The sequence below is a fragment of the Nitrosomonas ureae genome (genome assembly GCF_900206265.1).
Classification (GTDB): Bacteria; Pseudomonadota; Gammaproteobacteria; order Burkholderiales; family Nitrosomonadaceae; genus Nitrosomonas; species Nitrosomonas ureae_C.
The window spans coordinates 1,498,829-1,556,499 of sequence record NZ_LT907782.1; the positions used below are offsets into that span (position 1 = coordinate 1,498,829).

The 57,671-nt window shown below is 44.3% G+C and carries 57 protein-coding genes, 2 tRNA genes, 3 rRNA genes and 1 pseudogene (2 of these 63 running past the window's edge); 20 read left to right on the top strand and 43 right to left on the bottom strand.

The window, feature by feature from the left end; genetic code table 11:
- The 7 genes from CPG39_RS06905 to prfB all read right to left on the bottom strand — a co-directional run.
- On the bottom strand, positions 1–798 hold the 5' portion of the coding sequence (locus CPG39_RS06905; RefSeq protein ID WP_096294270.1) for a S49 family peptidase. 147 nt of this gene lie to the left of the window's left edge; the window shows 798 of its 945 coding nt (coding positions 1–798); it begins with the start codon at positions 796–798; its stop codon lies off the left edge, out of view.
- A gap of 229 nt (positions 799–1,027) precedes the next feature.
- Positions 1,028–1,140: ribosomal RNA gene (gene rrf / locus CPG39_RS06910) — 5S ribosomal RNA — on the bottom strand.
- Between the two features lie 106 nt (positions 1,141–1,246).
- Positions 1,247–4,175 (bottom strand): 23S ribosomal RNA (locus CPG39_RS06915).
- Positions 4,176–4,415: 240 nt separating this feature from the next.
- Positions 4,416–4,491, bottom strand: a tRNA-Ala gene (locus CPG39_RS06920).
- A 10-nt stretch (positions 4,492–4,501) separates the two neighbouring features.
- A tRNA-Ile gene (locus tag CPG39_RS06925) sits at positions 4,502–4,578 on the bottom strand.
- A gap of 120 nt (positions 4,579–4,698) precedes the next feature.
- Positions 4,699–6,236, bottom strand: a 16S ribosomal RNA gene (locus CPG39_RS06930).
- The 16S, 23S and 5S rRNA genes sit together here with 2 tRNA genes alongside, the layout of an rRNA operon.
- A gap of 337 nt (positions 6,237–6,573) precedes the next feature.
- Positions 6,574–7,681, bottom strand: a protein-coding gene (prfB, locus tag CPG39_RS06935) for a peptide chain release factor 2 (protein ID WP_096292649.1) whose coding sequence is annotated in 2 segments (ribosomal slippage) — positions 6,574–7,599 and positions 7,601–7,681 — 1,107 coding nt in all. Because the reading frame shifts where the segments join, the coding sequence is not laid out codon by codon here.
- 215 nt (positions 7,682–7,896) lie between these two features.
- Between prfB and ispD the strand changes: the two genes are divergently transcribed.
- The 6 genes from ispD to CPG39_RS06965 all read left to right on the top strand — a co-directional run bounded on the left by ispD (position 7,897) and on the right by CPG39_RS06965 (position 11,599).
- A complete protein-coding gene (gene ispD / locus CPG39_RS06940) occupies positions 7,897–8,601 on the top strand; it encodes a 2-C-methyl-D-erythritol 4-phosphate cytidylyltransferase (RefSeq protein ID WP_096294271.1) in 705 nt (234 codons plus the stop codon).
- A 5-nt stretch (positions 8,602–8,606) separates the two neighbouring features.
- Complete coding sequence (gene ispF, locus CPG39_RS06945) at positions 8,607–9,092, top strand: 2-C-methyl-D-erythritol 2,4-cyclodiphosphate synthase (RefSeq protein ID WP_096294272.1); 486 nt, start codon at positions 8,607–8,609, stop codon at positions 9,090–9,092.
- A complete protein-coding gene (gene thpR / locus CPG39_RS06950) occupies positions 9,089–9,637 on the top strand; it encodes an RNA 2',3'-cyclic phosphodiesterase (RefSeq protein WP_096292650.1) in 549 nt (182 codons plus the stop codon). Before ispF ends, thpR begins: the two co-directional genes overlap by 4 nt.
- 81 nt (positions 9,638–9,718) lie before the next feature.
- Positions 9,719–10,393 carry a tRNA (adenosine(37)-N6)-threonylcarbamoyltransferase complex dimerization subunit type 1 TsaB gene (gene tsaB, locus CPG39_RS06955; protein ID WP_096292651.1) on the top strand — a complete coding sequence of 225 codons (675 nt, stop codon included), beginning with the start codon at positions 9,719–9,721 and terminating at the stop codon, positions 10,391–10,393.
- On the top strand, positions 10,377–10,847 hold the full coding sequence (gene rimI / locus CPG39_RS06960; protein WP_096292652.1) for a ribosomal protein S18-alanine N-acetyltransferase: 471 nt from the start codon (positions 10,377–10,379) through the stop codon (positions 10,845–10,847). Before tsaB ends, rimI begins: the two co-directional genes overlap by 17 nt.
- On the top strand, positions 10,844–11,599 hold the full coding sequence (locus tag CPG39_RS06965) for a uracil-DNA glycosylase (protein ID WP_096292653.1): 756 nt from the start codon (positions 10,844–10,846) through the stop codon (positions 11,597–11,599). Before rimI ends, CPG39_RS06965 begins: the two co-directional genes overlap by 4 nt.
- Positions 11,600–11,615: 16 nt before the next feature.
- Here the strand turns inward: CPG39_RS06965 and lplT are convergent, their stop codons facing one another.
- Positions 11,616–12,890 carry a lysophospholipid transporter LplT gene (lplT, locus tag CPG39_RS06970; RefSeq protein ID WP_096292654.1) on the bottom strand — a complete coding sequence of 425 codons (1,275 nt, stop codon included), beginning with the start codon at positions 12,888–12,890 and terminating at the stop codon, positions 11,616–11,618.
- A 213-nt stretch (positions 12,891–13,103) separates the two neighbouring features.
- Between lplT and alr the strand changes: the two genes are divergently transcribed.
- Positions 13,104–14,186, top strand: a complete 1,083-nt coding sequence (gene alr, locus CPG39_RS06975) for an alanine racemase (protein WP_096292655.1) — start codon at positions 13,104–13,106, stop codon at positions 14,184–14,186.
- Positions 14,187–14,216: 30 nt separating this feature from the next.
- Here alr and CPG39_RS06980 read toward each other — a convergent pair whose 3' ends face one another.
- From CPG39_RS06980 to CPG39_RS07045, 13 genes and pseudogenes are all read right to left on the bottom strand, one after another.
- A complete protein-coding gene (locus CPG39_RS06980) occupies positions 14,217–15,011 on the bottom strand; it encodes a peptidylprolyl isomerase (RefSeq protein ID WP_013646765.1) in 795 nt (264 codons plus the stop codon).
- Positions 15,012–15,165: 154 nt separating this feature from the next.
- Complete coding sequence (locus CPG39_RS06985; protein ID WP_096294273.1) at positions 15,166–15,468, bottom strand: YciI family protein; 303 nt, start codon at positions 15,466–15,468, stop codon at positions 15,166–15,168.
- Positions 15,468–16,073: pseudogene (locus CPG39_RS06990) on the bottom strand (septation protein A). Before CPG39_RS06990 ends, CPG39_RS06985 begins: the two are co-directional and overlap by 1 nt.
- A gap of 80 nt (positions 16,074–16,153) precedes the next feature.
- On the bottom strand, positions 16,154–17,308 hold the full coding sequence (locus CPG39_RS06995; RefSeq protein ID WP_096292656.1) for an NAD(P)/FAD-dependent oxidoreductase: 1,155 nt from the start codon (positions 17,306–17,308) through the stop codon (positions 16,154–16,156).
- 365 nt (positions 17,309–17,673) lie between these two features.
- Positions 17,674–18,438, bottom strand: a complete 765-nt coding sequence (locus CPG39_RS07000) for a VacJ family lipoprotein (RefSeq protein ID WP_096292657.1) — start codon at positions 18,436–18,438, stop codon at positions 17,674–17,676.
- A gap of 231 nt (positions 18,439–18,669) precedes the next feature.
- Positions 18,670–20,763: a M3 family metallopeptidase gene (locus tag CPG39_RS07010; RefSeq protein ID WP_096292659.1), complete on the bottom strand. Its 2,094-nt coding sequence runs from the start codon at positions 20,761–20,763 to the stop codon at positions 18,670–18,672.
- A 67-nt stretch (positions 20,764–20,830) separates the two neighbouring features.
- Positions 20,831–22,105 (bottom strand): dihydroorotase, encoded by a 1,275-nt coding sequence (locus CPG39_RS07015; protein ID WP_096292660.1) that lies wholly within the window; start codon positions 22,103–22,105, stop codon positions 20,831–20,833.
- A 17-nt stretch (positions 22,106–22,122) separates the two neighbouring features.
- Positions 22,123–23,076: an aspartate carbamoyltransferase catalytic subunit gene (locus CPG39_RS07020; protein ID WP_013646758.1), complete on the bottom strand. Its 954-nt coding sequence runs from the start codon at positions 23,074–23,076 to the stop codon at positions 22,123–22,125.
- A complete protein-coding gene (gene pyrR / locus CPG39_RS07025) occupies positions 23,073–23,579 on the bottom strand; it encodes a bifunctional pyr operon transcriptional regulator/uracil phosphoribosyltransferase PyrR (RefSeq protein WP_096292661.1) in 507 nt (168 codons plus the stop codon). The genes CPG39_RS07020 and pyrR overlap by 4 nt, the downstream gene beginning before the upstream one ends.
- A complete protein-coding gene (ruvX, locus tag CPG39_RS07030) occupies positions 23,560–24,045 on the bottom strand; it encodes a Holliday junction resolvase RuvX (protein WP_096292662.1) in 486 nt (161 codons plus the stop codon). The genes pyrR and ruvX overlap by 20 nt, the downstream gene beginning before the upstream one ends.
- A gap of 12 nt (positions 24,046–24,057) precedes the next feature.
- Positions 24,058–24,621, bottom strand: coding sequence for a YqgE/AlgH family protein (locus tag CPG39_RS07035; protein ID WP_013646755.1), 564 nt, complete (start codon positions 24,619–24,621; stop codon positions 24,058–24,060).
- Positions 24,622–24,695: 74 nt separating this feature from the next.
- The gene (gene coq7, locus CPG39_RS07040; RefSeq protein WP_096292663.1) at positions 24,696–25,322 is read right to left on the bottom strand and encodes a 2-polyprenyl-3-methyl-6-methoxy-1,4-benzoquinone monooxygenase; all 627 of its coding nucleotides are present in this window, start codon (positions 25,320–25,322) and stop codon (positions 24,696–24,698) included.
- 93 nt (positions 25,323–25,415) lie between these two features.
- Positions 25,416–26,711, bottom strand: coding sequence for a (Fe-S)-binding protein (locus tag CPG39_RS07045; RefSeq protein ID WP_096292664.1), 1,296 nt, complete (start codon positions 26,709–26,711; stop codon positions 25,416–25,418).
- Positions 26,712–26,942: 231 nt separating this feature from the next.
- Between CPG39_RS07045 and rpsP the strand changes: the two genes are divergently transcribed.
- Genes rpsP through rplS form a run of 4 tightly spaced genes read left to right on the top strand, consistent with a single transcriptional unit; the run spans position 26,943 to position 28,971 of the window.
- Positions 26,943–27,209: a 30S ribosomal protein S16 gene (gene rpsP / locus CPG39_RS07050; protein ID WP_096292665.1), complete on the top strand. Its 267-nt coding sequence runs from the start codon at positions 26,943–26,945 to the stop codon at positions 27,207–27,209.
- Between the two features lie 32 nt (positions 27,210–27,241).
- Positions 27,242–27,745: a ribosome maturation factor RimM gene (gene rimM, locus CPG39_RS07055; RefSeq protein WP_096292666.1), complete on the top strand. Its 504-nt coding sequence runs from the start codon at positions 27,242–27,244 to the stop codon at positions 27,743–27,745.
- A gap of 10 nt (positions 27,746–27,755) precedes the next feature.
- A complete protein-coding gene (gene trmD, locus CPG39_RS07060) occupies positions 27,756–28,562 on the top strand; it encodes a tRNA (guanosine(37)-N1)-methyltransferase TrmD (RefSeq protein WP_096294274.1) in 807 nt (268 codons plus the stop codon).
- Positions 28,549–28,971 carry a 50S ribosomal protein L19 gene (gene rplS / locus CPG39_RS07065; protein WP_096292667.1) on the top strand — a complete coding sequence of 141 codons (423 nt, stop codon included), beginning with the start codon at positions 28,549–28,551 and terminating at the stop codon, positions 28,969–28,971. Before trmD ends, rplS begins: the two co-directional genes overlap by 14 nt.
- Before the next feature lie 93 nt (positions 28,972–29,064).
- Here the strand turns inward: rplS and CPG39_RS07070 are convergent, their stop codons facing one another.
- The 9 genes from CPG39_RS07070 to CPG39_RS07110 form a co-directional block, all read right to left on the bottom strand.
- Complete coding sequence (locus CPG39_RS07070; protein ID WP_096292668.1) at positions 29,065–29,409, bottom strand: arsenate reductase family protein; 345 nt, start codon at positions 29,407–29,409, stop codon at positions 29,065–29,067.
- A 63-nt stretch (positions 29,410–29,472) separates the two neighbouring features.
- Positions 29,473–29,988: an invasion associated locus B family protein gene (locus CPG39_RS07075; protein WP_096292669.1), complete on the bottom strand. Its 516-nt coding sequence runs from the start codon at positions 29,986–29,988 to the stop codon at positions 29,473–29,475.
- A 105-nt stretch (positions 29,989–30,093) separates the two neighbouring features.
- The gene (locus tag CPG39_RS07080) at positions 30,094–30,348 is read right to left on the bottom strand and encodes a DUF2024 family protein (protein WP_013646746.1); all 255 of its coding nucleotides are present in this window, start codon (positions 30,346–30,348) and stop codon (positions 30,094–30,096) included.
- A gap of 165 nt (positions 30,349–30,513) precedes the next feature.
- Positions 30,514–31,197, bottom strand: a complete 684-nt coding sequence (locus CPG39_RS07085; protein WP_096292670.1) for an O-methyltransferase — start codon at positions 31,195–31,197, stop codon at positions 30,514–30,516.
- Positions 31,198–31,225: 28 nt separating this feature from the next.
- Positions 31,226–32,200: a class I SAM-dependent methyltransferase gene (locus CPG39_RS07090; protein ID WP_096292671.1), complete on the bottom strand. Its 975-nt coding sequence runs from the start codon at positions 32,198–32,200 to the stop codon at positions 31,226–31,228.
- 7 nt (positions 32,201–32,207) lie between these two features.
- On the bottom strand, positions 32,208–33,398 hold the full coding sequence (locus CPG39_RS07095; RefSeq protein ID WP_096292672.1) for an O-antigen ligase family protein: 1,191 nt from the start codon (positions 33,396–33,398) through the stop codon (positions 32,208–32,210).
- 20 nt (positions 33,399–33,418) lie between these two features.
- A complete protein-coding gene (locus CPG39_RS07100; protein WP_096292673.1) occupies positions 33,419–34,447 on the bottom strand; it encodes a glycosyltransferase family 2 protein in 1,029 nt (342 codons plus the stop codon).
- Between the two features lie 18 nt (positions 34,448–34,465).
- A complete protein-coding gene (locus CPG39_RS07105; protein ID WP_096292674.1) occupies positions 34,466–35,230 on the bottom strand; it encodes an FkbM family methyltransferase in 765 nt (254 codons plus the stop codon).
- 65 nt (positions 35,231–35,295) lie between these two features.
- Positions 35,296–36,561 carry a hypothetical protein gene (locus tag CPG39_RS07110; protein WP_096292675.1) on the bottom strand — a complete coding sequence of 422 codons (1,266 nt, stop codon included), beginning with the start codon at positions 36,559–36,561 and terminating at the stop codon, positions 35,296–35,298.
- A gap of 264 nt (positions 36,562–36,825) precedes the next feature.
- Here CPG39_RS07110 and CPG39_RS07115 point away from each other — a divergent pair, with 264 nt between their 5' ends.
- The 7 genes from CPG39_RS07115 to CPG39_RS07145 all read left to right on the top strand — a co-directional run bounded on the left by CPG39_RS07115 (position 36,826) and on the right by CPG39_RS07145 (position 42,747).
- Complete coding sequence (locus CPG39_RS07115) at positions 36,826–37,578, top strand: 3-deoxy-manno-octulosonate cytidylyltransferase (RefSeq protein ID WP_096292676.1); 753 nt, start codon at positions 36,826–36,828, stop codon at positions 37,576–37,578.
- An 8-nt stretch (positions 37,579–37,586) separates the two neighbouring features.
- A complete protein-coding gene (locus tag CPG39_RS07120; RefSeq protein WP_096292677.1) occupies positions 37,587–38,357 on the top strand; it encodes an HpcH/HpaI aldolase family protein in 771 nt (256 codons plus the stop codon).
- Positions 38,354–39,286 carry a phosphoglycerate dehydrogenase gene (locus CPG39_RS07125; protein ID WP_096292678.1) on the top strand — a complete coding sequence of 311 codons (933 nt, stop codon included), beginning with the start codon at positions 38,354–38,356 and terminating at the stop codon, positions 39,284–39,286. Before CPG39_RS07120 ends, CPG39_RS07125 begins: the two co-directional genes overlap by 4 nt.
- Positions 39,283–40,221: an NAD-dependent epimerase/dehydratase family protein gene (locus CPG39_RS07130; protein ID WP_074721211.1), complete on the top strand. Its 939-nt coding sequence runs from the start codon at positions 39,283–39,285 to the stop codon at positions 40,219–40,221. Before CPG39_RS07125 ends, CPG39_RS07130 begins: the two co-directional genes overlap by 4 nt.
- A gap of 2 nt (positions 40,222–40,223) precedes the next feature.
- On the top strand, positions 40,224–40,880 hold the full coding sequence (locus CPG39_RS07135; protein ID WP_096292679.1) for an HAD family hydrolase: 657 nt from the start codon (positions 40,224–40,226) through the stop codon (positions 40,878–40,880).
- The gene (gene pgl / locus CPG39_RS07140) at positions 40,877–41,560 is read left to right on the top strand and encodes a 6-phosphogluconolactonase (RefSeq protein WP_096292680.1); all 684 of its coding nucleotides are present in this window, start codon (positions 40,877–40,879) and stop codon (positions 41,558–41,560) included. Before CPG39_RS07135 ends, pgl begins: the two co-directional genes overlap by 4 nt.
- Before the next feature lie 374 nt (positions 41,561–41,934).
- Positions 41,935–42,747, top strand: a complete 813-nt coding sequence (locus CPG39_RS07145) for a trypsin-like peptidase domain-containing protein (RefSeq protein ID WP_096292681.1) — start codon at positions 41,935–41,937, stop codon at positions 42,745–42,747.
- A gap of 259 nt (positions 42,748–43,006) precedes the next feature.
- Here CPG39_RS07145 and CPG39_RS14880 read toward each other — a convergent pair whose 3' ends face one another.
- From CPG39_RS14880 to CPG39_RS07155, 3 genes are all read right to left on the bottom strand, one after another.
- Entirely contained in the window at positions 43,007–43,135 is a 129-nt protein-coding gene (locus CPG39_RS14880) for a hypothetical protein (protein ID WP_013646731.1), read from the bottom strand.
- Positions 43,136–43,643: 508 nt separating this feature from the next.
- Entirely contained in the window at positions 43,644–44,564 is a 921-nt protein-coding gene (locus CPG39_RS07150) for a sulfotransferase domain-containing protein (protein ID WP_096292682.1), read from the bottom strand.
- A gap of 126 nt (positions 44,565–44,690) precedes the next feature.
- Positions 44,691–45,113, bottom strand: a complete 423-nt coding sequence (locus CPG39_RS07155) for an acyl-CoA thioesterase (RefSeq protein WP_096292683.1) — start codon at positions 45,111–45,113, stop codon at positions 44,691–44,693.
- Between the two features lie 106 nt (positions 45,114–45,219).
- Here CPG39_RS07155 and CPG39_RS07160 point away from each other — a divergent pair, with 106 nt between their 5' ends.
- The gene (locus CPG39_RS07160) at positions 45,220–46,026 is read left to right on the top strand and encodes a ferritin-like domain-containing protein (protein ID WP_096292684.1); all 807 of its coding nucleotides are present in this window, start codon (positions 45,220–45,222) and stop codon (positions 46,024–46,026) included.
- A gap of 42 nt (positions 46,027–46,068) precedes the next feature.
- Here the strand turns inward: CPG39_RS07160 and CPG39_RS07165 are convergent, their stop codons facing one another.
- The 6 genes from CPG39_RS07165 to CPG39_RS07190 form a co-directional block, all read right to left on the bottom strand.
- Positions 46,069–46,635 (bottom strand): plasmid pRiA4b ORF-3 family protein, encoded by a 567-nt coding sequence (locus CPG39_RS07165; protein ID WP_096292685.1) that lies wholly within the window; start codon positions 46,633–46,635, stop codon positions 46,069–46,071.
- Positions 46,636–46,640: 5 nt separating this feature from the next.
- Positions 46,641–47,258 carry a methionine biosynthesis protein MetW gene (gene metW / locus CPG39_RS07170; protein WP_041362122.1) on the bottom strand — a complete coding sequence of 206 codons (618 nt, stop codon included), beginning with the start codon at positions 47,256–47,258 and terminating at the stop codon, positions 46,641–46,643.
- A 26-nt stretch (positions 47,259–47,284) separates the two neighbouring features.
- Entirely contained in the window at positions 47,285–48,412 is a 1,128-nt protein-coding gene (gene metX, locus CPG39_RS07175) for a homoserine O-succinyltransferase MetX (protein ID WP_013646725.1), read from the bottom strand.
- Positions 48,413–48,615: 203 nt separating this feature from the next.
- Entirely contained in the window at positions 48,616–50,343 is a 1,728-nt protein-coding gene (gene ptsP, locus CPG39_RS07180; RefSeq protein WP_013646724.1) for a phosphoenolpyruvate--protein phosphotransferase, read from the bottom strand.
- Positions 50,340–50,609 (bottom strand): HPr family phosphocarrier protein, encoded by a 270-nt coding sequence (locus CPG39_RS07185; protein ID WP_013646723.1) that lies wholly within the window; start codon positions 50,607–50,609, stop codon positions 50,340–50,342. The genes ptsP and CPG39_RS07185 overlap by 4 nt, the downstream gene beginning before the upstream one ends.
- Entirely contained in the window at positions 50,599–51,006 is a 408-nt protein-coding gene (locus CPG39_RS07190; RefSeq protein WP_096294275.1) for a PTS sugar transporter subunit IIA, read from the bottom strand. The genes CPG39_RS07185 and CPG39_RS07190 overlap by 11 nt, the downstream gene beginning before the upstream one ends.
- Positions 51,007–51,259: 253 nt before the next feature.
- Here CPG39_RS07190 and CPG39_RS07195 point away from each other — a divergent pair, with 253 nt between their 5' ends.
- Positions 51,260–52,495, top strand: a complete 1,236-nt coding sequence (locus tag CPG39_RS07195; RefSeq protein WP_096292686.1) for a diguanylate cyclase — start codon at positions 51,260–51,262, stop codon at positions 52,493–52,495.
- Positions 52,496–52,610: 115 nt separating this feature from the next.
- Here the strand turns inward: CPG39_RS07195 and CPG39_RS07200 are convergent, their stop codons facing one another.
- The 4 genes from CPG39_RS07200 to CPG39_RS07215 all read right to left on the bottom strand — a co-directional run.
- Entirely contained in the window at positions 52,611–53,990 is a 1,380-nt protein-coding gene (locus CPG39_RS07200; RefSeq protein ID WP_096292687.1) for a hypothetical protein, read from the bottom strand.
- Positions 53,991–54,140: 150 nt separating this feature from the next.
- Positions 54,141–54,830, bottom strand: coding sequence for an SCO family protein (locus tag CPG39_RS07205; RefSeq protein WP_096292329.1), 690 nt, complete (start codon positions 54,828–54,830; stop codon positions 54,141–54,143).
- A 21-nt stretch (positions 54,831–54,851) separates the two neighbouring features.
- Positions 54,852–56,696, bottom strand: coding sequence for a multicopper oxidase family protein (locus tag CPG39_RS07210; RefSeq protein WP_096292330.1), 1,845 nt, complete (start codon positions 56,694–56,696; stop codon positions 54,852–54,854).
- 615 nt (positions 56,697–57,311) lie between these two features.
- Positions 57,312–57,671, bottom strand: partial view of a response regulator gene (locus CPG39_RS07215; RefSeq protein ID WP_096292688.1) — the 3' portion only. It continues 318 nt past the right edge of the window; 360 of the gene's 678 nt are visible here — the last part of the coding sequence; its start codon lies beyond the right edge, outside the window — the gene reads right to left on this strand; the stop codon is at positions 57,312–57,314.

Below are 57,671 nucleotides of genomic sequence, written 5' to 3' on the forward strand. Positions count from 1 at the left end.
ACCTATAGCGTCAGTAAGTCCCAAATCAATACTTTTCTGACCGGTCCAGATAATTCCACTAAATATATCTGGATCATTCTTCAGGCGCTCTCCTCTTCCTTGCTTAACAACCTGGATAAACTGCTCATGCACTTCGCGTAATAATTTTGTAGCATGATCTATTTGAACAGGATCCAATGGTGAAAAAGGATCTAAAAAACTTTTATTTTCGCCAGCAGTTAACAAACGCCTTTCAATACCAAGCTTCTCCAAAGTACCTGTAAAACCAAAACTATCCATCAATACACCAATAGATCCGATCAAACTTGCTTTATCTACATATATTTTATCAGCTGCAACTGCTATATAGTATCCGCCAGATGCGCATATATCTCCGACAATCGCGTAAAGAGGAATATCTGGATATTTAGCACGCAAACGGCGTATCTCATCGTTAATATATCCTGCTTGAACTGGACTTCCTCCGGGACTATTTATTCGTAAAATAACACCCTTAGTGTTTTTATCTTGAAATGCGGATCGTAAGCTACTGTTTATCTTATCAGCACTGTTCATACTATCAGCGGAAATCGTTCCTCTTAAATCTATCAGTGCAGTATGTTTGTCTGTTAATCTAACTTTACCATCATCAATCCAACCTAATGCAAAAAATAATAGAATAAAAAGATAGAGAAATGTAACTAGCTTAAAAAATATCCCCCATCTACGGGCACGCCTCTGTTCATTTAAAGAAGCTAGAGCGAGATTTTCGAGTAAACTTCTTTCCCAATCGTCTCTCTTAAAATCGGATTCTTTCATAATCATTCTACCTGTAAAAACAGAAGTTAAGGACTCCTACTATGATAAAGAAAACTAATTCGAAATAAGGAATTATTAGTATTCTGAATAAAAGAAATTGGAATAATTTAATTTTTCATATTCCAAATTTAATCTCTTGTCGCTTGCAGCAGAATATCAATTTTCTTCTTTTATCGATGAAATGAAAAAACCCATCACAAATTAATATGATGGGTCTTTACTACTGAGTGCCTGGCGGTAACCTACTTTCACATGCGAATACACACTATCATCGGCGCAGCTTCGTTTCACAGTTCTGTTCGGGATGGGAAGAAGTGGGTCCAAAGTGCTATGACCGCCAAGCGTAACTTATTAATTAAATGAAAATAATATCATTTAATTTCGGAAAAGCAAATAAGGTTAGAACAATTCATAAAATTTTATTTTAATTATTAAATATTATAGTTATAGGATCAAGCCTCACGGTCAATTAGTATCGGTTAGCTTAACATATTACTATGCTTACACATCCGACCTATCAACGTCGTAGTCTTCGACGAACCTTTAGGAGGATTAAATCCTCGGGAAATCTTATCTTAAGGAGAGTTTCCCGCTTAGATGCTTTCAGCGGTTATCTCTTCCGCACATAGCTACCCGGCGATACGACTGGCGTCATAACCGGTACACCAGAGGTGCGTCCACTCCGGTCCTCTCGTACTAGGAGCAGGTCCTCTCAAATTTCCAGCGCCCACGGCAGATAGGGACCAAACTGTCTCACGACGTTTTAAACCCAGCTCACGTACCACTTTAAATGGCGAACAGCCATACCCTTGGGACCGGCTACAGCCCCAGGATGTGATGAGCCGACATCGAGGTGCCAAACTCCCCCGTCGATATGAACTCTTGGGAGGAATCAGCCTGTTATCCCCGGCGTACCTTTTATCCGTTGAGCGATGGCCCTTCCATACAGAACCACCGGATCACTATGACCTGCTTTCGCACCTGCTCGACTTGTCAGTCTCGCAGTCAAGCACGCTTTTGCCATTGCACTATCAGCACGATTTCCGACCGTACCTAGCGTACCTTCGTACTCCTCCGTTACAATTTGGGAGGAGACCGCCCCAGTCAAACTGCCTACCATACACGGTCCCCAATCCAGATAATGGATCTAGGTTAGAATCTCAACAACACCAGGGTGGTATTTCAACGATGACTCCATGAATTCTAGCGAACTCACTTCAAAGTCTCCCACCTATCCTACACAAATGTTATCAAAATCCAATGTAAAGCTACAGTAAAGGTGCACGGGGTCTTTCCGTCTAGCCGCGGGGAGATTGCATCTTCACAAACATTTCAACTTCGCTGAGTCTCAGGAGGAGACAGTGTGGCCATCGTTACGCCATTCGTGCAGGTCGGAACTTACCCGACAAGGAATTTCGCTACCTTAGGACCGTTATAGTTACGGCCGCCGTTTACCGGGGCTTCAATCAAGAGCTTGCACCCCATCATTTAACCTTCCGGCACCGGGCAGGCGTCACACTCTATACGTCCACTTTCGTGTTTGCAGAGTGCTATGTTTTTATTAAACAGTCGCAGCCACCAGTTTATTGCAACCTTATTCTGCTTCATGCGTAAAGCATTACACATACTAAAGGCACACCTTCTCCCGAAGTTACGGTGTCATTTTGCCGAGTTCCTTCTCCTGAGTTCTCTCAAGCGCCTTAGAATTCTCATCCTACCCACCTGTGTCGGTTTGCGGTACGGTCCTCATTCAACTGAAGCTTAGTGGCTTTTCCTGGAAGCATGGTATTACTCACTTGGCACCTCTAAAAGTGTTTCGTTATCACGTCTCAATTAAACTGCCCGGATTTACCAAAGCAATACATCTACACGCTTGAACCGGGACATCCAACACCCGGCTGAGCTAACCTTCTCCGTCCCCACATCGCATTGAACAAAGGTACTGGAATATTAACCAGTTTCCCATCAGCTACGCATTTCTGCCTTACCTTAGGGGCCGACTTACCCTGCGTCGATTAACGTTGCACAGGAAACCTTGGGTTTTCGGCGAGGAAGCCTTTCACTTCCTTTATCGCTACTCATGTCAGCATTCGCACTTCCGATACCTCCAACAACCTTTACAAGTTATCTTCACAGGCTTACGGAACGCTCTCCTACCATTTACATAAATGTAAATCCCTAGCTTCGGTGCACAGTTTTAGCCCCGTTACATCTTCCGCGCAGGACGACTCGATCAGTGAGCTATTACGCTTTCTTTAAAGGGTGGCTGCTTCTAAGCCAACCTCCTGACTGTTTATGCCTTCCCACTTCGTTTCCCACTTAACTGTGTCTTTGGGACCTTAGCTGAGGGTCTGGGTTGTTTCCCTTTCGACACCGGACGTTAGCACCCGATGTCTGTCTCCCATGATTACACTCTTTGGTATTCGGAGTTTGCAATGGTTTGGTAAGTCTCAATGACCCCCTAGCCATAACAGTGCTCTACCCCCAAAGGTGATACATGAGGCACTACCTAAATAGTTTTCGGAGAGAACCAGCTATTTCCAGATTTGTTTAGCCTTTCACCCCTACCCACAGCTCATCCCCTAATTTTTCAACATTAGTGGGTTCGGACCTCCACGAAGTGTTACCTTCGCTTCATCCTGGCCATGAGTAGATCATCTGGTTTCGGGTCTACACCCAGCAACTAATCGCCCTATTAAGACTCGCTTTCGCTACGCTTCCCCTATTCGGTTAAGCTTGCTACTGAATGTAAGTCGCTGACCCATTATACAAAAGGTACGCAGTCACTCTTTCGAGCTCCTACTGTTTGTATGCATGCGGTTTCAGGATCTATTTCACTCCCCTTCCGGGGTTCTTTTCGCCTTTCCCTCACGGTACTGGTTCACTATCGGTCGATTACGAGTATTTAGCCTTAGAGGATGGTCCCCCCATCTTCAAACAGGATTTCACGTGTCCCGCTCTACTTATTTCAATTTTAGTTCCACATCTAAACTTTCATCTACAGGGCTATCACCTGCTATGGCTTAACTTTCCAGAAAATTCGATTAGTCTAAGATGTTAAATATTGAAGGCTGATCCCATTTCGCTCGCCACTACTTTGGGAATCTCGGTTGATTTCTTTTCCTCTGGTTACTTAGATGTTTCAGTTCTCCAGGTTTGCCACACTTAACCTATATATTCAGTCAAGGTTGATCCTTGCTTAATTTGCTCTCATACAAAAAAATCAAAAGCCCATTAAACAAGAATCGGGTTTCCCCATTCGGACATCTTCGGATCAAAGTTTGTTTGCCAACTCCCCGAAGCTTTTCGCAGGCTTCCACGTCCTTCATCGCCTGTAATCGCCAAGGCATCCACCACATGCACTTATTCACTTGATCCTATAACTTTAATAACTTAATGTCATAAAAATTACAATTATTGATGATTTTAAATTCACATCAATACAATAAATTCATAAGATACAATCTAACCCTACATTTTATTTGCAATAAAAATATTACCTTAATATACAAACAAAATATTTTACTTTTCCAATTTTTTAAAGAACAAAATTACATATATTTTATATGCATTACTAATATCCAGACAAAAGCTCACCTCATCATCAACTTTAGAAGTGGTGGAGGTGAACGGGATCGAACCGATGACCCCCTGCTTGCAAAGCAGGTGCTCTCCCAGCTGAGCTACACCCCCTTCATTCTGTTGGTGGGTCTGGGTGGACTTGAACCACCGACCCCACGCTTATCAAGCGTGTGCTCTAACCAACTGAGCTACAGACCCCAAATCGAGTCTAAGCATCATTTATCTTCTGATAAACTTACTTCACAAAAAGCTTGCCAGATCTTAGCTTTGCCTATTAAAACAATCGATAAGTGTGGACACTTAAATAAAGCTCTCTTGAAAGGAGGTGATCCAGCCGCAGGTTCCCCTACGGCTACCTTGTTACGACTTCACCCCAGTCATGAACCTCACCGTGGCAAGCGCCCTCCTTACGGTTAGACTACCTGCTTCTGGTGAAACCCACTCCCATGGTGTGACGGGCGGTGTGTACAAGACCCGGGAACGTATTCACCGCGACATGCTGATCCGCGATTACTAGCGATTCCGACTTCACGGAGTCGAGTTGCAGACTCCGATCCGGACTACGACGCGCTTTTTGAGATTAGCTCCCTCTCACGAGTTGGCAACCCTCTGTACGCGCCATTGTATTACGTGTGAAGCCCTACCCATAAGGGCCATGAGGACTTGACGTCATCCCCACCTTCCTCCGGTTTATCACCGGCAGTCTCATTAAAGTGCCCAACCTAATGCTGGCAATTAATGACAAGGGTTGCGCTCGTTGCGGGACTTAACCCAACATCTCACGACACGAGCTGACGACAGCCATGCAGCACCTGTGTTCAGATTCTCTTTCGAGCACAAATTCATCTCTGAACTTTTTCTGACATGTCAAGGGTAGGTAAGGTTTTTCGCGTTGCATCGAATTAATCCACATAATCCACCGCTTGTGCGGGTCCCCGTCAATTCCTTTGAGTTTTAATCTTGCGACCGTACTCCCCAGGCGGTCAACTTCACGCGTTAGCTTCGTTACCAAGTCTAATAAGACCCAACAACTAGTTGACATAGTTTAGGGCGTGGACTACCAGGGTATCTAATCCTGTTTGCTCCCCACGCTTTCGTGCCTGAGTGTCAGTGTTAACCCAGGGGGCTGCCTTCGCCATCGATGTTCTTCCATATCTCTACGCATTTCACTGCTACACATGGAATTCCACCCCCCTCTGCCACACTCTAGTCTTGTAGTTTCAAACGCAATTCCCAGGTTAAGCCCGGGGATTTCACATCTGACTTACAAAACCACCTGCGCACCCTTTACGCCCAGTAATTCCGATTAACGCTCGCACCCTACGTATTACCGCGGCTGCTGGCACGTAGTTAGCCGGTGCTTCTTCTGTTGATACCGTCATGAATTCCAGATATTAGCCAGAATTTTTTCTTCTCAACTGAAAGAGCTTTACAACCCGAAGGCCTTCTTCACTCACGCGGCATTGCTGGATCAGGCTTGCGCCCATTGTCCAAAATTCCCCACTGCTGCCTCCCGTAGGAGTCTGGGCCGTGTCTCAGTCCCAGTGTGGCTGGTCGTCCTCTCAGACCAACTACTGATCGTTGCCTTGGTGAGCTATTACCTCACCAACTAGCTAATCAGACATCGGCCGCTCCAAAAGCATGAGGTCTTTCGATCCCCCACTTTCTTCCTTAGATATTATGCGGTATTAGCACATCTTTCGATGCGTTATCCCCCACTTAAGGACACGTTCCGATGTATTACTCACCCGTCCGCCACTCGCCACCAGATGCAAGCATCCGTGCTGCCGTTCGACTTGCATGTGTAAAGCATGCCGCCAGCGTTCAATCTGAGCCAGGATCAAACTCTTAAGTTCGATTCTGTTAACTCTTTCGCTTGACGTTTTGATAATTGATACAATTTTTAATTTATCAATACCTATTATTTCTTGCGAATAACTATTTTAGTTTCGAGGATTTTAACCTCTTAACTTTATTAAGTATCCACACTTATCGATTGTAATTTTTTAAAGAGCGCTGCTGCTTTACTTACTTATTAATGCTTGCTAAGCAGCAGAGAAGCGGAATTATACAGACTCTATAATACGGGTCAAGATATTTCTAACCTTATTTTTGTAAAAAAAGCAAAATAACCCAGCCATATTAAAAAACTCCCAAGAATACAATCGCCTCAGCTACTAATAAAAATCCAGCTCATTTGACTCCTTGTTTAAGACTGGCCTCAATGAAGCTATTCAAATCCCCATCTAATACATTTTGTGTGTTTCCAACTTCAACATTTGTACGTAAATCCTTTATCCGCGACTGATCCAATACGTACGATCGAATCTGATGCCCCCAGCCAATATCCGTTTTGTTTTCTTCTATGGCTTGTTTCTCCTCATTGCGCTTACGTAACTCAGCTTCAAATAACCTAGACTTCAACATTGTAAGCGCATCCGCCTTATTCCGATGTTGTGAACGGCCACTTTGGCACTGCACAACTATTCCAGTGGGATTATGTGTGATACGAATGGCGGAATCTGTTTTATTTATGTGCTGCCCCCCAGCCCCAGACGCTCGAAACGTATCAATCCTTAAATCTGCCGGATTGATTTCAATTTCTATACTATCATCAACTTCCGGATAAACGAAGACACTGGAAAATGAAGTATGACGGCGATTACCAGAATCAAAAGGCGATTTTCTAACCAGTCGATGTACACCGGTTTCTGTCCGCAAAAAACCATACGCATATTCACCAGAAATTTTTAAAGTAGCACTCTTGATACCGGCAATGTCACCTGGTGACTCTTCCAAAATTTCAACATCAAAACCTTGTCTTTCACAATACCGCAGATACATACGCTCAAGCATGGCGGCCCAGTCCTGCGCTTCGGTTCCTCCAGAACCTGACTGTATATCCACAAAACAATTATTTGAATCCATTGGACCGGAAAACATACGCCGGAATTCCAAGTTTGCTATAGCTTTTTCAATATTTTCGGCATCAAACGAAATACTGACAAGCGCTGCCTCATCCGCTTCATCTTTAGCTATTTGAAATAATTCCTTAGCATCACCAAGCTGCTTTTCCATAGATACTAACGTGACAACAGTATCTTCCAGCGATTTTTTTTCACGACCTATTTCTTGAGTACGTTTACTGTCGCTCCAAACTGTTGAGTCCTCAAGTAATCGTGTTAATTCATTCAGTCGAGTTTGTTTGGAATCAAAGTCAAAGAAACCTCCGTAACTCACTGGCCCGACTATCAAGATCCTGAAGGCGATTTGAAATTGCATTAATTTGTTCAGCTTCCATAAACTCCACCTAGAATTAAATTTAGTAATTATAACCACTACTGAACAAAAAGCTCACTTACCTTCCTTAAACGCAAACAGCCACAATAAGTATTTATACTGAATAAATAAATGCACACACCAATAACCTCAGACAAAAAACACACAAAAAATTATAATTACTGCAATAATTTTACCAAACTTGCTTCACCAATCAGTTTTCTAACAACAATCATAATGACAAAGTTTTTTACTTTAATTCCAGCTGCAGGTTCAGGATCTCGCATGGATAGCGAACTCCCCAAGCAATATTTATTTTTGGATGGTAAGCCTTTGATTTATCATTCAATAAATACACTTTACCATAATAAGCTGATTACAACCATATTTGTCGTGCTTGCTCCCGACGATTGCAACTGGATCAAACATGACTGGTCAGAGTTTTCTGACAAATTGATCGTACTTAACTGTGGCGGTGCAACACGAGCTGAAAGTGTGCTAAATGGACTCGCTATAGCAAAGCAAAAAAATTGGGTTGATGCCAATGATTGGATTCTTGTACATGATGCTGCCAGACCCTGCTTAACTGCGGCTCAACTGGACAAATTAATTAGTGAATTAACTCACGATGAAGTAGGTGGATTACTAGCAGTACCCGTTTCTGATACTTTAAAACGTAGCAATATCGATAATCTCGTGATGCGCACCGAACCCAGAGAAAATTTATGGCAAGCACAAACACCGCAGATGTTTCGCTATAAATTACTTATCAAAGCACTACAGAATGCTAAGAAACTCCCCATTACTGATGATGCAAGTGCAATCGAAACACTAGGACTCCATCCCAAACTTATACTGAGCGATACTTACAATTTTAAGGTCACTTACCCGAAAGACTTGGCATTAGCAGAATTAATTATCCATCAAAGGAACAATTCGTGAATACAATGAGAGTAGGTCAAGGTTTTGATGTACACCAACTGGTCGAAGGACGTCAGTTGATTATTGGTGGCGTAACAATCCCTCATGATAAGGGATTATCGGGTCACTCTGATGCAGATGTATTACTACATGCTATTTGCGATGCTCTTCTCGGTGCCGCAGCATTAGGAGATATTGGAAAACATTTTTCTGATTCCGATCCTCAGTATAAAAATATCGATAGCCGATTATTATTACGTAATGTACATCGCTTATTGGAAAATTCTCAGTATAAAATCATTAATATTGATGCAACTATTATTGCTCAAACTCCGAAAATGGCACCACATATCCCGGCCATGATTAGCAATATTGCACAAGATCTAGAAACCCAAGCCAGTAATATCAATATTAAGGCGAAAACTGCTGAACGTTTGGGCGCAATTGGCCGTGAAGAAGGTATCGTAGCCGAAGTCGTATGCTTAATTGATCATACGGGAAAGAAATTTTGATCAAGAGTAAAAAAATAGAAAGAAAATCAATCCGAGTGTTTTTTGCGATTTTTCCTAACAAACAGGTACAAAAACAATTGATATACCATAGTGAAATGCTTGAATCCATTTATGGTGGTCATAAAATTAAAATGCAGCATCTTCATATGACATTGCTATTCTTGGGGAATATCAGTATCCACCAGATTCAAACACTACAACAAATCGCAAAAATGATATCAGCAAAAAAATTTGAGCTTAAATTAGACATAATCGGTTATTGGAAGCACAACCATATCATTTACATTAAAGCAAAAGAATTTCCTACAGAGCTCTTTTCTCTTACTGATTCGTTAAAGATTGCGCTATCAGAAAATGGTTTCGTATTTGACAATCGTGCCTATAAGCCACACATTACTATACTCCGAAAAACCATTTACCATCATATTAACATTAACATGATTAAACCTATTCAATGGTGTGTCAATCAATGGTTCCTCATACAATCACAACCAACACACTACGGGATAGAATATATTCCGCTCAATCATTGGTACTTAGAATAAGCAGATCTCTTAAATAAAAATCCCCTGATATTTTCTCATAATCAAATCAATTTCCTCGGATACTTCAACTTTACAATCTCCATGAAAATTCTCGCTTTTGAAACCTCCACTGAATTTTGTTCCGTTGCGCTTCAACTGGAAGGGGTAGCAATCGAGAAAGAAGCTCATGCAGGACAACGCCACTCAGAAATTCTTTTATTTATGATTCATGAAATGCTGGAGAAAGCAAAATTGACATTGCAGCAAATGGATAGCATTGCCTTTGGCGCTGGCCCGGGATCTTTTACCGGTTTACGTATCGCTTGCGGAGTCGCACAAGGCCTAGCTTATGCCACTGGCATCCCCGTTATAGGAATCAGCACCCTGGAGGCCATAGCGCAAAAAATAGACAAACAGAAAGTTATAGTGGCCCTTGATGCTCGTATGGGCGAGATTTATCATGCTACCTATCAGAAGGTGACAAACCATAGATGGGAAACTATTAGTCCACCCATTCTTTGTTTACCACAACAAGCCCCGACTTTATCTGACACTGATTCTAATTGGCATGGCTGCGGTAGCGGATTCGATGTTTATCACGAAGAATTATCATCACGCTACTGTGAAAATCTTCAACAAATTCACTGCAATCTTCACCCGCATGCTAAAGAAATCGCCCAGCTTGCACTACTTCGCCCGAGGATCGACCCAGCCAATGCAACACCAGTATACTTACGAAACAAAGTAGCACTAAAAGAAAATGAACGACAGTTATGACACATCACAGCGAATTGCTGAGATCAGAAAGATGCACTATTCGGATATAGATCGCATTATTCTCGTCGAACGTGAAATTTTTCTTTTTCCATGGTCACCCGGAAATTTTGCAGATTCCATTAAAGCAGGCTATGTATGTCAGGTACTCGAGCAAGATAATACACTCACGGGATATGGAATCATGATGGTGAGCCCTGAAGAAGCTCATATACTGACACTTGGTATTGCGACATATTGGCAAAAGAAAGGTTTAGGTAAAAAATTACTTCAATATTTCATTGAGTATGCTAAAAAGCGAGAAGTAAAATCAATATTTCTTGATGTGCGTGAATCCAATCATGGTGCTGCACAGCTCTACAAACGAATGGGCTTTCATCAAATTGCCACACGAAAAGGTTACTACCCAGCCATGTGTGGTCGCGAAGATGCTCTAGTTATGCAGTTGGAATTATGAATAATAGGCGCAGACAAATACTTAAGGAATTAAATCTATTACCGACATGGTACTTTAGATCGGATACTTTCCGTATAAATCAATCATCTCTTCCAGAATTCCCTAAAAATGAAGATACTATATCTTCGTTTACGTTTAAAGAGAATCTTGAGCAATCCAAGGAAATTGATCAATTGAAACTAGCAGTGTCACATTGCACTGCTTGCTCCTTAAGCAAGACTCGCACTCACACTGTATTTGGTACTGGCGATAAAAACGCAGACTGGTTATTTGTTGGCGAAGGACCTGGAGCAAGAGAAGATGAAACAGGTGAACCATTTGTAGGACAAGCTGGGAAATTGTTAGATCAGATGTTGTCAGCAATTCAATTAAACCGCAGGCATATGATTTATATTACTAATATCGTCAAATGCCGCCCCCCGAATAATAGAAACCCTAGTACATACGAAGCTGCGCAGTGCGAGCCTTTCCTAACCCAACAAATTGCATTGATCAAACCCAAGATTATTATTGCATTAGGCAAAGTAGCCGCACAGAACCTACTTAAGTGTGACAATAGCATTTCCAGTTTACGCGGAAAAATACATGATTATTCGGGAATACCATTGATTGTTACCTATCATCCCGCCTATTTATTGCGTTCTCTTCCAGAAAAAGCCAAAGCCTGGAGAGATTTATGCTTCGCCCGATCAGTTATGGGATCATTGCTTCAGAATCTATCTCCATTTGATAATACCTCACACTCAACCTAACTAACTGAGAAGTAAATTAACGCCCTTTTCTTGCGCCGATCAAATGCAATGAATCTTCCTTACTTTGATTTGATAAGTGCCATTTTCTAACCAATGTCATCATGACAGAAACAAATAATCCGAAAACTGCAATGACTGTATAGATATGCACTTCGAATAGAATTAATAAAGCATAGAATGACAACATCACCAAAATACTCAAATTCTCATTAAAATTCTGCACTGCAATAGAATGTCCTGCACCCATCAGAATATGTCCACGATGTTGTAACAAAGCATTCATCGGTACCACAAAAAAACCCGCAAGCCCACCAATCAACATCAACAAAATAATAGCTATCCACAAATCAGTTACTAAAATCATAGCCATCACAACAATACCCATTGCAATACCTAGTGGAATAACCGTTACCGATTGCCGCAAAGAAATCCAACGAGCTGCCATAATAGCACCTGCAGCGATACCTAAAGCCACCACACCTTGCAGTTGTGCCGCTTGATTGAGGGGATAATCCATTGCCACTTCGGCCCATTTCAATACGATAAACTGGAGTGTGGCACCAGCCCCCCAAAACAAAGTGGTCACCGCAAGGGATATTTGTCCAAGTTTGTCTGACCATAGTAATTTAACGCAGTGACTGAATTCATGCACTAGAAAAAAAAGATTTCTCTTAGGAATGCGATGATCGACACCTGTATTGGGAATATACAAATTAAATAATGCCGCAATGGAATAGATGATAGCTATTAAAAAGATCCCACTTTCCAGTGCATTATCTATCCCTGTTTCTATAAACGGAAAATCAAATTCCAACAAGGCATTCGCCACCGATGGAGTAATTAATACCCCCCCCAACACTGTTCCTAATACAATAGATGCTACCGTTAATCCTTCAATCCATCCGTTTGCAATCACCAATTTTTCAGGTGGCAATAATTCTGTCAAAATGCCATATTTAGCGGGCGAGTAAGCTGCCGCACCTAATCCTACAACTGCATACGCGACTAATGCAAAATATTGATGCATAGCAACAAATAATAGCCCACAACCAGTAATTTTGATGGTATTACTAATAAACATGACTCGCCCTTTGGGCATAGAATCAGCAAACGCCCCAACAAATGGAGCAAGAATGACATAAAACAATACAAAAACAAACTTCAACAAGGGCGTTAAGTAAGCGGGAGCATGTAAATCGATCAACAAAGCAATTGCTACAACTAGCAGCGCATTATCTGCGAGTGAGGAAAAGAATTGCGCTGCCATAATTGTATAAAACCCGCGTTTCAAACTTATTTCCCGTAATGTTGATTCTTTGCCAGTAATAATTGGTTAAATTTCTTTAAGGCTATTTATAAAAAACTTTAGCTCATTCTTTACCGATAACTTCAATGAAGTTTATGAGATTAGCATATTATGCAAATTACCGAATCACCAACGTTTGAAAATATATTCAGTGCACCGGAAGAATCTCATCACTATCTATTATTATCATAAAATTTGATGTCACGCCCTATTCAAGCAATCATTGATCATTCTGCCTTAACACATAATCTGACTATAGTCCGTCAATACGCACCCAGCGCACGCATATTGGCAGTCCTCAAAGCAAATGCATACGGCCATGGATTACTTCATACTGCAAACGCTCTTAAGAATGTCGATGGATTTGCACTCCTGGAATTAGATGCCGCTATAACTTTACGCACTGCAGGTTACCAGCAACCAATTTTACTTTTGGAAGGTTTTTTTTCTACGAAGGAAATAGCTTTAATTGAGCAATATCAATTGAGCACCGTCATTCATCACACTGAGCAAGTGTCCATGCTATCTGATTTCAAGAATCACAAAATGGACATCTTCATAAAAGTCAATACCGGCATGAATCGACTTGGATTATCTCCCAAACAATTACCACAAGTCATTAAAGAATTAACAAACAATCAACATGTAAAAAATATTACCCTCATGACACATTTTGCCAGTGCTGATGATCCTTCCGAAAAAGCAAGTGTTCTTCGTCAGCTTCGATGCTTCGAAACAATCACCGAAACATATAATTATCCCTGTTCTCTTGCAAACTCAGCAGCTATCGTTAATTATCCTGAAACCCACAGTGATTGGGTTCGCCCTGGAATCATGTTATACGGCGCTTCACCTTTTCCTGATAAAACTGCAGCAGATCTTAATCTTCTACCAGTCATGACACTATCGAGTAAAATTATTGCAATACATGATTTAGAAACCGGTGATAAAGTCGGTTACCATGGACTGTTCAAAGCTGATGATCGAATGCGCATTGGAATTGTTGCGTGCGGTTATGCTGATGGCTATCCACGTCACGCACCCACTGGCACACCGATATTGGTTAATAATCAACGTAGTCGATTACTAGGCCGGATATCCATGGATATGCTGGCTATAGATCTTACTGGAGTTAAAAATACTAAACTAGGAGACCCTATTGTTCTTTGGGGTAAAGGTATGCCTGTCGAAGAAATAGCTGCGTACGCCGGGACTTCCAGTTATCAGCTACTTTGCGGACTCTCTGCACGGGTAGATAGGAAATTTCTTAAGTCGTTTTAATTCCCAACCTACCCGGACATCGAAGAAAAGTTATTCCACTTTTGCTTTACTGCGTAAATCTTGCACTACTGTAGCAAATTCGCGCTGCAATACGCGCTGCTGTATATTTTGTTTTACTTCTTCAAACGGAGGAACTTCCATTGGCCGTATATCCATCAGTTGAATTACGTGCCACCCAAATGAAGTCTGTACCGGTTGCTCCGTCATTCCACCTTTCGACAATTTCACCAGCGCCTCAGAAAACGGTCTGACATAAGCAGCTGGCGGACTCCAATTTAATTCTCCGCCATTTTCCTTACTCCCGTCATCGATAGATTTTTCTTCAGCAATTTTGGCAAAATTACCGCCTTTTTTGAGACTAGCAATAATATCTCGCGCTTCATTTTCATTTTCTACAAGAATATGGCGAGCTTTATATTCTTTATCCCCCATCTGCACTCTTAGAACATCGTATTCCTTGCGTAAGGTATCATCACTGACCTGATTATGTTTTATATAATCAGCTTGAAATGCTCTCACCAAAACTGCTTGGCGCGCTATCTCAAGTTGCGCAATAACTTCCGGATCTTGATCAAGCCGCTTTTTAGTCGCTTCTTGTGCGAGAATCTCTTCCGCAATCAGATTCTCACGCAAAGCCTTTCTCATCTCCGGACCATCTTGCTGTCCCTGCGCTACATTCGCTTTCACCATTAATTCCAAGCGAGATTGTGGAATTGCCACACCATTTACTTTAGCCACCACTCCTGATGACTGAGCTTGAACCGAGAATGCAATCAAGCCCCAAACACTAATTATCATCACTTGTGAAAATTTCTTTAAATCCATGGAATTTCCTTTTTACGATTAGGATAAAATTTATATTCAGCAGAATATAGCCTCAGCTTGGAGTATACGCCTTTACATGTAAGACGTGAACTCTATAGTCTGCATTTCTAGCGAAATGCACTTGATATTATAGAGAAAAATATACCCTAAGTTTTTACTCAGGTAAAACTTTTTTAAAAGGTTTTATTGTCACACTTTGATAAACGCCTGCACTAACATAAGGGTCTTCATTAGCCCAAGCCTGAGCTGCCTCCAGAGATTCAAATTCTGCCACTATCAAACTACCTAAGAAACCGAGTGGACCCGGATCTTGACTATCAATTGCAGGATATGGCCCCGCTAAAATTAGTCGACCGGCTTCCTGCAATACCCTGATTCTTTTTAAATGCTCTGATCGAACGGATAATCTTTTCTCTAAACTATTGGGCACATCTTCTGCGTTTATCGCATATAGCATCATTGTTTCTTTCCATTCTTATTGTCGATTTTTTCCATCAGATTGTCTTGTTCATTTACAGTCAGGATTCTTTCAGGTATTGGCTTCAAGTGTTTTCCCAATACCATAACTTGCAAAACTATAAACACAAGCATCATTCCCGCAGCACCGAATAGCTTAAATGTGACTCAGATATCTACTGAGAATCTAAAGGCAACATAGAGATTAACTCCTCCCATTAATAGAAAAAAAACTGTCCAACTTAGATTAAGTTTGCCCCATACAGCTGGAGGTAGAATCATCTGTTTTTTAAGTATTAATTCTATTATATTTTTTCTAAATACCAAGCTCGATACTAGTAAAACAGATGCGATCAACCAATATAGAACTGTCGGTTTCCATTTAATAAATGTTTCATCCTGAGCTAATAATGTAGCTCCACCCAGAATCACGATAATCGCCAGATTTATCCACATTAACTTTTCTATTTTCTGCTTTCGCATCCAAAGCCAGCCAATCTGTGCAATGGCCGCTACTATCGCAACAGCAGTGGCTATAAAAATATCATACAGCTTAAAAGTTAGAAAAAATAATATTACTGGAAAAATATCGAAGAAAAACTTCATGACGTCAAGTCAGCGCTATATCTATCATATTATCAATCATCTAACGCTTAGAATCACCAAAATTCAAATACTGCTCATTATCAACTCAATACCGCAGGTAACTGAGGTGTTAAGTTATTTTTTTCCTTGGTTGCTGTACCCAATAATGCATATCCAAGTATATTTCCTTCGTCATTTTGATAAAGTGCTCTAACACCATCTCCCTCTATTTCAACATTCCACTTACCTTTGATACCAAAATCCGGCGGTGAGACTATTGTTGGACAGGATGGAGTTTTTACAATCACCGGCATTGCCGGATAATGAAGCTGAGTGGGATTACCCGTAAGTGTCGCAGCTAAAGCTTTCGCAGCATGTGTAATAGGCATTACAAATGGCAGTACTTTTCCTTCAACTTCCGCACAATCGCCCAATGCATAAATATCGTCACAATAAGTCCGCAGCAAACGGTTCACGACGATACCACGATTAACCTGAATACCAGCTGCAACAGCAAGTTGCGTACGCGGATTTAATCCAACCGCTGACAATACGATATCAGACTCAATTGATTCGCCATTGGCTAATGTCAAACGAAACCTTTCCTGCTGTATTTGATCTATCGCCTGAGTTGTTGTGCTTAAATGAAAAAATACACCTGCCTCTTCCAGTTTCTTCTGTATAAATGCTCCCCCCTCTGGGGGCAACAAACGACCAAGCGGTCGCGCACCCATATCAATCACATCGACTTGATAGCCACTCGCTACCAAATCATTCGCAAATTCACAACCAATCAGACCTGCTCCTATGATACAAACTCTCGCCCGACCAACCAAAGCGCTCCGGAATTTCTTATAATCATCAAGATCATTGACAGTTAATATTCCCTCTACACCACTTCCTGATAATGGCAAGCGCACTTGGTCTGCACCCAGTGCTAAAACCAGCCGTCCGTAAATTATCTTTTCACCATCAGACAAAGTTATCGTATGCTTCTCTTGATCTATCAAAGTAACCCGGCAAAAGGGACGAATGGAAATCTTTAACTGCGATGCCATCTTAGCAGCATCTCCATTCAAAATAGAATCAGGATTTTTACCAGTTGATAGCGCATTCGATAACATAGGCTTGGAATAAAAGCCACCATGATCAGCAGAAAACATTTCAATCGGCAGCTCTGAATTAAGCTTGCGTATTTCGCGCGCCACGCCATAACCAGCCAAACCACTACCTACAATCACCACTGAATTTCTCATTGACTCATTTTCCTGTTATCTCAAAATACAACTGAATTACCACACTTTGAATATAAGCCCCTATTTGAAATATCTTCCCATCTAATCTGTTTTAATACCCCTGTCAGTATCCCCATGTGCTGCATCTCAGATCAACTCGCATATCACATTGTTAGTGTTTCTTTACCTAACTTTCATTATTAGCGATTAAAAAAAGCACATTGAACCTGGAAAAATTCCTTATCAATGTGCTTTTGGATATATTGACCGGCTATCAATAAATTACTTATTAGTTAAAACCATATCAAACTGTCGATATTATTTTATCAATTTCAAAAATTTAAGAAACCACACCAGCGTGACTAATCTGCCAGAAGCTTATCTTCTTATTTTTCTTCACTACTGTTATTCACCAAGCTAGTGCGCCTTTGTAAATATGCATCTCGCATGAATTCATATTTATCCAACGCAGCTTCTTCCAGGGTTTTCTCAATATCCAGTAGCTGCGCACGTGTATTTACAGCTCTCGCTGTTGCTACCGGAAAGCGCAAAGCAGCAGAATTAATATAGTCCACATTATGCATAAAAACCCCTGTTACTCCTTGTGTAACAGGATCCACAAAGAAACTGTCAACAGCAATACCAAAAGTATCACGAACCGAACTCGGTCCCAGGAAAGGAAGCACCACGTAAGGCCCGCTACCAACCCCATAGCGACCCAAGGTTTGACCGAAATCTTCATTCCGTTTGCTGAGATTAACATCACTGGCTGCACTAATATCGCTTGCAATATCTATCAAACCAAAAATACCAAAAGTGGTATTGATAAGTAGCCGTGCACTACTGGCAAGTGCACTCTCGTAATTTAATTGTAGAACAGAATTAGTCAGCACCACTACATCATTAAGGTTTGAAAAAAAATTCCCTACCATCAACTCAAGGGGATCAGGCATAATTTTTTTATAACCTTTAGCAACCGGTTCAAATACATTATTATCGACCATTTCATTAAAATCAAAAACTGCACGATTCATTGGTTCTAGAGGATCATAAGGCCCATCCTCGTTATTTAATTTTGTGGAAGCACAGCCGGTCAAAAATAGGCCAGTCAATAGAATAGCCACAACTTTGGAATGAATAATATTAATCATCTTGTTATTTTAGTAAAAAATTTTATCGATCTTGCCACATTTATAGAATACGTTCAATACGAATCTATCCAAAGCGATATATTTGTTCAGAATAGCCATGAACGAGCGCTACCTCACAAAATACAAAAAAAGAGCCTGATTGAATCAAATCGCAAGCTTTAGGGATACGACGGAATTGTCAAATTAATTAACAAAAATTCATTCAAAAACACTATAAGTCAATTTTTCATTTTAAACCATTCCCATTCCATTGTGACGCAATAGCGCATCTAATTCCGGTCCTCGTCCCCGAAAAGCTATGAATGATTCCAATGCCGGGCGACTACCTCCCACTGCAAGAATTTCTTCGAGAAAATGCGATCCTTTCACCGCATTAACTACACCAGTTGATGCAACCTCTTCAAACGCGCTGTAAGCATCTGCCGAAAGAACCTCTGCCCATTTATAACTATAATAACCTGCAGCATATCCCCCGGCAAAAATATGCGCAAAGCTGTTCGGGAAACGGTTAAAATCAGGTGGAATGATCACTGCCACGTCATTCCGAATCTCATTCATTAACTGTAAAACCGTCCTGTTGCCATTCGGTTTATAATCAAAATGCACATGCATATCAAATAAAGCAAATTCAATTTGCCGCAACATTTGCAATCCACTCTGAAAATTTTTTGCTTTCAGCATCTTATCGAATAAAATCCGGGGTATGGATTCTCCTGTATCAATGTGGCACGTCATTCCACTCACCACATCCCATTCCCAACAAAAGTTCTCCATAAACTGGCTTGGTAGCTCTACCGCATCCCATTCGACACCATTGATGCCCGACACACCTAAATCTTCCACCCTTGTCAGTAAATGATGTAAACCATGACCAAACTCATGAAATAACACAATTACCTCGTCATGCGTGAATAATGCGGGACGTAACTGACCGTTAATTGTCACAGGTGCTGAGAAATTACAGGTAAGATATGCCACCGGTACTTGTATTTCATACTTCTCTGCTTGCTGATCATCAATTCGACGCCTCGTTACCGCTTCATCCATCCAAGCACCACCTCGTTTAGTGGCTCGTGCATAGAGATCCAAATAAAATTGACCAATCAGTTGTTCAGAAGCATCCAGAATATCAAAAAACTTAACATCGGGATGCCAGCACTGAACTTTACGTGAAGCCAATGCAGGACGAATCTGAATCCCGTATAGTTTTTCCACCAATCTAAACATACCAGAGAGTACTTTGTCTTCCTGAAAATATTTCTTAACCTCTTGATCTGAAAAGTTATAACACTCTTCTCGCAATTTTTCGCTGGCATAAGCCACATCCCAAGCCTCAAGTTTTGGCAGATATAACTTCTCAGCTGCAAATTGTTTAAGTGCTTGCAAATCTCTCTCGGCATACAGCTTTGCCTTAGTCGCCAGTTCTCTAAGAAAATCCAGAACCTGTTGCGGAGAGGTTGCCATTTTTGTCACCAAAGAAACTTCAGCGTAATTTTCATAACCCAGCATTTGCGCTTCTTCCAGGCGAAGCTCTAATATTCCGTTAATTAGCGGCATATTATCTTTATCCGATCCAACTGGACTATCAAATTCACTCGCTCGCGTAGCATTAGCACGATACATTTTCTCGCGCAAAATTCGATCGTCAGCATATTGCATCACAGGAAGATACGAAGGCATATGCAAGGTAAACTTCCAACCGATCTTGGAGTCCGCTGCCGCCAATTCCTTGGCTGCTTGCAGTACATCAGCCGGAATACCCGCTACGGCTTTGGCATCCTTAATCAATAATTCATAAGCATTCGTTGCATCCAGTAAATTGTCATTGAATTTTGATGATAAATTTGATAATTCTTTCTGAATTTGCAAAAACCGCTGTTTTTTTTCAGACGACAATTCCGCCCCACCTAAACGAAAATCTCTTAATTCATTCTCAATGATCTTTTTCCGCGCCGACGTCAAATGATTGAATTCCGAACTTTTACGCAATTGTTTAAATCTTTCGAACAGCAGGACATCCTGAGATAACTCAGCATAAAACTGGGTTATCAGAGGTAAATTGGCATTGTATACTTCCCGCAACTGCGGAGTATTCATCACCGCATTTAAATGCGACACTTGACCCCAAGCACGTGACAAACGCTCACTCGCATCCACCATTGGCTGTACAAAATTTTGCCATGTAGGCGCTTGAACATCAGCCCGAACTTTTTCAATTAAAGCACGATTCTCTTCCAACAGTGCCTCAATGGCTGGCGCAATATGCTCATTTGTTATTTCTACAAAACGAGGAAGCCCAGAAAAATCAAGCAATGGATTAGACATATTTCTCCCGATAATTGAAAAACGTTTCTTCCTGTATCGTTAATAAATTAGAAAAATGCAAGCAGATTCAATGTTCATAGACAATATGGCCATTCACCAGAGTATATTTAATTCCACCCGGTAATTCCATACCCATAAAAGGTGTGTTTTTGCCTTGACTCAGAATGGCCGAAGACGTCACTTTCCAGTAATGATCAGGATCAAAAATACAAATATCAGCTGCACTACCGATGGACAAATGCCCTGCCTCAATGCCCAGAATACCCGCCGGATCCGAAGTAATCTTTGCTAAAATCCTTGGCAAAGACAAATGCATCTCTGCTCCCCATTTTAATGCTAAGGGCAGCAATAGTTCTACGCCCGTAGCTCCAATTTCAGACTGCCCAAATGGCAATAATTTGGCATCTTCATCTACCGGTGCATGATCGGAACAAACCGCGTCAATCGTGCCGTTCAACAGGCCCTGCCGCAACGCATCGCGATCATCAGAACCACGCAGTGGCGGCATTAAATGACAGTTGGAATCAAAGAAACCAATATCCATATCTGACAAATGAAGATGGTTAATTGTCACATCACAGGTTATCGGCAAACCTTGTTGCTTGGCAGCACGAATCATCGCCACCCCTTCAGCACTAGAAATTCGACACAGATGTACTTTAACTCCTGTTTCTTTTGTTAATAATATAATGTTGGAAATAGCAATTGTCTCTGCACAAACGGGGATTGTAAGTAACCCTAGTCGGGTGGCAACTTCACCATCATGCGCCACACCATCACCCGTCAAACTGATTTCTTGGGGGCGCAACCACACGCTAAAATCAAATGTAGAGGCATACCGCATAGCCTGCATGAGCACCCGAAGGTTTGGTAACAACCCTTCGGGTTGACCAAAAACCACACACCCAGCATCATTCAATTCCGCCATCTCAGTCAATCGCTCACCTTTCAACCCTTGAGTAAGCGCACCAATCGGATAAACATGCGCTTGGTTCAAATTCTTAGCGCGATGTTTCAGCATTTCTACCAAACCTGGCTCATCCAGCGGCGGATCCGTATCTGGAGGACATGCAATGCTCGTTACACCGCCGGCAACGGCCGCACTCATCTCAGATTCTAGAGTCGCTTTATATTCTAATCCTGGTTCACGCAAACGTACGGATAAATCGACCAGACCCGGACATACAACTAACGATTGAGCATCGATTATACGGCTCGCCTGAAATTCAGCAGGAGCTTTACCTATCCCGACAACTTTGCCCTTAGCAATAAAAATATCCTGTACAGAATCAATATCATTCTTTGGATCAATGAGTCGTCCATTTTTGATATGAATTTTCATACTAACAATCTTTAAACCTAATTACCTGTTAAGATTGACATCACAGCCATACGCACTGCAATGCCAAATGTCACTTGAGGCAAAATTACCGATTGTTTACCATCTGCAACTGCTGAATCGATCTCTACGCCACGATTCATTGGTCCAGGATGCATCACTATTGCATCACGCCGAGCAAGTGACAGCTTATCTACAGTCAGCCCATAATACTTAAAATATTCCTCCGCACTAGGTAAATTTGCACCCTTCATTCGCTCATTCTGCAAACGCAACATCATTAATACATCAACATCTTTTAGGCCGGTTGCCATATCATGATAAACATGCACACCAAGGCGTTCCACCATTTTGGGCAGCAAAGTTTTCGGTGCGATAACGCGCACTTCAGGAACACCCAATGTTGTTAATGCGTGAATCTGGGACCGCGCTACTCGGGAATGCAAAATATCACCGATAATGGCAACACGTAAGTTGCGAAAATCATGCTTGTAACGCCGTATCGTAAACATATCTAACAGAGCTTGAGTAGGATGCGCATGGCTTCCATCCCCAGCATTGATGACATGAATATCTGAGCGGACATGTTTTGCAATCAAGTGAGCAGCGCCACTTTGAGCATGTCGCACCACAAACATATCGGCATTCATTGCAGAAAGATTGTCCACAGTATCCAACAGTGTCTCACCCTTGGATTGTGCAGAAACAGCAATATTTAAATTGATGACATCAGCTGACAAACGTTTGGCAGCAATTTCAAACGTGGTTCTTGTACGCGTACTTGATTCAAAGAAAAGATTGAATATCGACTTACCACGCAGCAATGGTATTTTCTTGACATCACGCTCAGTAACCCCCACAAAAGATTCGGCTGTATCCAGAATATGCAGCAGCATAGACCCCGGCAAACCTTCCGTTGTCAACAAATGCTGCAATGCACCATTTTCATCCAACTGCGGATTTCTATTGATCATTGCTGAAAGTCTTTATTATACAAATTCAGGCTTAATTTTCCACTTTCATTCCGCCTCAATTCCAACATTTTTTCTTCTGGCAACTCAAGTTCAACGCCAATATATCGAGCTGCGATTGGCAATTCACGCCCACCACGATCAACCAAAGCCGCCAGAATAATCGATGCCGGTCGCCCGTAATCAAACAACTCATTGATTGCTGCACGCACGGTACGCCCCGTGTTCAGCACATCATCAACCAAAAGAATATCCGCCCCCTCTACTTCAAAAGGAATTTCTGACGGCTTAACTTGTGTATGCAACCCAATCTTATCGAAATCATCCCGATAAAAAGATACACTCAAGATACCAAGCGGCTTTGTGATCGCTAACTCCTGGTGCAAACGCTCCGCTAGCCATACTCCGCCTGTACGAATTCCAACAAGAGCATAATCCTTATTGCTATCAGTTCGTATTTTTCTTGCAAGATTATTGAAAACTTTTTCAGCGTCTGGTAATTGCATACTGCTCGTCAAAAAATGATTGAAGTATTTGTTGTGCGGCTATTTGATCCAATACTGACTTTTGTTCCCTGCCACCGACACCGGCTTCACGTAAAATAGTGCTGGCTATTTGACTAGTATAACGCTCATCTTGCATTACGACCGGAATGTTAAAGCGTCCCGCCAGACGCCGCGCAAAACGCTGACTTAATTGAGTTAATTCATGCACGACTCCATCGCTATGTAACGGCATGCCCACCACAAACAATACCGGTTGCCAGGTATCGATTAATTGAGCAATCATTACAAAACGCTTATTTGTCACTTCACTATCAATTGTAATGAGAGGATGCGCTACACCTAATGCAGTATTGCCAATAGCCACTCCTATGCGCTTTTTTCCAAAATCAAAGGCTAAAATAGACCCCTCATAAAATTGCCTTATTGGTTGACTTATCTGCTGCTTTCTCGATAAATATTCAATCATTTGCTCTAGTATTTAAGCATGCCCCACTTCATGGGATAGATTTGCATAATTGTTAATCCCCAGTAACTGCATTGCTGCCGGAAGTCTTTCTTCAGAGGGAAGTTCAAATATCACATCTATTGAAGCTGGCACAGTCAACCACGCGTTCTGCGCCAACTCATGTTCAATTTGACCTGCTGCCCAGCCAGCGTATCCCATCGCGATCAGGGCTTGGCTCGGTCCTTCGGCATTGGCGATAGCTTTCAAGATATCCATCGATGTGGTCAAACCAACCTCTTGATTCACGCTCAATGTTGATTGCCAGCTACCTACCGGACGATGTAAAACAAACCCGCAATCCAATTGCACAGGCCCGCCAAATAGCACTGGAGTTGACTCAGCAAGGGAATCTGTTGATGAAATACTCAATTGTCTAAAAAGATTGACCAATGTCATATCGGTTGGCCGATTTATGACAATTCCCAATGCACCTTGCTCGTTGTGCTCGCAAACATAGGTCAGTGTTTTAGAAAATATGGAGTCCACCATTGCTGGCATCGCAATTAAGAAATGATGCGTCAAATTAACATTTTTCATAGTGAAATCTCTACCTACTCAACACATTACCATTCTTTCATTTATTGTATAAAACTATTGAAAAATTTTATCGCTTAAATCCAGTATGCAGTTTGAGTCATTACTTTTGATCCTAGTTTCATAGCAACCTTTACTGGCAGAGGTAACTCCACCCCTCCATGCGACAATGCCATCGTTGCATGACCAGCTTCGTCAATCTCCATTTGTTTCACTATAGCGCGACTTTTTTCGTCATTATCTGGCAATCTCTGTAAATGACTGGATAAATGCGCCCCTACCTGCTGCTCTGTCTCGGCAAGAAAACCAAGATTCCATTTATCTCCCAACATTCCCGCGAACACCCCTATAGCAAAAGATCCACCATACCAAAGTGGATTAAGCACACTTTTACGTCCACCCAGCTCAGCGATACGACGTTCAGTCCACGCCAGATGCTCTGTTTCTTCACGAGCAGCTCGTAATAATGTTTGCTGCACCTCCTCATTCCGTGCTGTTAGCCCTTGCCCCTGATACAAAGCTTGTGCGCATACTTCACCCACATGATTCACTCGCATCAACGCGCAAGACAGTTGTTTCTCCACATCGGTCAGAACCGCTTCCGGCAACTCGTTACCAGGAACAGGGCGCGCCGTCTGAGCCGAAGTTAACAAAGTACGCAAGGCACTATCAAAACCAATAATAAGCTTATCAAGATTCATCATTATTTAACATCTCAAGTAAAAGCGGATATCATTAAAATGATATTAAGATTCTTGGGTAAACTATAATTCCAATATATTAAGAATATGTTTTAATTACAATTCCAAACCCATTTGTTTTGCCAGCAATGTAATCGGATGCAACACTTCTACCCGCACCCCATCTTCATACATTCTATTTGAAAAATGCATAGCACAACCAATATTTGAAGTAACCAGATATCTGACTCCACTTTCCTCAAGCGCCAATATCTTTTCATTCAACAACATATCAGCAATATCGGGTTGATCCAGAAAAAAAGTTCCCGCAGCGCCGCAGCATTGATTATTACCTGGTAATGGTACCGCTTGCACACCAGGGATAAGCTCGATCAACTTATAAGGGTATGCCTGTTCCCGCAATACATTACGCTGACTGCAGGGTTCATGCACCAGTATTCTTTCCGGTAGCGGCGCTAGAGTCACATCTCCCCATTCACCATTTGCAATCAAAAATTGACTAATATCCGCAATTTGGGCACGACCATTCGTTACTCCGGATTCAAGCAATTGCGCACCGCAACCTGAGGCTGTACTAATAATTGCATCAATATCGTATCTCGCAAAAGCAGATTTATTCTGCCGCGATAATACCGCAGCCTCCTTGAGCGCTCCATCGTGCTGGTATATAGCACCGCAACACACTTGATCCGTCGGAACATACACCGTATATCCCAAGTGATTCAATACATAAATGCAGGAATTTAACGTCGCCACATCTGTTAAACGTGCTATACAACCTAAAAACAACCCAACCTCGCCCCGCTTTCTTTTTATTGCAGGGTAGATTTCTTTCCAAAGACTACTCTTGCCGTGTTTTTCACCAACCTCTCCCACGTGCGGAAATTTAATCAATGGAAGCTGCGCGACAAACCGCACAAGTTTATTATTACCAAAATTGCTTAATTCTCTAATCCAACGTAACCAACCTTTTTTTTGTACAAAATGAAACAATCCACGCAAGCGATCCAGTCGCACAGGTTTATTGAGCAATTGTTTTTTCAATAAATTTATCACAAAGAGCTTTCGTGGCGAATCGACAGATTTTGGTTGATCAACAGCAATCAATGCACGCATGCTATCGATCAAATTTCCATAAGCCACATTATTAGGACAAACAACTTCACAAGCCCTGCAAGTCAAACAACGATCCATATGTTGAATGAGCCGTGCATTCAATGGGATTCGCTCATTAACAAACCCATTCATCAAATTGATCCGTCCACGTGGAGAGTCAGCCTCGGATTTCAGCAGGCGATAAGTAGGACAGTGTGGCAAACACAAGCCGCACGAGACACATTGATTTGATTCATTGTTAACAAGTTTCTTTAAAGTGCTGGAATGCAAATTCAATTTATTAATTCCACAAGATTAAGTTCTGACACGCTTATCCCAACTGTTATTAATAGTTAACAGTTTCAACAAGTATGATTATATTATCTCTTGTCACGTTCATTAAATTTCATGTAAAATTAAATGTTAAATAATTCTTCTATCGGGGAATGTTGTGTTTCTAATTTAAGAATTAACATTAATCTTAATTAATCAATTTTAGTTTAAAGTTTTAAAGGCAGATATAAAAATATGGTCATTATCAGGTTAGCGCGAGGTGGTGCAAAAAAGCGCCCTTTTTTTAACATGGTTGTAGCAAACTCCCAATATGCGCGTGATGGTCGATTTATAGAGCGTATCGGTTTTTACAATCCAAGAGCAACGGGCGGCGAGGAAGCTCTTCGAGTTCAATTGGAACGAGTCGCTTACTGGCAATCCCAAGGCGCGCAATTATCATCAACTGCAGCCCGTCTGATAAAACAATTCGCAGCTAAAAAAGAAGCTCCAGCAAACGGTTAAAGTAACTGAACCAAAATGCACGCATGATAGTAATGGGTCATATTATCGGCCCATATGGAGTTCATGGCTGGATAAAAATCAATCCTTATACAGAGCATTTAGATGGATTGATGGAATATTCACAATGGTGGTTAGGCGATGAAAAGGCTGAATGGAATAAAGTACATGTAGTTAATGGCCATATCTACGGTACTACTTTATTAGTAAAGCTAAAAGAATATTCTGACCGCACTCAAGCAACAAAACTCAAAGGAATACAAATAGCAATCCCGCGCGATTGGTTACCTGATTTACCTGAGAATGGAGTTGATGGTTATTACTGGACTGATTTAATTAATGCCAAGGTACTTAATTTGAAAGGAGAGAAGCTGGGTACAGTCGTTGGTTTATTCGAAACAGGTGCGAACGATGTTTTGCGCATTGTAAAAATGGACCAAGAAAAAAAAGAAATTCTTATACCTTGCATCTCGCAGTATGTCATGAAAGTCGATTTGAAAAATGCTCAGATCATAGTTGATTGGGATTGGGATTATTAAAACACAGACCATGTCATTTGAATTCGATCTCATTACATTGTTTCCTGAAATGTTCGATGCCATTACACAATATGGCATTACAGGTAAAGCAAACAGGAACGGTATTTTCAATCTCAACACATGGAACCCAAGAAACTTTACTCACGACCATTATCGTACAGTGGATGATAGTTCCTACGGCGGCGGACCTGGAATGGTCATGATGGCCCAACCCTTGGATGACGCTATCATTCAGGCGCGAGCAAGACAAAATGCATTGGGTATTGACAAACCTACAGTTGCCTACTTAACACCCCAAGGAAACCGGCTTGATCATAAAATGGTCACACAACTGAGCAAGCTATCAGGTTTAGTATTGCTCTGCGGGCGCTATGAAGGCATCGATGAACGCTTGATCAATCGTCAGGTGGATATGGAGATTTCTATTGGGGATTATGTTGTTTCTGGTGGAGAACTGGCCGCGATGATATTAATAGATTGTATTGTCAGACAGATTCCAGGTACGCTGGGTGATCCTGAATCTGCAACTCAGGATTCATTTGCAGAGGGTTTGTTAGATTACCCGCACTATACTCGCCCAGAAATTTACAAAGGCAATCATGTACCCGAAATATTGATGTCAGGTAATCATGCAAAAATCCGTCGCTGGCGTTTTCAGCAAGCACTTGGTAGAACATGGCTTAAAAGACCTGATTTATTTAATTTAAAATTTGCCCATGGCATGACAGTAGAAGAAGAAAAACTTTTCGAAGAATTTAAACAATCCTGCAAATCCAGGCAGAATCAGAAAATAGGAGAAAAACATGAACTTGATTGAAGAATTAGAAATGGAAGAAATGAAGCGCTTAAACAAAGACGTACCCGACTTCTCCCCCGGAGACACCGTAATTGTCAACGTAAATGTTGTCGAAGGGGACCGCAAACGTGTACAGGCCTACGAGGGTGTCGTAATAGCCAAGAGAAACCGTGGACTAAATTCAGCATTTACTGTTCGAAAAATTTCAAGCGGAGAGGGCGTGGAACGCACCTTCCAGACCTACTCCCCATTAATAGCAAGCATTGAAATTAAACGCAGAGGCGCAGTTTGCCGCGCAAAGCTTTACTACCTCAGGGATCGTGCTGGCAAATCCGCTCGTATCCGCGAGAAGCTGCCCGCCCGCATTGGTAGCAACAAGAATCTAAAACAACCTGTACAATCAGAACCGGGTTCCATCACGACAGAGTAAGTGCGGGTAATATCGATAAAAAATCCGTACATTATGCTGCATTAGTGTACGGTAATTGCAATTCAGGCATTCGTTTGCCTTATATGTATATTACTACTTAAAAAAACTCATAACAGTCTCCGGGGGACGGCATAGTTTTGCTTTGTCACCCCGAACTACAATAGGACGTTGAATCAAATCCGGATTCTCTATCATTGCCTTAATAATCTCATCATCGGATGCCGCACTTAAGTTATAAGCAGCCGGTTCATCCGCACGAAGAATATCACGCGCAGATAAATTAAGTTTTTGAATCAACCCTCGCAGCTCATTCACTGTTAAAGGCTTCTCATAATAATTGATCGACTCAAATTCCTCACCACTCTCCTCAAGCAAAGATAATGCCGCCCTACATTTACTGCACGTAGGTTTCTGATAGATAATAATTTTATCGACCATATAATTTCCCTTGTGAATCTTGTCAATCGAAGACTTAGATTTTCAAATAGCACACATCTTGTTTTATTTCACACCGCACTCCGCTGAAATTGCTTTATGGGCCGCAGTTGAGCCACTGAGCCCGAATGTATCCGTCGTTGCCGTTCCTCGTGCAGATGCTCCCTTAACCACCAATGAGTTTCCTCGTTTGATTGCATCCGTAATTTTATTGTCAGTCGCTTCATCTGAGGCCCACGCTGAATCATCCTGAGTAAAAAGACGAAAATTCTGATTATTCACAGTGACTGTTGCTTCACTTCCAGGTTTATAGGGATAGCCGGCAATATAACTGAAAACATTTCTACTTTTCTCAGCGGGACGGTGCGTTATCAAAGCGAAAACATCACCACGTTTGGTGTAATTTCCCTCTGATTTCTTAGGTTGACTTACCATATAACAAACTTTACTATCGTTTTCCATAAACATATAGGCTGTCCAATCACCATGCTGACCAATAAGTTTTGGCTCAGCAGCCTGAACTGAACTACATAAGATAAAAACAGCACCAATCGTCATTAATCTGGTAAATTTATACTTCATTTTGGAAACCTTGAAAATTATAGGTATTGCGGTTTGGATTAATCAGAGCCGAAAACACGAGACATTTTCACTCCACCTCAACCTGTTAATAATAAAATAGAATTATCAACAGCCTTCCATCTTGTAAATATAAAAACCATTCTGGCTGATTTCATCCATAACATTAGCGGGTGCACTCTGACTATGACAAAAACTGCATTCTCTGCTGGTAATCACCGCATCGCCTTCACCAATCGACGTAAGCCATTGTTTTGCATATTCTACAGCCTTCTGATCATCTTTTACCGCAGTAAAAACATCAAAATGCATCGTATGACCATCTTTAGCTTTAACATATGTGTCGTAGACATGAATTTGCATATTATTTTCCCTTGAAAAACAGATAAATTAGAATTATAAACCCACAGCGACCCACTCATACTGCCTCGCTACTTATATAATAACTATACCAATTAATCGACTAAACTGCCATGAGAAATACGCAACAATTCAATCTTGAGCGTATCAGCACATACAACAAAAACATTATTTCTTCCTGGCGACAAGTACTCCATCTCGAATTGGATTAATGAACACCTCAAAATCAGAATCGTTAAAAATCATCTGATTGTGCTTGACTATCGCTGCTGTCGACTCCGCAACCTTATTCGGGCAAGCATGTATCGCCACACGCCCATGCCACAAAACATTATCAGCAATATATAAACCACCGGGCCGTATCCGGTACTTAGCCATTTTCCAGATTTCGGGATAAGCGTTTTTGTCGACATCGTTATAGCAAATATCAAACAAACCTTCAGTCTGCCCGAAAACATCTTGTGCCTGCCCCACATAAAATTCTATGCGTTGCCATAAGTCTGCAGTAGAAAGATATGTCTCCGCGCGATCACAATTAGCCGTATCTGAATCGCTACAGATCACCCGACCGTCACTCCCCACAGCCTGTGCAAACCAATAAGCCGAGTAACCATAACCACTGCCAAACTCAAATACTCTTTTGGCATTGATCATGCTCGCCTGAGCTTTAAGAAAAATACCGACCAGGCGATTAACAATTGGAAAATTTCTTAAGCGCGCAAACTCTTCCATCTCGAAAAGAACCGGGTGATCGGTGCATGTCACCAAACTGCGCATATAGGTCTCAATTGCCGGGTTAACCGGAATTAACCCCTCTGAATCATTACTATCTGCCGATCGAAAATTATCCATATTCTGTCCCCGATTAGAATGGAATCTGTCACTTTCTCGTAGCCATTAATACACACTCCTCGCCAGAGTCTTTATTAAATAAAAGAATAATTCGCGCCGCAAGTTGAAACCAGAACCCTCTCCAAACATCGCGCGTAGTAATAAAATGATGTCCTTCTTTTATGCTGCTTACACAAGACAAACTTGCCTGGCCAATGCCGAAAGCACCTACTGATGTCGTCCATGAATGCAAGGAACTGAATCCGGCTTTTTGTGCACACCAAGATAATGTTTTACGGTTAAATAAATATAAATGCCTGGGCGGTTCAAGCCCGCGCCAACCCGCACCAAATTTTTGGTGCCCATAGCTTGCAATATTCGGTGTCAGTATAACCAGCAGGCCATTTTTTTTAAGCAAACGATAACAAGACTCTAACAAAGACAGCGGATCATGCACATGCTCAATCACATGACTCAAAATGACCGCATCATATCTTTTGGTTACATCCAAAGCTTGCAGCATTCCCAAATGCACGGGAATCCCTCTTTTCTCAGAAACGTAACTAGCCGCTACCGGATCAACCTCCTGTCCCATAACGTCCCAGCCCAATGCTTGCATACGCGCTAATCGTTTGCCATTACCACAACCCACCTCCAATAACCGGCCCGGCGAGATCTGATCCAAATACATACACTTATAGCGTCTCCGCTCTTTTCGCAACCCCAGCAGATGAGTACTCATGCTATGCAAAACTGCACGCATAATAGTCACTACAGGAGTTTGTCGCATATGATCCGATTCTTCGTGCGTATAGTAATTTTGATATGCCTTTCCGATTTCACTCACCATGGGCCTTGGATCAAGCCAAACCAAACCACAATCATCCCCGCTGCATACCTTGAAACTCCACTCCCCCGGCGTGCCAAACAGATAATCAGCACGATTACGATAAAGGATTTCTCCGGGTTTTCCGCACAAATAGCAATCCGGATTGGCTTCGGCACCAATTAGGGTTTGCCGCATTGAATCCCTAATTCTGTTGCTCACGTTTGTACCAGTTTAGGGCTATTGCAGTAATGATCAACAACAGAATCGGTGTTCTGCTGAAAATAATAAAAGTATCTGTAAGCCCGGATAGAAAGATAAAACTTATTAAACCCAGGCCTAGTAAATTCAGATTATTTCTATGGAATGCCTGATACCAGCTCCATAATAAAAACCCCAAGACCAGTATTCCGGGAACACCGATATGCATGCCAATTTCGATCCAATCATTATGGTAATGCGCAGTTTCCTGGAATTCCGGCAAATCCTTGTATAAGCCATCCTTGTAAGTCGTAATAGTTTTCTCGAAATATTTCTCGGGCATACCTGTACCGAAACCTGATAAGGGGCGCTCCGCGATTCCGTGCAGGCCCACATCCCACATTGCAAGCCGATACCCTAAACTAGAGCTGTAATTACCCTGCTGTAGTAACTCGATGTCGCTTTTTATCTGAATCAGTCTCGCCTGGAATACAGGACTACTATAAGCAAAAGCAACTGCGACTACCAACACGGAAATCAGAATCATAAGAAATTTTCTCATTTCTATTTGATAACGCAAAAAAGCGATCAGCAATATGCTTATTAGGGTCACCAGTAGAAAAATTCTTCCATTCTGATGAAATTGAATGAAAAGTAAAACTAAAGTAGCAATCACAAGCAATATTTGCAATCTGACTGATGGATTCATGCAGGCCATTCCGCTCGTTACAATTGCACCGATTCCCAGCATTGCCGAAAAACTCAGATAAGACATTCCCAATAACGGAATTCCCTGGGCATCGATGGTGAACCACTGATAAACACCTACCGCCAAAACGCATAAATAGCTAACAATCAAACCACCCAGCACCCATGGCAAACGCTCTTCATCTATCAGTGCGTAAAAAGGAATAAAAACCAGAAGCGAAAAATATTTCACCCATTTCATCCGTCCATCTTGCGGCCACTCACCCCATAACAATCCTAGCAACAATAATGCGCACAAAAGGAGGATTGCTTGCGTCAGCGGTATTGTGATTACTTGCCTCAGGCGATATATACCACCGTCCATAAGCCATGCAACTGTCAGCAGCGGGAAAGAAATAAACATTAACTCGCCGCGCCAGAATCCTGCGCAAAAAAAGACTAATGCAAAGCGAATAAACCATTCCCGTCTTATATTATTCGTTTGCATAAAACCGATAGGTTAAAATTTCAGAATGATGCCGCGTCCCATTCGCGCACTTCCAAGCGACGCAATAGAACAACCAACTTCAATAAAATTCGTGTCCGGAGAGGAACTTCTGGCAACAACCACACCGCAGTGATACGCTTGTCCTCTCGCGACCAGCCACGTAATATCAATTTCACAAGCACACCCAGACTAATCACACTGTTGCACATTTGCAAGCAGGAAAGCACTGGCAATCGCTCTGGCGTTAGCCAGTGGAGCCGCCCACCTTGCCGCATCACCTGCTCCAGCAAATCCAACACCGTCAAAGGCAAATCGGCTAAAGTGCAAGCACCCGAAACAACCAGCACATTTTGCTGCGCCAGGGGATAACGCGAGAAATACAGCGCACGATTACGCCGCACCAATTCCTGATAGGCTTTTCCACGCCCAAATGACATACCGGTTTCATGGCGAACAACCGCATCCGGATGCACGCCCATGCGCCACCCATGTTTAACCAATCGGCGTCCCAGATCAGTATCTTCATAATAGCCTCGGCCAAATTGCAAATCAAATCCACCCAGCTCTTGAAAAACAACGCGACGAATCAAAAAAGCATAGCCCCTGAAGCGATACGTAGTGATATAACCACCCGGTTGACGCAAGTAAGATGCGGCTTTTTCGCTTGAAATATCCCCCTCAGTTGGGCTAATAACCGCCAACTTGGAGTCGACAGCAATCGCTGCACAAAGCGGAAGCAAGAAATTTCCCAAAACTTCGATATCAGAATTGAGTATCAATACCCAATCAGCATTGGAACGCGCCACGGCATCATTAACCGACTTTCCATATCCCTGATTATCCAGCGCATGAAAAACTTTGACTTGGGGATACGACAAATCATCCAGCATCGCCCGGGTTTGCAAACCGGAAGCGTCGTCCTGAATATAAATCGTTCGAATGAATGAACTCAGATGCGCTACCACAGAATCAATACATCGTTTGCTAAATTCCGGCGCGTTATATACAGGAATTACTACATCAATCGTAAGAGCCGTGAGCGTACTCATTAGTCAAAAGACGATCGATCAAACCCTGCCAAAAATCAGATAAGTTTCACCCCAGTTTCGGGATGGCCTGCGAATCACTTCGAGACCTGCCTGTTGCATAATCGCAGTGGCTTTGTCCTGTTCGGCATTGGTGCCCAATTCAATAATCACGGATTTCAGCGCGGCGTTTCTCAGAACAGCGGATGCACCTTCCAGAATGGAAATTTCTATTCCATCCACATCGATTTTCATATAATTGGGATATGGAAATCCCCATTGCCCGCATAGATCATCCAAGGTCACTCCAAACATTCCTTGGGTGTGAGTTGCCGACATTTTCATGTTTTCCAGATCTTCATGTCCGAATTGAGACCGATTCCCTCCCGGAATGAATTTAGGAATATGCAACTTGGAAAACTCACTGCGACCCGATACCGCGACACAATAGGATAAAATACGATTCCCTAAATTATTCAGGTAAATATTCTTGTTGAGTGCATAGTAGTTATTGCTTTGCGGTTCAAAAGAAAATACTTGCACGGCAGGCCCGTATTTTTTTGCCGGATAAAGTGAATATTGACCAATATTAGCGCCAATGTCGAAATAGCACGAACCCGATTCGAAGCTATCCAACCAATCTAGTGTATCGGGTTCTTTATTCGAATACGTTTTAGCTCGGTTAAGTGTGCGCAAGTGATCAACCGAAATTAAAATCCGCTGATCCCTCACACGCACATCGGTATAGCCTCCCTTCAGTTTATAGGCTGCCACGATCAATTCGTTGAATATATCCTTAGCCCGCATCTTATCCCCTCATGGATTAATCAATCATGATCCTTGCATGACAGGCAGCCTCCCGGTACTTTGGTTCAGCTCGCCAATTGCTCAAGCAATGACACATAACGAGGTAGCACATTGGCATCCGGATAATCCAACATTTCTTTCAAGAAGCGCTGTCGATGTTCTTCTACATAGAAAGAATCAAATCCGTTAGCAAGAAAATAATCAATTTTTTCGTATACATCGTCGCGGCATTTCAACTCCGTTTCCGGCATGTAATAAGCCACAGCAGAACGGGCAGCAATTAAATAATCAGCCGCCAGAACCGGTTTCTTCGTCCTAACCGCTTCAAATACCACGGAAGTGGCCAGATCAATAATGACATCAGCCCAGTTCATCAAATGCACCGAATGCGCATCATCACCGGCAACCCTGACATTCGGCAATTTCTTGATTGAACTGTCTTTGGTCAATGATTGCTTCCACCCGCTGCGCGTATGTGGTTTGATGATCAACTCGACATCAGGAAATCCAGCCAGCATATGCACCACTTCCCCCACTTCTTCCCAGAACGTCGTAAAGTTGGCTTTGCGCAGGAACATAACTATCTTGAGCTTACTATCAGATCGAATCAGTGGCGAAGGTGGCATCAATCCGGACAATACTTTGAGCCATGCCTCGCAATATCGGGGGGAACCCAACACAGCAAGCTGGCTTTCTGTCATAAACGGACGAAAACGTACAGCACACAGTTCATTGGGCACCACCACCTTGTCGAATATCGTAGCCGCCGAGAATGTCGCATCCGGTTCAACCCTGCGCTCGCCACGACGAATCAATTGACTGGCATGCGGACTATCGCCATGCGGCAACGACACCGTTCCCAATCCGCGTTCCTTTGCCATGGCGATTACAACTTCGACCCATTCCACGCAAATTACCGAGTTACGTTCGACCCAATCAAAAGCGACCACGCCTTTGCCTGTGTCACCAAAGCAGCGATCGAGCAGAAATCCCGCAGTATGCCGCCATAAGGGATCACGTTTTTTTTCGTCGATCCGCTCCGCTAATTTTTCTGCCAACCGGCCAATCACACTGATACGCCGAACATTGCGGGTCAGCATCAACATCTGCAGCCGCCATTTCCAGTAATCCACCCACGAAAACAACTCGTTCATATGCGCCACGCGCACACCTTGCAATTGGCTCAAATATTTGACGCGAAAATCACACCGGAATTGTGTTGATCCAATCAATACCACATCACACTGATGCCCTGATTCAATCCATTGATACACCACCGGGGTAACATGATCGATATCGTTATAGTGTCGAAGAAAAAAAAGCGCTTTCATAACCGTGATAAACAAATACTCAGAACAAGGTGCATCTTGGGCATTTTTCCTGTTTAAACAGATGATTCTATAAAGCGCGCCATTTTACTCTCGCAACTACCCAATTACCAGTAACATGTCCGCACCTGTGAAAAAACCACAACAGGTGAAAAAGTATTTAAATTTTCCAATAACTATTATTGTCCAACTAATAAAAAAAACCGGATAATCAGCACATCATTCTTGACCATACATCTCTAACTCCAACCGATCACACACTATCTCATGAAAACAATTGCCGTCATTCCCGCCCGCATGGGCTCATCACGTTTTCCGGGAAAACCCATCGCGCAAATCCTGGGTCGCTCGATGATAGAGCACATTTACAAACGCGTAGCCATGAGTAAATCACTCGACGCTACCTATATCGCAACCTGTGACGAAGAAATCCGCCAGATTGCTGAAAGCTTTGGCGCCCCAGTCATCATGACTGCGGACACACACGAACGCGCCAGTGATCGGATTGCCGAAGCGGTCACCCATCTCCCTGATGCAGAATTGATCGTAATGGTTCAAGGCGACGAACCGATGACACATCCCAATATGATCGACACTGCTGTTGCACCATTTAGAAATGATCCGGAGCTAGGCTGCGTGAACCTGGTACGTAAAATCGATCACGAAGCTGACTATCACGATTTCAACACCATCAAGGTCGTCATGAATCAACACAACAATGCACTCTACATGTCACGCCGTCCGATTCCATCACTGGCAAAAACCGGTTTTGTCGATACCGCTGCGTACAAGCAAGTGTGCATCATTCCTTTCCGCCGCGAAACGCTGTTTCAATACACCCGCCTGCTGCCGACGCCACTGGAACAACTGGAATCGATCGATATGCTGCGCCTGCTCGAACACGGTCTGCAGGTTAAAATGGTACCGACCGAATTTAACACACAAGCTGTCGATACCACGGCTGATCTGCTGCGCGTCGAGAAGCTAATGGCCGCAGATCCATTGCTCGCCCGCTACTAGGAATTACCATGTCATTAAAAGCAAAATTGAACCGCTCCGAATTGACCATCGGCTCCTGGGTCACACTGGGACACCCGTCAATTGCGGAAATCATGGCAGCCGCCGGTTTTGACTGGTTAGTGCTGGATATGGAGCACAGCGTGCTGGAACTCAGCGAAGTGCAATCGATCATCCAGGTACTGGACGGCAAACACTGTCCCGCCATCGTGCGCTTGACTTCCAATCACCCCGATCAGATCAAGCGAGTCATGGATGCTGGCGCCACCGGCATCATGGTGCCGATGATCAAGTGCGCCGCGGATGCCAAAGCTGCTGTGGATGGCGTGTATTATCCGCCGCGCGGTCAACGCGGTGTCGGACTGGCGCGCGCGCAGGGTTACGGCAGCAGCTTTCAGGCTTATCGCCAATGGTTGGAAGAAAATGCGGTAATTGTCGTGATGATTGAACATGTCGATGCGGTCAGAGAGATTGACAGCATTCTTGAGGTTCCCGGTATCGACGCATATATCATTGGCCCCTACGATTTATCCGGCTCCATGGGGCGCCCCGGCGATCTCGATCATCCCGATGTGCAGGCAGCTATCGCACAAGTGCTTGAAGCAGGCCGCCGTGCCGGCAAACCTGGCGGCATTCATGTTATCGAACCTGATTTACAGGCGCTGCAGCAACGCATTCAAACGGGTTTTAATTTTCTTGGGTATGGATTGGATATCCGTATTCTGGATTCGATTTGCCGCACTCATCTGAAAAGCATTCGCGAGACACTTAAAATATCATGAATACATTGATTATTTCCACATCGTCGTTTGATATCGATAATAATCCACCACTACAGCAATTGCTGCAAAAAGGCATGCGCATCATCACCAATCCACATCGCCGTAAACTGACCGAGGATGAAATCATCGAATTACTGAAAGCGGGCTCGGTTGGCATGATCGCAGGTATAGAACCCCTGACCGAACGAGTGTTTCAAACCGCTCCCAACTTGAAAGTCATTTCACGCTGCGGCAGCGGTTTGGATAGTGTCGATCTGTCCGCAGCCGGAAATCGCGGCATTGCTGTCATGAATACACCAGAAGCGCCTGCGCAAGCAGTAGCGGAATTGACGCTGGGATTCATTTTAAGTCTCCTGCGGCAAATCGGCGCAATTGATCAGGCGGTGCGCAAAGGTGAGTGGCCGCGCACGCAGGGCCGCCTGCTGGCGGCGCAAACCGTCGGCATCATCGGCCTGGGGCATATTGGCCGTCGGGTTGCGCGCTTATGTCAGGCATTTGAAGCCACAGTGATCGCACATGATCCACATGCCACCCAAGTGCCGGAAGGCGTCACGTTGCTACCGCTGGAGCAGTTGCTGGCAAGCGCTGACATCATCACCTTGCACCTGCCCTACTCACCCGTTACACATCATCTGCTGAATGCGCGGGCGTTTGCAGTGATGAAGCCGCAAGCCATTGTCATCAATGCAGCACGCGGCGGGCTGGTCGACGAAAACGCGTTGGCGGATGCACTCAAATCAGACAAAATCAGTGCAGCCGCGCTGGATGTTTTTGAGCATGAGCCTTATCAAGGCACCTTGCTTGAATTGAATAACGTCATAGTGACATCGCATATCGGATCCCTGGCTCGGGAGTCGCGCCAGCGCATGGAGATCGAAGCGGCAGAGAATCTACTGCAAGGTTTGATCAGAGCAGGTGTAATCCAATGACAGCGATATCGAATGAAAAAGTAATCGTGTTCGGCGCCAGTGGTTTTTTAGGCAGTCACGTCGCCGACGCATTATCTGCTGCAGGCTATCAAGTGCGACTATTCGATCGTAACCCTTCGCCGTTTCTTAAAAGCAATCAGGAAATGATTGTGGGCGATATCATGAATCTCGAACAAGTGATCGAAGCCGCCCGGGAAGCATCGATCGTATATAACTTCGCCGCAATCGCCGACATCGATGAAGCGCACAACAAACCTATTCCCACCGCAACCATTAATGTGCTGGGCAATATGCACGCGCTCGAAGCCGCGCGCATCGCCGGTGCGCGCCGTTTTATATTCGCCAGCAGCGTCTATGTTTATTCCGAATCCGGCTCTTTTTATCGCGCCAGCAAACAAGCCGCAGAACGCTTCACCGAAACCTATCACGAGCGTTATGGCCTGGATTACAACATCCTGCGTTATGGCTCGCTGTATGGACGTCGCGCCGACAAACGCAACGGCATCTACCGCATGCTGCAGGAAGCCGTCGAACAACACTCGATCACCTACAAAGGCAGCGGCGAAGCCATGCGTGAGTACATTCATGTCGAAGATGCCGCACGCATGAGTGTGCAAGTACTGGCACCGGAATACGCCAACCGGCACCTGATCCTGACCGGGCAGGAGAAATTGCGCATCCGGGATGTGATGACAATGATTACGGAAATGTTGCCATGGCCGGTGGAATTACATTTCGATGAGGCCAACACCGTACATCACTATAAAATCACGCCCTATGCTTTCCAGCCGAGAATTGGCCGCAAACTGGTTTTGAATGAACATGTCGATCTGGGGCAAGGCATGCTCGACTGCTTGCGCGAAATTCACCAGGATTTGCATCATAACGGCGAAAACGACGACGCCACACCATCCACGTCAGATAACCGCGCATAGCCATGAAAAATTTTGACTGGCAAGCTATCATTTTCGATTTCGACGGTGTCGTGGTGGAATCCGGAAAAATCAAAACACAGGCATTTGCAGACCTGTACCGCCCGTATGGCGATGACATCGTCGCAAAAGTGGTGCAATTCCACAACCAGAACGGCGGTATGTCACGCTACCACAAATTCCGTCATTTCCAGCAACACTATCTCCATAAGGCGCCATTGACCAAAGCGGAAGAGAAACAACTGGATATCCGTTTCTCCGAACTGGTGGTCGAAGCCGTCATCACCGCCGATCCGGTGCCCGGTGCGCTTGAGCTGATTCGCCAGCAAGCCGAGAAAATCCCCTTGTTTGTCGCCTCCGGAACGCCGGATTCGGAACTCAAAATCATCGTCGAACGCCGCGGTCTCGCGCCCTATTTCAAAGCAGTACATGGCGCCCCGGCACTGAAAAAAACCATCATCGCAGAATTTTTATCCACCTATAGGCTCAACCCATCGTCCGTACTGATGATCGGCGACGCAATCGCGGATTGGGAAGGCGCACAAGCCAACAATACCGCGTTCCTGGGCCGCGTCTTTCCCGGGGACCCCAATCCTTTCCCCGCACATATCGAAATCGTACCCGATTTACGCGGATTAGCCGATTTAAGCAACTCACCGTGATACATAGACATGCCTATCCGGATATTGAATCGTTGAGCCAAGGCTTTGCCGATTTTGCCGCAACCACGTTAAAAAATACGCTAACACGAAAACCCCAAGCCACTCTAGTCGTTCCCGGCGGCAGCACCCCGCGCCACTACTTACCCGCATTGGCAAAATGTCAGCTACCCTGGGATCGAATCACAATCACGCTCTCCGATGAGCGCTGGGTGGATGTCAACGATGAACAATCGAACGAACAGCTGGTGAAAAAGTATTTAATGGCGCATCTCCTGCCAAACACCTCTTTCGTTGGCCTGAAAACCCAGCACGAAAACCCTTTTGACGCCGTCGACACCATTCATCAACGACTGGATCAACTGCCGCTGCCCTTAAGTTTGACGGTATTGGGCCTGGGAGAAGATGGACATATTGCTTCACTGTTTCCGGGCATGAATCCTGAATTGCTTTCCAACCACCATTGTGTAGTCGTTGCACCACCGGTTGCGCCATCTTTGCGGGTTAGTCTTTCATTGAAAATACTGGCGGAAAGTGAGCATATTGCGTTGGTTGTTACCGGTAAGAATAAGCGCCTGTTACTGGATCGATTGAACGGACACTCAGATTCGGGAATTCCATTGACTTGGTTATTGCAACGTGCCTCATCGCCGATTACAGTTTTTGAAACGAACACGGAGTAACACAAAATACTCAGTTGGGCTATTACCACCTTGCCAATTATTGCGCTTCATTTCTTTAATGGCAAAAGCTGGAAGACAAAGTTACCCATATTCATATTTCTGTTTTCCGGGGTTAACGCTATTGGATACACCGTTGTCCAAAACATCGCAGAAAACGAAAGCGCACATAATTCCTGTTCTGAGTCGATGCAGAGATGTTGCACTTAACCGCCAGATGCGTCAGATTTGTGGATCTAAAAGATTTACTATAATGAAAACCAAATCAATGTATTTTTATAAATTATAAGAAGAAAATATGCAGCTTACTGTGTTAGATTTCATTTGTGACATATTACGTTACGTCATTTTGAATGACTAAGTCTAGTTAGATTCACATGAAGACTATCGATCCGAGTCCATTAAGCACAGCCGCACACAAGATAACTCTTAGGTTCAACGGACAAAACTTGAGTGTTGCTACAGCGTTCTTCTATCAGCATGCCGAAAGCAACTGGCTGGTCACAAACTGGCACAATCTTTCTGGAAGAAATCCGCTCACTGGAAAGACTTTGTCGGTTTCTACTGGAGCGATTCCAAATGAACTTGTACTTCATGCCGCGGAATGGGGTCATGATGGTGATAAGACATTTCTACATTGGTCGGAACGAGTAATTAGCCTACTTGATGATGCGGGTGATCCAAAATGGAAAGTGCATCCAGAATTCCGAGAGAGAGTTGATATTGCAGTAATGGAATTCAAAAAAATCCCAGACAGCCTTCGGGTTGCAAATAATGAGAAGCTTCTGAATCTTTCAAAGTTCAAGGTCAGAGCAGGCATGGATGCATTTGTACTCGGATATCCTCTTGGCATATCAGGAGGCGCGAAATTCCCAATCTGGAAAAGAGCCTCCATCGCATCAGAGCCAGATATTGATGTAGATAGCCTTCCAAAAATAGTAATTGATACTGCTACACGAGAAGGGATGTCTGGTTCGCCTGTATACGTGCGAAACACCGGATGGTGGCTTCCCGAAGGAGAAAGCGGTATAAAGAATCACGTAATAGGTGAAGGCACCAAATTCATTGGAATCTATTCCGGCCGCGTTCTTGGCGAAGACCTTCTCAGTGCTCAATTGGGAATTGTCTGGAAGGAAACTGCGCTGATAGAGATCATTGAAAGCAATTGTTATGACTTAGTCAGAGAGTGAATCTAACACTACGCTGCGTATATTGACATTTCCACTGCATTTTTCCCATTACCAGATGGTATTTCTCAATTCCCTACTAAATGAAATGAAATGCGCATCATGAGTTGATGCCCAGAAATTGTCTACAGTCGATGATCCCTTTTACAGATAAAGTTACTCTCGCAACTCTTATCTTCGGAGCATTTTTTCAGAATTAAATCTGTGCCCCCAAGAACCCTTCGACCGTAGATTTCTTTGCAGTGCCACTCACACCGACCAATCAGCTTAAATTCTCGGCAAGGTATATCGATACCACAATCAAACTCACTATCACACCGAATATCACTGCAACATTGATGCTCATATTTCTAATGGTGTCGGAATCTTTGGGTTGTTCTATTGTGCTCATTTCTCTGTTTTCTCCTTTAGGTTATGAAAGCGTATGCATTGTGAACCGAATCGGAGTTAGCTATTTTGATCTGGATCAACAAAATGCTAATTGCAGTTTTCAATGATTCCAATGTGATCACACTGGGGAGCTAACAGATTGAGACCTTTGCACGGTTACTACGCGGCACGATAATTTTTGCGAAAAATGCTCATTTACCCCGTGTAAACTCCGCTTTTTCGCAAATTTTTGCCTTATTCTCGTACCGCTCATGACACCGTGCAAAGGTCTCAGATTGTCAAAAGCGCTTGGTCACTTTGGCGCACACCTCGAGAAAGATAGATTGCTATCCCTTTTTCAAGACACGGAAAGAAAAAAGTAAAGAAAGTGAGAAACAGTTAAGAAATAGGTATCTTCATCCATTATCCAAATATGACAGCAAAAAAAGCATGCGTTAACTCGGCACGCTTTACCTCCGTCAACAGGGGTAGTTCTGAGCGAAGCTTGTTTGTTCAGTGTTGCAGTTGCATCAGATCGTTCCTCCATTTTCCAGCCATTCGCGGCAATCCGGTGTCAACGTACGTTTGCAAGCAGCATCATAGAGCGCCAGTTCCTCGTCGGAGAGCACGTCGCGCCAGCGGTTATTGGTGCCCTTGTGCATGAAAGTTTCCGCTCCGCCTTTCCAGAGTTGGCCGCCTTCCGGTGCATACAGCCCGCCCTGGCGTTTCATTTCGGCAAATGAAACGGCTTTGATGATGCCATCCCAGGCTTGCTCGGGCACATCGATCTCCAGAAAAGCGGCAATGCGGCGAACCTCGCGCTCGGTATCCGCGAGCATGTCGGTATAGTGAAACAACCGAATGTTCGGCAGGTGGCGGAAATTCCACCAAGATTGAACATTGGCGAGATGCGACCAATATGGCCAGCCATCCGTTTCCCATGCAAAAGAACCACGGGATATCCAGTGGTGCCAAAAGTCATGAATATCCTCGGGGGCGGGCGGGAGTGTATCCCCTACGCGACCCGGCAGCATATTAAACAACATGAAAACTTCTTCCTTCATCTTCGTATAGTGATTCCACAAAGACATGAAGACATCACGGGCGTCACGAGCGACATAGAGATATTTGATTTTTTCGCTATACACCATGCCATCAAGCGGCAGGTGCGTTTTGATGAAGCGGCGATGCTGCTGCGCCTTCAAGGTGTTCAGTACCACCTCGAGCGGAACAATCCGCATATCCAGCCACGGCGACATTTGCGCAGGTGGAGCCGGAAAATTCCCATCCGGAAACAGCAGATGCGCCACAATCGCTTGTGTCCAGGTCGTACCCGCCTTGTAGGAAGTTGCAATAACGATATCATCATCGCGCGGTTGAAAATAATCCCAGCGCGTGCTATCGAAATGATGATTCTGGTAGATATGGGTACGTCGCGGTAAATCCAGCATTTCAGTCACCTGTTAGTCAATAAGATATTGGATGGATTGAGGAATCACCGTGTGCACATAAAGAAAGTGGTAAATCTACTTCCGCTTTAATGCAGCATGGCCGATTTGCTCTAAAAGGGTATCGTTTCATTCCTGCGGTACCGGTCTTGGCCGCCGATCGCTATCGATAGCCACATAAGTCAGCACAGCCTCGGTCACCTTGATACACACCTCTTCACCCCCTTCCCGTACACCGCGCTGCGCGTATACGGCCACATCGACGGTAATCGAGGTACGCCCCACCTTGATAATGTCGGCATAGAAGCTGACCAGATCACCAACACACACCGGATGTTTGAAAACAAACGAATTGACCGCTACGGTAGCGACCCTTCCATGCGCCCGGCGCAGCGCCGGAATACTGCCGGCCATGTCCACCTGCGACATGATCCAGCCACCAAAAATATCGCCGGCATAATTGGTATCCGACGGCATCGGCACCATGCGCAGTATGGGTTGCCCTTCCGGCAGCTGATCATGATGAGTTGAATCGTTAAGTTTATCAGGCATAGTTATCGTGTCGCTTATGGGAGTTTAGGTATTGATGCATAACCCAAGCATATAATAACGTTTTGTATTAGACCATGCTTTCTTTTTCCCAAACGCTTTCAAATTTATGGAAAACCTGTTCGATGCCGCTGAATCGTGTCTGTCCGCCTGTGAAATCAAGGAAAAACTTCAACTGACCGAACAAACCGCGCAAGCCTGGCGAGATGGGTTACTGTCGCTGGAATCAAAAAGTGCGCCAAAACCCGTTGACGAGCCGGGGCGCCCCGGAAAACCCATTCTGGTATCTGCCGGCGATGTGCCGAAACGCCGACTGGGCACGCCCGCAGGGCTTGCCGCACTGATTCATGCGGTCACGCATATTGAGTTCAACGCCATCAATCTGGCCTGGGATGCGGTATATCGTTTTCGTGATCTGCCACAGCAATTTTATAGTGATTGGGTACACATCGCGATTGAAGAAGCTTATCACTTCCAGTTGTTGCGCCAGCGCCTGAATGAGCTGAATAGTGACTACGGCGACCTGCCCGCGCACAACGGTTTATGGGACATGGCCAGACACACGGCATTCGATCCGCTGGTGCGGATGGCCTTGGTACCGCGTGTGCTGGAGGCCAGAGGGCTTGATGTAACGCCTGGTATTATCGAACGCTTACGACAAGCGGGCGATGATCGAACCATTGCCGTGCTTGAAATCATCCTGCGCGATGAAGTAGGACATGTCGCTATCGGTTCGCATTGGTTCAAGTATTTATGTCAACAACGTCAATTGGATTCGGAGCAGCTATTCCGGGAACTGATCACCCAATACTTTACCGGGCGGATTTGCGGCCCTTTTCATTATGAAGCCAGACAAAGGGCAGGGTTTTCTGCAGCAGAGCTCAGTGCGCTGGAACATCTCCGCCACACGCGCTAAAAAAACAGCGCTATGAATTTTAGTTAAAGCAATGGCTGCGGATTAACTTTGCAGCAGTTGATTCACTTCAGCAAGATCAAACGCTTCCGGATCGAATGGATCTTCAATATCTCCGGCAATCCATTCCAGCATATCTTCATGTTCCGGATGCGTCGGATCAGAAATGGCTTCCAGGAACATCCTATATCCGCCAATTCCTCCGATATCTTCCGGCGGACAGGCACGGCACCCTTTCAGACAAATGGGCAAAGCAGCACTGGTCTTGAATGGCAGAATTTTCTCCAGAACCACTTCGTGTTCCCAACCATCACCAAAATCATAAATGTAGATCAGCTTTTCTTTTTCCCTCTTCAAAAGTTGATCCAACCGGTACTGCGCTTCATCCTTGGCATCAGAAGGAAATTCTTCATCCGGCTCAATATAACGATCCCGCCCTTGAATAAACTCGTGCATGTGGGAATTGGTCCAACCCATCACGATTTGAAAAATAAGATGAACGTCATCCAGCTTGGTCGTACTCGCCATTAGAATCCGGCGCCATATTGGCGGACGCATGCCTTTCAGGGTTATTTTGAGCTGATAAATGGAACGTAAAGATTTTGCTTCCATCGCTCTTAGCCCTTGCTTTCAAAGCGGTAAAATGCCAGCATCCCTCTTAGGTTCGGCAAGAAATTTACCGGACGGTAATGATTATTCATCACGCTGCGCTCCAGAATCCGTGCGTTGCATTGCTGACACAGCGCTTCAAAATCATCCAGCGTGCAAAGATGAATATTAGGCGTATCGTACCAATTATACGGTAGTGTTTCTGACACCGGCATATGTCCGGAAATTACCTGCACGCGGTTTTTCCAGTAACCGAAATTGGGAAAGGAAATAATACCTTCCTTACCAACCCGCAGGATCTCCTGAATGATACCCTCGGTATGTCGCACAGCCTGCAAGGTCTGAGACAGAATGACATAATCGAATGAATTCGATGCAAAGCTGGACAATCCCGCTTCGAGATCATTATGAATCACATTGATTCCATTGCGAAAGCAACTGAGAAGATTGTCATCATCGATTTCCACGCCATAGCCAAAAACATCGCGCGTATCGCGTAAATAGCGCAATAACGAACCGTCGCCGCAACCCAAATCAAGTATTTTTGCACCGGGATGAATCCACGCCGCGATGGCGGCAAAATCCGGGCGCAATGCAATGGTCGATGGTATAGGGGTGTCAGTCATGATTAAGGTCAGGCTCATTCAGTTACTTAGATAGAAATATTATCCATATACGCCCGTACCAGTTGATGATAATAAGGCGTTGTCATCAGAAACGAATCGTGCCCGTAACTGGAGGTTATTTCCGCATAGCTTACATTTAGTTCATTATTCAATAACGCCTTGACAATTTCCCGGGAACGCTCGGGCGAGAAACGCCAATCCGAAGTAAACGAGATTACCAGGAAATTTGCATTGGCCACCCGGAATGCCGCGCTCAGATCACCATTATAGGCGGCAGCCGGATCGAAGTAATCGAGTGCTTTGGTCATCAGCAAATAACTATTGGCATCGAATAAATCAGCGAATTTATCGCCCTGGTAACGCAGGTACGATTCGATCTCAAACTCCACATCAAAACCGAAAGAAAGCTCACCGTTGCGTAAGCTGCGACCGAATTTCGCCGCCATCGAATCGTCGGAAAGATAAGTGATATGCCCCAACATGCGCGCCAGCCGCAAGCCGCGCCGCGGCAAAGTATCATAGGCATAAAAATTACCTCCGTAGAATTCCTGGTCGGTCATGATCGCCTGGCGCGCAACATCATTAAATGCGATATTTTGTGCGGTCAATTTGGGAGCCGCAGCAATTACCAGTGCATGGCGGACTTTCTCCGGATAATCCAGTGTCCATTGCATCGCTTGCATACCCCCCAGGCTCCCGCCCACCACTGCGGCAAACTGTTCAATTCCTAAATGTTCAGCCAATTGCGCTTGTGTCTCTACCCAGTCTTCCACCGTCACCACAGGAAAGCCGGCGCCATAATGCTTGCCCGTATGAGGATCGATACTGGCCGGACCCGTAGAGCCATGACAGCCGCCCAGATTATTCACGCCAATGACAAAAAACCGGTCGGTATCAATCGGTTTTCCGGGTCCCACCATATTGTCCCACCATCCGATACTCTTCTCATTTTCCGCATAAACACCAGCCACATGATGATTGCCGGAAAGTGCATGACAAATCAACACTGCATTGGATCGTGCAGCATTCAGCTGGCCATAGGTTTCATACACCAAATGATAGCTATCCAACGACAAGCCGCTTTTCAGTTGCAAAAGCTTGTCAATTTGCACGAATTGGGGAATCACCACACCCACTGATTTTGAATCTTGCATTTATATAAAGGGGAATTCCAAGGAAACGCTGAATATTATGTCAGCTATTATATCGTCAATAAATCAGCGCACACTAGCGCACCGTTGAAAAACTATCACCCCTGTCGCACAATATTGAAGCTCGTTCAGAATACTCATTTATTATGTTTCTCCACTCGTTCTTGCCGTGCGTCAACCGCTCTAAAATATTGCTTAACGTGCTGCTAATCATTCAATTTAGCCAGCAACGCAGCCATCTTTTCCGGTTGGTCCGTTTTAATGATTTTTTGCGCGAGTGGAATAATATCAGGCAAATGGCTTTTCAGAATCTGGTTTTTCACCGCCAGCAATTGCGACGGATACATGGAGAACTGTTGCAATCCAATGCCCAGCAACAATCGCGTGAATTGCTTATCTCCGGCCATTTCCCCACAGATGGACACGGGCACTTTAGCGCGATTGGCACTCTGAATGACATGCGAAATCAACCAGAGTATGGCCGGATGAAAGGGATCATATAAATGCGCCACGGCATCATCAATCCGATCAACCGCCAAGGTATACTGAATCAAGTCGTTAGTGCCGATCGACAAAAAATCCAGCTTACGCATGAACGTTTCCAGACACAAGGCAGCTGCCGGTATCTCGATCATTCCACCAACTTTAATATGCTCGTCAAATTGAATCTTGTCATCGCGCAAAGTCTGCTTGGCATACTCGATGTAATGCAATGTTTGATCGATTTCCGCAATATTAGACAGCATCGGCACCAGGATACGCACATCGCCGTACTTGGAAGCACGCAAAATGGCACGCAATTGCTTGTGAAACATTTTAGGTTCCGCCAGGCTCAATCGAATCGCACGTAACCCCAACGCCGGATTAGTCGCCACTTGCTCACTGCCCTTCAGACTCTTGTCTGCGCCTAAATCGAATGTGCGTATGGTGACTGGCAACTTATGCATTTTCACCGCTACCGCGCGATACGCTTCAAATTGCTCATCTTCACCCGGTAAATCATCGCGATTCAGAAATAAAAATTCGCTACGAAACAACCCGATGCCGGTAGCTCCGCTCTCCTTAACCTGCGCAATATCTTCAGGTAGTTCAATATTGGCGTATAAATCAATTTGCGTCCCATCCAGGGTCACCGCAGCCACACTCTTAAGGCGTTGCAGTTTCTTTCTTTCGAGTTCGAGCTGGCTTTGCCGCAAACGGTATTCATCCAGAACATATTTATCCGGATTTACAATTACGATGCCGTGAATCCCATCGACAATCAGCCAGTCATTCTCCAGAATCAATTGATGTGCATGATGCAGGGCCACAATCGAGGGGATATTGAGACTGCGCGCAACAATCGCAGTATGCGACGTCTGGCTGCCCAAATCAGTCAGGAAAGCAATGAATTGATGTTGCTTGTACTGCATCACATCGGCAGGACTTAAATCATGCGCAACCAGGATGCTGTCACCTGCTAACTTCGTTACAACCGGTAAGTGGCCAGGGCGTCCCAACATCGCTTTGAGTATACGTTCAACCACTTGCTTCACATCGGCCTTGCGTTCACGCAAATAAGCATCCTCAATGGCCTCGAACTGCACCAACAATTCCTGCATCTGTTGTGTTAAGGCCCACTCCGCATTGCAATAAGTCTGCGCAATCATGCTGCGGGTGGCTTCTGACAGCATCGGGTCATCCAGGATCATCAAATGCAAATCCAGAAATGCGCTAAACTCCGCGCGCGCATGCCCATCCGCAACAGATTGCTGTAACGCCTCGAATTCTTTCCGCACCACAGCGAAAGCACTGTCCAACCGTGCAATTTCCTTCTCTACCTGATTTTTTGGGATCAAATAGTGTGCCACCTCCAAAGCGGCGGGATCAGCCAAATGCGCGTGACCAATTGCAATGCCTTCCGATACGCCTATGCCGTGTAAAATAAAGCTCATTCGCTCTCACCGAAATAATCTTCAACCAATGCGACCAGTGCTGTCATCGCTTCAATCTCGTCATCGCCTGTGGTTTCGAGCTGTATGCGCGAACCTTTATTGGCTGCCAGCGTCATCACGCCCATAATGCTTTTCGCATTGACGCGACGGCTATTGCGCGTCGCCCAGACTTCGCTTTTAAATTGACTCGCCAATTTGGTCAGCTTTGCTGATGCCCGCGCATGCAAGCCCAACTTGTTAATAATTTCCACTTCTTTAATTTGCATGACTAGACTCTTCCGCATTGATTTGTATCACGCCACTCTGTCCGCCACTGAGCCCTTTCTCGATGACAACTGATAGCGGCTCATTGCGATACGTTATCACCCTTACCAGCATGGGCAAGTTAGCACCAGCAAGACATTCCACTTTTCCAGGCTGCACCAATCGGCTGGCAATGTTGCAGGGGGTCGCACCTAACATATCACTCAATAGCAGCACACCATCGCCACTATCCAGCTGTTTTATCAATTTACGCGCTTTAGCTAATACCACTTCAGGGTCATCGTGGGTAAAAACACTTAAATGCGACAACTGCCGCGGTTTCATACCCACCACGTGACTTGCACAACGAATCAAATGATCGCCCAAATCTTCATGTGTGATCACTAAAATCCCTATCATCTTGTTTTTTACATTATTCTTAAATTCGATTAAAGATTTTAGCATTGACGGTACTTAAATACTTTATGGTCAGACATTATCTTAAAAATATTTCCACACAAAGACATTCCCTCATTCATGTATTTTGGAGGAAAATAGAATCCAGTGAATTAATGATCAGTCGATCACTCAAATGCTGATGGAAAAATGAGCAGAATGCGCACTTAACTGTCTTGATTGAAAGAACATTATCATTTAATGGGTTACGAGATAAATGAAAAAGAATAATCGAATCCGGGCACTACTCAAGGCGGCTGAAGCAATGTCCCAAGGTGATTTCACATCAGATATTCCAACCGGAAACGACGAGATTGGTCAACTTGGAAAATCACTGGAGAAATTATCCGGTTACCTTCAGAAACAACTGGAAAGAAGTCAATCCCTTTATAAGATTATGGTCGAATGCAACCACAATCTTCATCTGATCGATGTTTTGAACCATATCTATGAATCTTTTCAGGATCACCTGCCTTACGATCGAATTAGCCTGGCGCTACTTGAGAATGATGGAAACAAACTTAAATTACATTGGTCACGCGCCAAATATGATCCATTGATATTAAATATCGGGCTCACTATCCCCACGTCTGACCACAGCGTTCTAGCAATTACAAACCCTAAAGAGATGCTCGTTATCGATGATTTAAGCTCATACCTGGAGAAACACTCAAAATCCCGCCTTACGCAAGCCATTTTTAGTGAAGGAATCCGTTCCTGTCTTATTTGCCCCTTGCTTGCCGGCGGCAAACCGATCGGGTTTATTTTCTTTTCCAGTCGCGATAAAAGTGTCTACAAAGATTTGCATTCACATCAGGATCTGGCGTTGCAAATCGCCAGTCAAATATCCGTTTTGATTGAGAAAAACCAATTATACCAAGGAGTCAAATTAAACAAACAGCTCAAGGCTCAGAAAAAATCACTCGAACAACGCGTCACGCACGATGCACTGACTGGTTTATTCAACCGCCCCGGCATATTTGACATTCTGCACAAACAAATCCAGCGCGCCAAACGCGGAGGCTATGGCATTGCAATCATCATGATTGATATCGATCACTTTAAAGCTATCAATGATACTTATGGTCATCTTACAGGTGATGCGGTCTTATGCGAAATTGCCAACCGGCTGACTCAATCAGCCCGCTCTCATGAATACATCGGACGCTACGGGGGTGAAGAGTTTCTGGCAATTATCTCGCCATATAATCAGGACGGCGCATTGAGAGCTGCGGAAAGATTTCGTAATGCAGTCGCTTGCAAAGAAATTAAAGCCAATGAAACATTTGTCTCCGTAACAATCAGTTTGGGTGTGGCAATCAGTGCGGAAGCAGAAACGTTGGATGAGAAATGGCTATTAAAAAAAGCAGACGAGGCATTGTACCAAGCCAAGCATAAAGGTAGAAATCGGGTTGAACTGGCAGACCATATAATGATTGAAAAGATTTCTTAATTCATATTGTCAGATCAAAGCTGAGCTATACTAATTAAGAAATCTCCAAATAATTCCAATTTATCAACCTTTGACAAGCCCTTACCATAGTCAAGGGCTTGTCATTTTGCAATGACTAATCCGCAGTTCTCGCGGTATCACTGCCACCTTGTGAAGACGTTACCGTAACGCGTGCTGGCGGTACCAGGAATGCATCCGCCCCCGATAGCACCACTTCATAACGTCCGGGAACACCCACTTGCGGCATTAGGAACGCAGCGGCCCCTATACGCAGCGTAAGTTCAGGGATAGCGCCCGCAGTCGGGCTTATCTTATCACTCGAAAAGGCCACAACCTTTATTTCTCCCGTCGCCTTTGTCCAAGTTACCAGACTAATTCTCACATCGTCAATAACATCGATATCTTGCACGGTTTGTAAGCCGTTGGTACTTGTGGCAGTAACCGTTACTTGGTCAGGTACAGAAAGACCATTGGCCGCATTCAACGTTGCGCGCTTGAAAAAGGTACTGGCATCATCGAATGTCATTGGCCCGTTTTGATTCGCCTGGGGTATACCACTAAGTGCAACAGTGGCGGTGATCGGCGCTTTCACCCAAACATTGATACGAGCTGTCGTATTACCGGTGGTCGCGTTTGTGGTACGGAAATAAGTAGCGCGCACAGGTTCAATTCCTGGCGGGGTATTAGCTTCGTCATATATTTTACCTGTTACAGAAAATAAGTTGGTCTCAACAAAATTCTGCCCGGCACCATCCAGATCCACACCCACCGGACCTTCGATGCGGAAATAATTAACACCGCAATGACCGCCGATTACTTCATGATCAATATTAGGATCACCCACATAACCGTCCGGTGCAAACGGTGCAATATCCGGATCCCAGATCAGGAAAGGACCCACCTCACCACTTAACATGGTTTCAAATGGTGCGGCGCCACCGATATCGCGAGTCACATTAATAGCGCGCGTACCGGCCGTAGCATCATAAACCTCCGGCGCACAGTTTCCGTCAACTTCATTGAGAAAGGGGTGCCAGATTTTATATTCACCAGCAACCGGTATATCAACTCGGATACGTATACGCCCAAAAGCGAACTGATCGTTTGGTGCAGGATCTCCCGCGCCATAAGCTGCCTCCAAAGCCAGCACTAGATTAGCTCGCCCTCCTCCTGCCAGATTCAGAGTGGCACCAGCCGACCACCAAAACGCCTCCGCGCCAAAGCCGGTCGCTTCGGATGTTGCATTGCCTGGAATCACAGGGTCGAAGAAACACATACCCGTAGCTCCATCGCCATCCAAACATAATTGCAAAACAGTGCCGTTAGTGTCGGAAAACCAGGTCGGGAAATGATTCACTGGGGATATTAAACCCTTACCGGCTAACGACGCATTGGCTGATGGCATACTCAGTCCCATCATTGCCACCACAAAGACAAAAGCAAAACCCACTTTCTTGCCTATGTCAGTAATTTCTTTTATTTTAAAGAGCTTCATGATTCAACGTCCTCCGTTTAAGGGATAGTTTTAAGTAATTCATAACTATCCAACATAAATATTATCTTTCTCATTGCTATCGTGATTAAGGAAGCTCCGACTTTATCGCAGGATTTATTCAGAGCTTCCCTAACACTTAAGCACGTACTTCTAAGTGTGCGCCTCTGCGGTATGCACAACCTTTGGATCCAGATGATTGATGGTTGCCATGATTTGCCATGGATCAGACAATGCGGGCGCCATGCTCCAGCGTTTACGTTCATCGTTGCCAATGCGCACCATGCCGGTATGATTTTCCTTGATGTTATCGACGTCTTCCTCGACATCATAAAAACCCAGCCGGTAGCGGATCAATTCGATATCTTCCGGCGCGCCCGTCAGAAACTTCCAGCCGTCCTGGATGCCATAGCGATCAGCATATTGCTTGAGCAATTCCGGCGTATCGCGCTCAGGATCCAGCGTGATGGAGTACATGAAAACATCGCGACCTGCACGCTCGCCCAACATATTCCGCACTTCCCGCAGATTCGCCGTCGATTTCGGGCAAATGCCGGAGCATTGCGAATACATCATGTTGATCGCAACCACTTTGTCGCGGATCAGGTCATCATAAAACCTCACCGCCTCGCCTTCATGCGTGTATAGCGTAACGTTCGGAAACGGCGCGGCGCTATCCGCCGGTTTGTATTTTCTGATATTGGGATTAAGCGCAGGCTTAGCTTCACTGAAACCCAGCTTCTGCCAAGCCGAATTCAATCCAATCAAACCCAATGCCGCCAGTCCCATGCCAGCCAGTATTTCCCTGCGTGAACCCACGGGTTCGTTATTTTCCTTATTCATGATATCCCCCTCTCTCTTTTCTTAACCCAGAATATCCCAACGCACCATCATGGCGTGGTCTTCATGGATCATATTATGGCAATGCATCACATACTTACCAGGGAAATCCCGGAACCGCATGAATAGTCTCACTTTCTCATTCGGTCCCAACCGGTAAACATCCTTGCGCCCTCTCTCATGTACAGGGACAGGCACTTCGATGCCATCCACGTAACGATTGAGGATTAGCCCTTCTTCGAAATGAATATGCACCGGATGACTCCAGCCGCCGGACGGATTATCCAGTTCCCAGATTTCAAAGCTGCCCATAGCCATATTCGCACCCGCAGAGCGGACGTTCACAAATTTGTCATTGATCGCCCACATACCGTTTTTGCGCTCAAAGCGCCAGTATCTGACCGGAGCCGTCGCGATCTCCGTAGCGGTCGGTCTGCGGATCGGGCGCAGCTTGGCCGGAACCTGACTGACATCCGGTTCATCCGGCTCGCGATCAACGATGAATTTGAGTACCTTCATTCCCGGTGCTTTGACACCTTTGGGCCCGCGCGAGCTGGTTTGCTCCCAGCGATTCACCAGGTAGAGTTCCGTTCCTAACGGATACAAAGAAAAATCCACCACGATATCCGCACGCTCGGCCACGCCCAGACGGACGTTCTTGCGGTTCAGCAGCGGCTTCGGCAGCAAATTGCCATCGTTGGCGATATAGGTGAAAGACTGTTGCACATTGTTGGCCGTAACCAAATGAAACTGATAAAAACGTGCTATGCCTGCATTAAGCAGGCGAAAACGGTATTTACGGCTTGCCACCTTGAGTACGGGTTCAATAATACTGTTGACCGTCACTTTGTCACCCAGTGTGCCTTCCGAATTCATCTCTTCGAAAATATGCATGCCGTTAGCGTCAAAACGCTTATCCTGAAAAGCTAACGGATAATCATAAGCACCGCTGGGCAATCTTAAAGCGACCGGATTAGGATCATGCTCGTCACCTGAATCCAGCTCATCGTAAAGCAAGTAAAAACCGGCCAAACCACGGTTGGCATTGGGCGCGGTAAAATCCAGACAGTGATCGTGGTACCACAGCGTTCCCAACGCTTCACGCTTATCACCACCCACGGGGTTTTTGGCACTTTTTGGAAATTCATCGTATCCCGCATAGACATTGGGATAAAAATGATCCTTGAATTGACCTGGCCCACTCAGCGTTGGTCCTGCCTTAGTTGCACTGAAATAATCCCCTGGGAAACCATCGCTCTCGGAAGGTGTATGCAAGTTATGCAAATGCATACTGATTTCCGGCGTGCCGAAACCCGTATGATTATCCGGTAACTCATTATATAAACGCACTATTACTGGGCGCCCATAACGCGCATGAAAGGTGGGATTATGATAATCCCCGCCACTTGAGTTTTTACCGATATAGTGCCAGACCAATTGCCTCGGGTAATCCGGATGGAACTCATAATCCGTAATCGCTTCAGCTCGAAGCTCGTAAGTATCGGCCTGACCGGATTCAAGCGGATGCGCACCAAAAAAATCATCCCAACGCTGATGATCGTTACGCCCGCATTCTCCATTTTCGGTATTAGCGACCCCCTGTGGAGGGAAAGCGTCATTGGACAAATCAGTTTGTTCCAGCGGCTCAACCTCCTCCGGTAATTCTCTTTGCCAAGGCCGGGTGGGCGGGCTAGGTGGTAACGATTCATCCGGAATGGCTTGTGCTGAGCTTTCACGCGAAGTTAAAATGGCCGGTGCGGCCAGAATCGTGGCACCCGTTGTTTTAAAAAACGCACGCCTTGATTCATTGGATGGAGAATCCGAATCAGCGACGTTACCCCGATTGGATTCATACTCTCCATTTTTCATGATGATGCCCTCCTACTCTACAGTTATTTTTAAATTAACACTTTGGGTGCGTCTTCATTATGTATAGGCCCTGTCAAACTTATATTGACATCCATCAAATTGCTTTTATTTGATGGATGTCACTCCCTTATTTGAGACTTCTGGCACTGATAAATGTCATTTTTTTAAAATGACCATACGTGCATGATTAAGATTAAGGATTTGTTTGATGGATAAATAGCTACAAGATGTTAATTCACCGTATTAACAATTGTTAACACGGCTGATTAAAGTAGATACAACTGGGATTATTCTCCAACTCCTTGTTGGAAAAAGACAATATGTAGGATTTTGCTTACACTAAAAAGTGTTTGCTCTGAATAACCTGGGTCATTAGCCAAATTTTAACACACGATACGCCTTCTCAAATCAATTGAATATCGTTTGCTTGGCCACTAAACGTAATAAAATTGGGATACGTCCTTTTGCTTTATATTCATGGGAAAAATCTCTGAAATCAGATCATAAGCATTGACTTTATCTAACCAACAGATCTCATTACTTACAGCCGAAATAGCTACTGAACGTGTAGGGAATGCTTTACATTTAATTACAAAAAATGATACCAACGGACAACTAGCCCAATCCTTTTTCCTTAAAAAGCAGTGCCAGCTGCAAGCGACTGGAAATATGCAATTTGGAATATATGCGGTTGAGATAAACCCGTACCGAACCTTCGGTAATCTGTAATTCCCGCGCGGCCAGTTTACTGCTATAACCTTTTGCAATTAAAGCAGCCAAAGACATTTCACGGCTGGATAAATGTGCAGATATTATTTTATGCGCGGATTCGCGTTGTAAGATTTGTTCGAATGCCATCCTCATGGAACGGCGATCCAACCATTCACCGCCAGCATGTACTTTCTTTAAACATTGCGGGATCAGTGAAACAGACATTTCTTTCAGCACAATACCTTTAACTCCCATTCTGATCAG

Excerpts from the sequence above, each read along its gene's own strand:
- ispD (WP_096294271.1), top strand. The coding sequence starts at position 7,897 with ATGACAAAGTTTTTTACTTTAATTCCAGCTGCAGGTTCAGGATCTCGC.
- ispF (WP_096294272.1), top strand. The coding sequence starts at position 8,607 with ATGAGAGTAGGTCAAGGTTTTGATGTACACCAACTGGTCGAAGGACGT.
- tsaB (WP_096292651.1), top strand. The coding sequence starts at position 9,719 with ATGAAAATTCTCGCTTTTGAAACCTCCACTGAATTTTGTTCCGTTGCG.
- rimI (WP_096292652.1), top strand. The coding sequence starts at position 10,377 with ATGAACGACAGTTATGACACATCACAGCGAATTGCTGAGATCAGAAAG.
- CPG39_RS06965 (WP_096292653.1), top strand. The coding sequence starts at position 10,844 with ATGAATAATAGGCGCAGACAAATACTTAAGGAATTAAATCTATTACCG.
- alr (WP_096292655.1), top strand. The coding sequence starts at position 13,104 with ATGTCACGCCCTATTCAAGCAATCATTGATCATTCTGCCTTAACACAT.
- CPG39_RS06980 (WP_013646765.1), bottom strand. The coding sequence starts at position 15,011 with ATGGATTTAAAGAAATTTTCACAAGTGATGATAATTAGTGTTTGGGGC.
- CPG39_RS06985 (WP_096294273.1), bottom strand. The coding sequence starts at position 15,468 with ATGCTATATGCGATAAACGCAGAAGATGTGCCCAATAGTTTAGAGAAA.
- CPG39_RS06995 (WP_096292656.1), bottom strand. The coding sequence starts at position 17,308 with ATGAGAAATTCAGTGGTGATTGTAGGTAGTGGTTTGGCTGGTTATGGC.
- CPG39_RS07000 (WP_096292657.1), bottom strand. The coding sequence starts at position 18,438 with ATGATTAATATTATTCATTCCAAAGTTGTGGCTATTCTATTGACTGGC.
- CPG39_RS07010 (WP_096292659.1), bottom strand. The coding sequence starts at position 20,763 with ATGTCTAATCCATTGCTTGATTTTTCTGGGCTTCCTCGTTTTGTAGAA.
- CPG39_RS07015 (WP_096292660.1), bottom strand. The coding sequence starts at position 22,105 with ATGAAAATTCATATCAAAAATGGACGACTCATTGATCCAAAGAATGAT.
- CPG39_RS07020 (WP_013646758.1), bottom strand. The coding sequence starts at position 23,076 with ATGATCAATAGAAATCCGCAGTTGGATGAAAATGGTGCATTGCAGCAT.
- pyrR (WP_096292661.1), bottom strand. The coding sequence starts at position 23,579 with ATGCAATTACCAGACGCTGAAAAAGTTTTCAATAATCTTGCAAGAAAA.
- ruvX (WP_096292662.1), bottom strand. The coding sequence starts at position 24,045 with ATGATTGAATATTTATCGAGAAAGCAGCAGATAAGTCAACCAATAAGG.
- CPG39_RS07035 (WP_013646755.1), bottom strand. The coding sequence starts at position 24,621 with ATGAAAAATGTTAATTTGACGCATCATTTCTTAATTGCGATGCCAGCA.
- coq7 (WP_096292663.1), bottom strand. The coding sequence starts at position 25,322 with ATGATGAATCTTGATAAGCTTATTATTGGTTTTGATAGTGCCTTGCGT.
- rpsP (WP_096292665.1), top strand. The coding sequence starts at position 26,943 with ATGGTCATTATCAGGTTAGCGCGAGGTGGTGCAAAAAAGCGCCCTTTT.
- rimM (WP_096292666.1), top strand. The coding sequence starts at position 27,242 with ATGGGTCATATTATCGGCCCATATGGAGTTCATGGCTGGATAAAAATC.
- trmD (WP_096294274.1), top strand. The coding sequence starts at position 27,756 with ATGTCATTTGAATTCGATCTCATTACATTGTTTCCTGAAATGTTCGAT.
- rplS (WP_096292667.1), top strand. The coding sequence starts at position 28,549 with ATGAACTTGATTGAAGAATTAGAAATGGAAGAAATGAAGCGCTTAAAC.
- CPG39_RS07070 (WP_096292668.1), bottom strand. The coding sequence starts at position 29,409 with ATGGTCGATAAAATTATTATCTATCAGAAACCTACGTGCAGTAAATGT.
- CPG39_RS07075 (WP_096292669.1), bottom strand. The coding sequence starts at position 29,988 with ATGAAGTATAAATTTACCAGATTAATGACGATTGGTGCTGTTTTTATC.
- CPG39_RS07080 (WP_013646746.1), bottom strand. The coding sequence starts at position 30,348 with ATGCAAATTCATGTCTACGACACATATGTTAAAGCTAAAGATGGTCAT.
- CPG39_RS07085 (WP_096292670.1), bottom strand. The coding sequence starts at position 31,197 with ATGGATAATTTTCGATCGGCAGATAGTAATGATTCAGAGGGGTTAATT.
- CPG39_RS07090 (WP_096292671.1), bottom strand. The coding sequence starts at position 32,200 with ATGCGGCAAACCCTAATTGGTGCCGAAGCCAATCCGGATTGCTATTTG.
- CPG39_RS07095 (WP_096292672.1), bottom strand. The coding sequence starts at position 33,398 with ATGCAAACGAATAATATAAGACGGGAATGGTTTATTCGCTTTGCATTA.
- CPG39_RS07100 (WP_096292673.1), bottom strand. The coding sequence starts at position 34,447 with ATGAGTACGCTCACGGCTCTTACGATTGATGTAGTAATTCCTGTATAT.
- CPG39_RS07105 (WP_096292674.1), bottom strand. The coding sequence starts at position 35,230 with ATGCGGGCTAAGGATATATTCAACGAATTGATCGTGGCAGCCTATAAA.
- CPG39_RS07110 (WP_096292675.1), bottom strand. The coding sequence starts at position 36,561 with ATGAAAGCGCTTTTTTTTCTTCGACACTATAACGATATCGATCATGTT.
- CPG39_RS07115 (WP_096292676.1), top strand. The coding sequence starts at position 36,826 with ATGAAAACAATTGCCGTCATTCCCGCCCGCATGGGCTCATCACGTTTT.
- CPG39_RS07120 (WP_096292677.1), top strand. The coding sequence starts at position 37,587 with ATGTCATTAAAAGCAAAATTGAACCGCTCCGAATTGACCATCGGCTCC.
- CPG39_RS07125 (WP_096292678.1), top strand. The coding sequence starts at position 38,354 with ATGAATACATTGATTATTTCCACATCGTCGTTTGATATCGATAATAAT.
- CPG39_RS07130 (WP_074721211.1), top strand. The coding sequence starts at position 39,283 with ATGACAGCGATATCGAATGAAAAAGTAATCGTGTTCGGCGCCAGTGGT.
- CPG39_RS07135 (WP_096292679.1), top strand. The coding sequence starts at position 40,224 with ATGAAAAATTTTGACTGGCAAGCTATCATTTTCGATTTCGACGGTGTC.
- CPG39_RS07145 (WP_096292681.1), top strand. The coding sequence starts at position 41,935 with ATGAAGACTATCGATCCGAGTCCATTAAGCACAGCCGCACACAAGATA.
- CPG39_RS14880 (WP_013646731.1), bottom strand. The coding sequence starts at position 43,135 with ATGAGCACAATAGAACAACCCAAAGATTCCGACACCATTAGAAATATG.
- CPG39_RS07150 (WP_096292682.1), bottom strand. The coding sequence starts at position 44,564 with ATGCTGGATTTACCGCGACGTACCCATATCTACCAGAATCATCATTTC.
- CPG39_RS07155 (WP_096292683.1), bottom strand. The coding sequence starts at position 45,113 with ATGCCTGATAAACTTAACGATTCAACTCATCATGATCAGCTGCCGGAA.
- CPG39_RS07160 (WP_096292684.1), top strand. The coding sequence starts at position 45,220 with ATGGAAAACCTGTTCGATGCCGCTGAATCGTGTCTGTCCGCCTGTGAA.
- CPG39_RS07165 (WP_096292685.1), bottom strand. The coding sequence starts at position 46,635 with ATGGAAGCAAAATCTTTACGTTCCATTTATCAGCTCAAAATAACCCTG.
- metW (WP_041362122.1), bottom strand. The coding sequence starts at position 47,258 with ATGACTGACACCCCTATACCATCGACCATTGCATTGCGCCCGGATTTT.
- metX (WP_013646725.1), bottom strand. The coding sequence starts at position 48,412 with ATGCAAGATTCAAAATCAGTGGGTGTGGTGATTCCCCAATTCGTGCAA.
- ptsP (WP_013646724.1), bottom strand. The coding sequence starts at position 50,343 with ATGAGCTTTATTTTACACGGCATAGGCGTATCGGAAGGCATTGCAATT.
- CPG39_RS07185 (WP_013646723.1), bottom strand. The coding sequence starts at position 50,609 with ATGCAAATTAAAGAAGTGGAAATTATTAACAAGTTGGGCTTGCATGCG.
- CPG39_RS07190 (WP_096294275.1), bottom strand. The coding sequence starts at position 51,006 with ATGATAGGGATTTTAGTGATCACACATGAAGATTTGGGCGATCATTTG.
- CPG39_RS07195 (WP_096292686.1), top strand. The coding sequence starts at position 51,260 with ATGAAAAAGAATAATCGAATCCGGGCACTACTCAAGGCGGCTGAAGCA.
- CPG39_RS07200 (WP_096292687.1), bottom strand. The coding sequence starts at position 53,990 with ATGAAGCTCTTTAAAATAAAAGAAATTACTGACATAGGCAAGAAAGTG.
- CPG39_RS07205 (WP_096292329.1), bottom strand. The coding sequence starts at position 54,830 with ATGAATAAGGAAAATAACGAACCCGTGGGTTCACGCAGGGAAATACTG.
- CPG39_RS07210 (WP_096292330.1), bottom strand. The coding sequence starts at position 56,696 with ATGAAAAATGGAGAGTATGAATCCAATCGGGGTAACGTCGCTGATTCG.